46 protein-coding genes and 5 pseudogenes (2 of these 51 cut by a window edge) are annotated in these 57,671 nt (G+C 63.6%); 30 read left to right on the forward strand and 21 right to left on the reverse strand.

Features of this window, described 5'->3' with window-relative positions:
• Nucleotides 1–7: the beginning of an electron transfer flavoprotein subunit beta/FixA family protein gene (locus tag ACE3UG_RS14805; protein WP_374625134.1), read on the reverse strand. The gene continues 743 nt to the left of window position 1, outside the view; only the first 7 of its 750 coding nucleotides appear in the window; it begins with the start codon at nucleotides 5–7; its stop codon lies beyond the left edge, outside the window.
• A gap of 155 nt (nucleotides 8–162) precedes the next feature.
• Nucleotides 163–1,023: an alpha/beta fold hydrolase gene (locus ACE3UG_RS14810; RefSeq protein WP_374625136.1), complete on the reverse strand. Its 861-nt coding sequence runs from the start codon at nucleotides 1,021–1,023 to the stop codon at nucleotides 163–165.
• A gap of 158 nt (nucleotides 1,024–1,181) precedes the next feature.
• Here ACE3UG_RS14810 and ACE3UG_RS14815 point away from each other — a divergent pair.
• The 4 genes and pseudogenes from ACE3UG_RS14815 to ACE3UG_RS14830 all read left to right on the forward strand — a co-directional run.
• Nucleotides 1,182–1,950 (forward strand): annotated as a pseudogene (locus ACE3UG_RS14815) (IS4 family transposase); the annotation flags it as partial.
• Nucleotides 1,951–2,099: 149 nt separating this feature from the next.
• A complete protein-coding gene (locus tag ACE3UG_RS14820; RefSeq protein WP_374625138.1) occupies nucleotides 2,100–3,296 on the forward strand; it encodes an acetyl-CoA C-acetyltransferase in 1,197 nt (398 codons plus the stop codon).
• A 72-nt stretch (nucleotides 3,297–3,368) separates the two neighbouring features.
• On the forward strand, nucleotides 3,369–4,259 hold the full coding sequence (locus ACE3UG_RS14825; RefSeq protein WP_374625140.1) for an MBL fold metallo-hydrolase: 891 nt from the start codon (nucleotides 3,369–3,371) through the stop codon (nucleotides 4,257–4,259).
• A 196-nt stretch (nucleotides 4,260–4,455) separates the two neighbouring features.
• A complete protein-coding gene (locus ACE3UG_RS14830; protein WP_374625142.1) occupies nucleotides 4,456–5,367 on the forward strand; it encodes a LysR family transcriptional regulator in 912 nt (303 codons plus the stop codon).
• A gap of 138 nt (nucleotides 5,368–5,505) precedes the next feature.
• On the opposite strand, the gene ACE3UG_RS14835 is transcribed toward ACE3UG_RS14830, so the two are convergent.
• Both ACE3UG_RS14835 and ACE3UG_RS14840 read right to left on the reverse strand, forming a co-directional pair.
• On the reverse strand, nucleotides 5,506–6,669 hold the full coding sequence (locus tag ACE3UG_RS14835) for an acyl-CoA dehydrogenase family protein (protein WP_374625144.1): 1,164 nt from the start codon (nucleotides 6,667–6,669) through the stop codon (nucleotides 5,506–5,508).
• 14 nt (nucleotides 6,670–6,683) lie between these two features.
• Nucleotides 6,684–7,535, reverse strand: a complete 852-nt coding sequence (locus ACE3UG_RS14840; RefSeq protein WP_374625146.1) for a MaoC family dehydratase N-terminal domain-containing protein — start codon at nucleotides 7,533–7,535, stop codon at nucleotides 6,684–6,686.
• Between the two features lie 311 nt (nucleotides 7,536–7,846).
• Here ACE3UG_RS14840 and ACE3UG_RS14845 point away from each other — a divergent pair, with 311 nt between their 5' ends.
• From ACE3UG_RS14845 to ACE3UG_RS14875, 7 genes are all read left to right on the forward strand, one after another.
• Nucleotides 7,847–8,524 carry a 3-oxoacid CoA-transferase subunit A gene (locus tag ACE3UG_RS14845; RefSeq protein ID WP_374625148.1) on the forward strand — a complete coding sequence of 226 codons (678 nt, stop codon included), beginning with the start codon at nucleotides 7,847–7,849 and terminating at the stop codon, nucleotides 8,522–8,524.
• A gap of 28 nt (nucleotides 8,525–8,552) precedes the next feature.
• Nucleotides 8,553–9,215 carry a 3-oxoacid CoA-transferase subunit B gene (locus tag ACE3UG_RS14850; protein WP_374625150.1) on the forward strand — a complete coding sequence of 221 codons (663 nt, stop codon included), beginning with the start codon at nucleotides 8,553–8,555 and terminating at the stop codon, nucleotides 9,213–9,215.
• A 51-nt stretch (nucleotides 9,216–9,266) separates the two neighbouring features.
• Nucleotides 9,267–10,541, forward strand: a complete 1,275-nt coding sequence (locus tag ACE3UG_RS14855; RefSeq protein ID WP_374625152.1) for an MFS transporter — start codon at nucleotides 9,267–9,269, stop codon at nucleotides 10,539–10,541.
• 45 nt (nucleotides 10,542–10,586) lie between these two features.
• On the forward strand, nucleotides 10,587–10,925 hold the full coding sequence (locus ACE3UG_RS14860; RefSeq protein WP_374625154.1) for a 4-methylmuconolactone methylisomerase: 339 nt from the start codon (nucleotides 10,587–10,589) through the stop codon (nucleotides 10,923–10,925).
• Nucleotides 10,926–10,998: 73 nt separating this feature from the next.
• Nucleotides 10,999–11,811, forward strand: coding sequence for a hypothetical protein (locus ACE3UG_RS14865; RefSeq protein WP_374625255.1), 813 nt, complete (start codon nucleotides 10,999–11,001; stop codon nucleotides 11,809–11,811).
• A gap of 31 nt (nucleotides 11,812–11,842) precedes the next feature.
• Nucleotides 11,843–12,118, forward strand: coding sequence for a muconolactone Delta-isomerase (catC, locus tag ACE3UG_RS14870; protein WP_374625257.1), 276 nt, complete (start codon nucleotides 11,843–11,845; stop codon nucleotides 12,116–12,118).
• A gap of 128 nt (nucleotides 12,119–12,246) precedes the next feature.
• Nucleotides 12,247–13,455: an acetyl-CoA hydrolase/transferase family protein gene (locus ACE3UG_RS14875; RefSeq protein ID WP_374625156.1), complete on the forward strand. Its 1,209-nt coding sequence runs from the start codon at nucleotides 12,247–12,249 to the stop codon at nucleotides 13,453–13,455.
• 607 nt (nucleotides 13,456–14,062) lie between these two features.
• On the opposite strand, the pseudogene ACE3UG_RS14880 reads toward ACE3UG_RS14875, so the two are convergent.
• Together ACE3UG_RS14880 and ACE3UG_RS14885 are read right to left on the reverse strand one after the other, a co-directional pair.
• A pseudogene (locus ACE3UG_RS14880) lies at nucleotides 14,063–14,215 on the reverse strand (transposase); the annotation flags it as partial.
• A 629-nt stretch (nucleotides 14,216–14,844) separates the two neighbouring features.
• Nucleotides 14,845–15,741, reverse strand: a complete 897-nt coding sequence (locus ACE3UG_RS14885) for an oxidoreductase (protein ID WP_374625158.1) — start codon at nucleotides 15,739–15,741, stop codon at nucleotides 14,845–14,847.
• A gap of 75 nt (nucleotides 15,742–15,816) precedes the next feature.
• Between ACE3UG_RS14885 and ACE3UG_RS14890 the strand changes: the two genes are divergently transcribed.
• The 9 genes and pseudogenes from ACE3UG_RS14890 to ACE3UG_RS14930 form a co-directional block, all read left to right on the forward strand.
• Nucleotides 15,817–16,701, forward strand: coding sequence for a MurR/RpiR family transcriptional regulator (locus ACE3UG_RS14890; protein WP_374625160.1), 885 nt, complete (start codon nucleotides 15,817–15,819; stop codon nucleotides 16,699–16,701).
• A gap of 7 nt (nucleotides 16,702–16,708) precedes the next feature.
• Entirely contained in the window at nucleotides 16,709–17,569 is an 861-nt protein-coding gene (locus ACE3UG_RS14895; protein WP_374625162.1) for an SMR family transporter, read from the forward strand.
• A 127-nt stretch (nucleotides 17,570–17,696) separates the two neighbouring features.
• Entirely contained in the window at nucleotides 17,697–18,629 is a 933-nt protein-coding gene (locus ACE3UG_RS14900; RefSeq protein WP_374625164.1) for a LysR family transcriptional regulator, read from the forward strand.
• Between the two features lie 120 nt (nucleotides 18,630–18,749).
• Complete coding sequence (locus tag ACE3UG_RS14905) at nucleotides 18,750–20,891, forward strand: FUSC family protein (protein WP_374625166.1); 2,142 nt, start codon at nucleotides 18,750–18,752, stop codon at nucleotides 20,889–20,891.
• Complete coding sequence (locus tag ACE3UG_RS14910) at nucleotides 20,881–21,075, forward strand: DUF1656 domain-containing protein (RefSeq protein WP_374625168.1); 195 nt, start codon at nucleotides 20,881–20,883, stop codon at nucleotides 21,073–21,075. The genes ACE3UG_RS14905 and ACE3UG_RS14910 overlap by 11 nt, the downstream gene beginning before the upstream one ends.
• Entirely contained in the window at nucleotides 21,068–21,997 is a 930-nt protein-coding gene (locus ACE3UG_RS14915) for an efflux RND transporter periplasmic adaptor subunit (RefSeq protein WP_374625170.1), read from the forward strand. The genes ACE3UG_RS14910 and ACE3UG_RS14915 overlap by 8 nt, the downstream gene beginning before the upstream one ends.
• A gap of 70 nt (nucleotides 21,998–22,067) precedes the next feature.
• Nucleotides 22,068–23,492, forward strand: a complete 1,425-nt coding sequence (locus ACE3UG_RS14920; RefSeq protein ID WP_374625172.1) for an efflux transporter outer membrane subunit — start codon at nucleotides 22,068–22,070, stop codon at nucleotides 23,490–23,492.
• Between the two features lie 25 nt (nucleotides 23,493–23,517).
• A pseudogene (locus ACE3UG_RS14925) lies at nucleotides 23,518–24,314 on the forward strand (LysR family transcriptional regulator).
• Nucleotides 24,311–24,424, forward strand: a pseudogene (locus ACE3UG_RS14930) (entry exclusion lipoprotein TrbK); the annotation flags it as partial. The pseudogenes ACE3UG_RS14925 and ACE3UG_RS14930, both read left to right, overlap by 4 nt.
• Before the next feature lie 176 nt (nucleotides 24,425–24,600).
• On the opposite strand, the gene ACE3UG_RS14935 reads toward ACE3UG_RS14930, so the two are convergent.
• From ACE3UG_RS14935 to hemC, 4 genes are read right to left on the reverse strand one after another with little or no spacing between them, the layout of a single operon-like run.
• Entirely contained in the window at nucleotides 24,601–25,773 is a 1,173-nt protein-coding gene (locus ACE3UG_RS14935) for a heme biosynthesis protein HemY (RefSeq protein WP_374625174.1), read from the reverse strand.
• 10 nt (nucleotides 25,774–25,783) lie between these two features.
• A complete protein-coding gene (locus ACE3UG_RS14940) occupies nucleotides 25,784–26,938 on the reverse strand; it encodes a uroporphyrinogen-III C-methyltransferase (RefSeq protein ID WP_374625176.1) in 1,155 nt (384 codons plus the stop codon).
• A complete protein-coding gene (locus ACE3UG_RS14945; protein WP_374625178.1) occupies nucleotides 26,925–27,959 on the reverse strand; it encodes a uroporphyrinogen-III synthase in 1,035 nt (344 codons plus the stop codon). Before ACE3UG_RS14945 ends, ACE3UG_RS14940 begins: the two co-directional genes overlap by 14 nt.
• Nucleotides 27,956–28,924: a hydroxymethylbilane synthase gene (hemC, locus tag ACE3UG_RS14950; RefSeq protein WP_374625180.1), complete on the reverse strand. Its 969-nt coding sequence runs from the start codon at nucleotides 28,922–28,924 to the stop codon at nucleotides 27,956–27,958. Before hemC ends, ACE3UG_RS14945 begins: the two co-directional genes overlap by 4 nt.
• Nucleotides 28,925–29,003: 79 nt before the next feature.
• On the opposite strand from hemC, the gene ppc reads away from it, so the two are divergent.
• The 3 genes from ppc to argH all read left to right on the forward strand — a co-directional run bounded on the left by ppc (nucleotide 29,004) and on the right by argH (nucleotide 34,538).
• Complete coding sequence (ppc, locus tag ACE3UG_RS14955; protein WP_374625182.1) at nucleotides 29,004–31,961, forward strand: phosphoenolpyruvate carboxylase; 2,958 nt, start codon at nucleotides 29,004–29,006, stop codon at nucleotides 31,959–31,961.
• 227 nt (nucleotides 31,962–32,188) lie between these two features.
• Nucleotides 32,189–33,007, forward strand: a complete 819-nt coding sequence (gene aroQ / locus ACE3UG_RS14960) for a gamma subclass chorismate mutase AroQ (protein ID WP_374625184.1) — start codon at nucleotides 32,189–32,191, stop codon at nucleotides 33,005–33,007.
• A gap of 133 nt (nucleotides 33,008–33,140) precedes the next feature.
• Nucleotides 33,141–34,538, forward strand: coding sequence for an argininosuccinate lyase (gene argH, locus ACE3UG_RS14965; protein ID WP_374625186.1), 1,398 nt, complete (start codon nucleotides 33,141–33,143; stop codon nucleotides 34,536–34,538).
• 108 nt (nucleotides 34,539–34,646) lie between these two features.
• On the opposite strand, the gene gltS is transcribed toward argH, so the two are convergent.
• The 4 genes and pseudogenes from gltS to apbC all read right to left on the reverse strand — a co-directional run.
• Nucleotides 34,647–35,861, reverse strand: a complete 1,215-nt coding sequence (gene gltS / locus ACE3UG_RS14970) for a sodium/glutamate symporter (protein WP_374625188.1) — start codon at nucleotides 35,859–35,861, stop codon at nucleotides 34,647–34,649.
• Nucleotides 35,862–36,206: 345 nt separating this feature from the next.
• Nucleotides 36,207–38,492: an Orn/Lys/Arg decarboxylase N-terminal domain-containing protein gene (locus tag ACE3UG_RS14975; RefSeq protein ID WP_374625190.1), complete on the reverse strand. Its 2,286-nt coding sequence runs from the start codon at nucleotides 38,490–38,492 to the stop codon at nucleotides 36,207–36,209.
• 104 nt (nucleotides 38,493–38,596) lie between these two features.
• Entirely contained in the window at nucleotides 38,597–39,166 is a 570-nt protein-coding gene (gene dcd / locus ACE3UG_RS14980) for a dCTP deaminase (protein ID WP_374625192.1), read from the reverse strand.
• A gap of 123 nt (nucleotides 39,167–39,289) precedes the next feature.
• A pseudogene (gene apbC / locus ACE3UG_RS14985) lies at nucleotides 39,290–40,381 on the reverse strand (iron-sulfur cluster carrier protein ApbC); the annotation flags it as partial.
• A 266-nt stretch (nucleotides 40,382–40,647) separates the two neighbouring features.
• Here apbC and ACE3UG_RS14990 point away from each other — a divergent pair.
• Together ACE3UG_RS14990 and metG are read left to right on the forward strand one after the other, a co-directional pair.
• Complete coding sequence (locus ACE3UG_RS14990; protein ID WP_374625194.1) at nucleotides 40,648–41,289, forward strand: OmpA family protein; 642 nt, start codon at nucleotides 40,648–40,650, stop codon at nucleotides 41,287–41,289.
• A gap of 463 nt (nucleotides 41,290–41,752) precedes the next feature.
• Complete coding sequence (metG, locus tag ACE3UG_RS14995) at nucleotides 41,753–43,870, forward strand: methionine--tRNA ligase (protein WP_374625196.1); 2,118 nt, start codon at nucleotides 41,753–41,755, stop codon at nucleotides 43,868–43,870.
• A 137-nt stretch (nucleotides 43,871–44,007) separates the two neighbouring features.
• On the opposite strand, the gene ACE3UG_RS15000 is transcribed toward metG, so the two are convergent.
• Nucleotides 44,008–44,736 carry a class I SAM-dependent methyltransferase gene (locus ACE3UG_RS15000; protein WP_374625198.1) on the reverse strand — a complete coding sequence of 243 codons (729 nt, stop codon included), beginning with the start codon at nucleotides 44,734–44,736 and terminating at the stop codon, nucleotides 44,008–44,010.
• 93 nt (nucleotides 44,737–44,829) lie between these two features.
• Complete coding sequence (locus tag ACE3UG_RS15005) at nucleotides 44,830–45,291, reverse strand: Lrp/AsnC family transcriptional regulator (protein ID WP_374625200.1); 462 nt, start codon at nucleotides 45,289–45,291, stop codon at nucleotides 44,830–44,832.
• 117 nt (nucleotides 45,292–45,408) lie between these two features.
• Here ACE3UG_RS15005 and ACE3UG_RS15010 point away from each other — a divergent pair, with 117 nt between their 5' ends.
• Nucleotides 45,409–45,690 carry a DUF6356 family protein gene (locus ACE3UG_RS15010; protein ID WP_374625202.1) on the forward strand — a complete coding sequence of 94 codons (282 nt, stop codon included), beginning with the start codon at nucleotides 45,409–45,411 and terminating at the stop codon, nucleotides 45,688–45,690.
• 66 nt (nucleotides 45,691–45,756) lie between these two features.
• On the opposite strand, the gene bamE is transcribed toward ACE3UG_RS15010, so the two are convergent.
• From bamE to ACE3UG_RS15025, 3 genes are all read right to left on the reverse strand, one after another.
• The gene (gene bamE / locus ACE3UG_RS15015; RefSeq protein ID WP_374625259.1) at nucleotides 45,757–46,293 is read right to left on the reverse strand and encodes an outer membrane protein assembly factor BamE; all 537 of its coding nucleotides are present in this window, start codon (nucleotides 46,291–46,293) and stop codon (nucleotides 45,757–45,759) included.
• Nucleotides 46,294–46,444: 151 nt separating this feature from the next.
• Nucleotides 46,445–50,680, reverse strand: a complete 4,236-nt coding sequence (locus ACE3UG_RS15020) for a translocation/assembly module TamB domain-containing protein (protein ID WP_374625204.1) — start codon at nucleotides 50,678–50,680, stop codon at nucleotides 46,445–46,447.
• The gene (locus ACE3UG_RS15025; protein WP_374625261.1) at nucleotides 50,680–52,371 is read right to left on the reverse strand and encodes an autotransporter assembly complex family protein; all 1,692 of its coding nucleotides are present in this window, start codon (nucleotides 52,369–52,371) and stop codon (nucleotides 50,680–50,682) included. Before ACE3UG_RS15025 ends, ACE3UG_RS15020 begins: the two co-directional genes overlap by 1 nt.
• A gap of 390 nt (nucleotides 52,372–52,761) precedes the next feature.
• Between ACE3UG_RS15025 and ACE3UG_RS15030 the strand changes: the two genes are divergently transcribed.
• The 4 genes from ACE3UG_RS15030 (at nucleotide 52,762) to panD (ending at nucleotide 55,664) form a co-directional block, all read left to right on the forward strand.
• On the forward strand, nucleotides 52,762–52,944 hold the full coding sequence (locus ACE3UG_RS15030; protein ID WP_374625206.1) for a DUF3460 family protein: 183 nt from the start codon (nucleotides 52,762–52,764) through the stop codon (nucleotides 52,942–52,944).
• A 264-nt stretch (nucleotides 52,945–53,208) separates the two neighbouring features.
• Nucleotides 53,209–54,099 carry a ScpA family protein gene (locus tag ACE3UG_RS15035; protein ID WP_374625263.1) on the forward strand — a complete coding sequence of 297 codons (891 nt, stop codon included), beginning with the start codon at nucleotides 53,209–53,211 and terminating at the stop codon, nucleotides 54,097–54,099.
• A gap of 176 nt (nucleotides 54,100–54,275) precedes the next feature.
• On the forward strand, nucleotides 54,276–55,112 hold the full coding sequence (gene panC, locus ACE3UG_RS15040) for a pantoate--beta-alanine ligase (protein ID WP_374625208.1): 837 nt from the start codon (nucleotides 54,276–54,278) through the stop codon (nucleotides 55,110–55,112).
• Between the two features lie 129 nt (nucleotides 55,113–55,241).
• Nucleotides 55,242–55,664 carry an aspartate 1-decarboxylase gene (gene panD / locus ACE3UG_RS15045; RefSeq protein ID WP_374625210.1) on the forward strand — a complete coding sequence of 141 codons (423 nt, stop codon included), beginning with the start codon at nucleotides 55,242–55,244 and terminating at the stop codon, nucleotides 55,662–55,664.
• 113 nt (nucleotides 55,665–55,777) lie between these two features.
• Here panD and ACE3UG_RS15050 read toward each other — a convergent pair whose 3' ends face one another.
• The gene (locus ACE3UG_RS15050; protein WP_374625212.1) at nucleotides 55,778–56,401 is read right to left on the reverse strand and encodes an AAA family ATPase; all 624 of its coding nucleotides are present in this window, start codon (nucleotides 56,399–56,401) and stop codon (nucleotides 55,778–55,780) included.
• Between the two features lie 82 nt (nucleotides 56,402–56,483).
• On the reverse strand, nucleotides 56,484–57,671 hold the 3' portion of the coding sequence (locus ACE3UG_RS15055; protein WP_374625214.1) for a cobyric acid synthase. The gene runs 321 nt beyond the window's last position; the window shows 1,188 of its 1,509 coding nt (coding positions 322–1,509); its start codon lies off the right edge, out of view; its stop codon occupies nucleotides 56,484–56,486.

A 57,671-nucleotide genomic window follows, 5' to 3' on the forward strand; every position in this document is an offset into this window, starting at 1 on the left:
TTTTCAAGTCACTCTCCAGAATGATTCGCACAGAAAGACGGCCCTTTCAAAAACGTGATGTGAGACCGGTCCGGGCGTGGTAAGTCAGGCCCGCCGCCATGATCTGTGTACGGTCGCGTCATATGGGAAGATCGACGCGGCGGCCAATGACGGTCACATGCGTCATGCGGCGTGTTGAACAGCGCCGCAGCGATTGCCGGGGGCGGCAATGAATTTTCGATAGATGTCCGCACAATCTTGCGTGCCAGCAGAGAATTCCTGGATGAGCGTCGCGACCCACTTCGGGCTTTGTATCTGCATGAAGTGACCAGACGCGACGTGAATGGACTGGATATGGCATGCGAGTGCGGCTAGTCGGTCGATTTCTTGCGGCGGACGCAATCCATCGTATGTGCCGGCCACGAGCACGCTACGAGCCGGCAACTTGGGAATATCGTCATCAAGGTTCATCTTGGCGAGCATTGCGAATATGCCGGCAAAGCTTGCAGCGTCCGCTGTCAGCCATCTGCTGCGAAACGTCGCATAGCGCACCGCATCGGTTCGTAGCGGCGATGGCCAAGTTCGTTCGAGCAGCGCTGGTACGAGCTCACGCAAGCCTTGCTCTCGAAGTGCCTTGGCACGTGCGAGCGTGGCGTCCCGTGCGTCGGGCGCGACCCCGCACGCAGGCGCCATGGCAATGAGCGCCCGGACGCGATGCGGATAGCGGGCCGCGAACCGAATTGCGATGCCCGCGCCGACCGCAACGCCCACAAGGACTACGGGTTCAGTGAGGCCCAATGCATCCAGTAGAGCGGCGAGATCCTCCGCGTGGGAATCAATGCTGGGTGTGTCCAGTAACTTCTCCGACAAGCCCGAGCCGCGCGTATCGTAGCGCAGGAGGGTCTGATGGGCCGGCAGCAGCGACCAGACCATATCCCAGCTTTCGAGTGCACCGCCCATTTCATGAATCAGCACTGTTGGCGGGAGGTCGCCCTGGCGTAACTCATATCTGAGCACTGTTCCGTTGACTTCAAGCCATTCCAAGAAATTCCTCCTCGTTTCATTGACAGAATGATCGCGAGCGCTTGAAAGCGGGAATCACGAGAGGACATCATGCAAAACGTATCTGAAATAGACAATCGGCGTTTCGAAAAGGGGGCTTTTGGCAAACAGAATGCGCTTTGCTGAGAGCGACATGAGCCAAAGCGCGCGATTTGGGTTGCCCGGCCGACTGGCTGATTCGCGCCCAGCAAAATCGCGTGTTGCCCGAGGGCCAATGACTCTGGGATCACGCTACGCAAGGCGAGCCGCTTGGTGAAATCCGCTTCATGTTGCCGGGTCGCCAGCGACGGAGGGCGCGGGAGGTTAAGCGGCAAATTTGGAGTCGCCGGATCGACATGCCCGATGGCCAGGGCGGTGTTGTGTCGATCAATTGCGTCGTTGCGCGCGAGATTGACGCGCCCACCGGGGGCGACGCCGATCGAATGGCGCTTGCCGACCAATCGCAACGTGCCGGATATGGCCGAGGCCGCGCGGCTGATCGATTGGTACCGAGCCCGCTGGGAGGTGGAAACCGTCTTTCATGTGCTGAGGAACGGTTGCCGAGTCGGGGCGCTACAACTGAGCACGATCGAGCCCATCGAGCGGGCGCTGGCGGTGTTCATGGTGGTGGCGTGGCGCATTGCCCGTCTCATGCGGTCTGGTCGAACCGGCCCTGACCTCGATGCAGGACTGCCATTCGAGCCCGATGAATGGAAGGCCGCCTTCATCCTGAATAAGAAGGCCCCGCCTGACAACTCGCCGCGGCTAAACGAAGTAGTACGGCTCGTCGCCAGGCTCGGCGGCTTCCTCGCCCGCAAAGGTGACGGCGAGCCTGGCGTCAAAACCGTCTGGCTAGGCATGCAGCAAGTGGTGAATTTTGCCGCCGGCATCAGATACGCACGCGAGCTTGAGCTGCAGACTTGTGTGTAATGAAATGGGGTATGGGAGGATGGCGAGTGACGAATCCATCGTCATTAAAGTTATGGGAAAGATACCTTTCGAAAAGAAAAATTGGCTCGTCCGACACTCTCAGTCATGCTGCAACTCCCGGAGACATCAACCCACATTGGATTTCCCTCATGCGTGATGCATTGATCGTTTCTCCCCTTCGAACACCCATTGGGAAATTTGGAGGGTCGCTTGCACCGATGAGCGCCGATGCACTCGCCGCGGCAGTCATCAAAGCGTTGATGGCACGTACCGGCGTCGCCCCCAAAACGCTTGATGAGGTTGTCGTCTCGCAATCATACGCATCAAGCGAAGCGCCTTGCATGGGGCGGTATTCGGCACTACTCGCGGAATTACCCATCGAGGTGCCCGGTTATACGCTTGACCGCCGATGCGGATCGGGTGTGCAGGCGCTGGTCAACGGAGCCATGGCCGTCCAGACTGGCGCTGCGGATGCGGTGCTGGTGGTCGGCGTGGAGAGTATGAGCAACATCGAGTATTACACGACGGATATGCGCTGGGGCTCGCGCAGTGGAACGGTGAAGCTGCATGACCGGTTGGAGCGCGGCCGGGAGCGCTCGCAGCCTGAGTCGAGGTTTGGGCGCATTTCTGGAATGCCAGAAACCGCTGAAAATCTCGCCGTCGATTACGGAATTACGCGCGAGGCCTCGGACGAACTGGCCATGCTGAGCCACCAGCGCGCCGCAGCGGCATGGCGCGAGGGGCGATTTGATCCCGAGGTAATTCCGATCGACGTTCCCCAAAAAATCGGCGTCGAGCAGGTACGGGTGGACGAAGGCGTGCGGACCGACGTGTCGATGGAGCGTCTGGGCGCGCTGAGGCCTCTGTTGCCCGGTGGCGTGTCGACGGCTGGCAATGCCAGTCAGCAGAACGACGCGGCGGCCGGTTGCCTTGTCGTAAGCGAAGACTATGCGCGGCGATATGGGTTGAAGCCGCTTGCACGGCTGGTCGGCTGGGCGGCAGCGGGCTGCGATCCGGCACGCATGGGCATCGGGCCCGTGCCAGCCGTCGAGAAGTTACTGCGCAGGACGGGCTTGACGTTGCGTCAGATGGACCTGATCGAGGTCAACGAGGCGTTCGCGGCACAAGTGCTCGCGGTCCTCCGGCATTGGAAGATCGACGACCTGTCCAACATCAACGTCAACGGATCGGGAATTTCGCTCGGCCATCCGATCGGTGCGACGGGACTGCGTATCATGACCACGCTGCTGCACGAAATGGCTCGTCGCGGGAGCCGGTATGGTTTGGAGACAATGTGCGTCGGCGGTGGGCAAGGGATGGCTGCGCTGTTCGAACGCATTGAATGATTACCATGTGCTCCGGCTCATGGGCGTATCAAAACCACCGCGGTGCGGTGCATTAGATCGAGGAGACAAGACATGATGCAATCTCGCATGATTGGCGATTTGAAAGTGACCCGAATTCTTGAATACGCAGGTCCCACTCACGACCCTGCATTCCTGTTCCCGGAGATCGATCCGTCGGTGCTAGATGAGCACGCTGCGATGATGCATCCGAACCACTGGATCGCGCACATGAACAGGCTGATCGTCACGATTCAGTTTTGGGTCGTGCACGCCGGCAGCAATATCATCGTGATCGATACGGGCGTGGGCAACTTCAAGCCCCGGCCGGGTATCGCCCGGATGAACATGCTCAACGGGCTAGTGAGGGAGTGGATGACTGCGGCAGGCGCTCCACCGGAGAAAGTCACGCATGTGGTGATGACCCATTTGCATGCGGACCACGTGGGTTGGAACACGACGTGGCAGGACAATCGCTGGGTGCCGACCTTCCCGAACGCTCGCTACTACCTTCCGAACGACGACTTTGTGTTCTGCGCTGAGGGTCGAAACAAGGAAGCGGGCGTAATCGATGTCTTCGGCGAATCATTTTTTGACAGCGTCATGCCGATCGTGAACGAAGGTTTGGCCGAGATGATCGATCCGACTCGCGAAATCGCCGATTGTCTGCAGGTCGAGCCTGCCCCCGGCCATAGCCCAGGTCAGTTGACGTTCCGTGTCCGCTCGCGCGGTGAGGAAGGCCTGTTCTGTGGCGACGTTTTTCATAGCCCGCTCCAGATTGTGCGCCCGGATGTGAATTCCGGATATTGCATTCGACCAGACATCGCGCGACAGACGCGCCTGGAATGCCTGAATCGTGTCGCAGATCGTGGTGCGCTATTGCTGCCCGTGCATTTCGGCGAGCCACATTGTGGGTACATCCGGCGCGAGGGACAAGGCTTTCTGTTTGAGCCGGCAAGCTGGTGATACGTCGCGCGCAACCAGGTCGCTCGCCCCGGTTACCGGGCGGCAAGCGATTGCCGGGCTCCCGGATAACGCTCCCTTGCGCTTCTGACTCAGTTTGCCCGAGACCGGCGGCGGCTCGTTTCGCGCGCGGTATACTGCCTTCCTAACGTCCCCCCGTTATGGTTACGGTGTCGGCAGCGAGTAGAGAGACCAGAAGATGGCTGTGGCGTTCGATATCACTGATTTCCGCCTGTTCGTCAATATCGCTGAGACGCGCAGTCTCACGCGCGGCGCAGAGCGTTCATTCCTTTCCGTGCCGGCGGTGAGCAACCGCATTAAGAACCTGGAAGACACGCTGGGTATTCGCTTGCTCCAGCGTTCATCACAGGGTGTAGCGCTAACTACCGCTGGCGAAGTCTACTTACGGCACGCGCGGGTTGTGTTGGCCGAACTGGAAAAGCTGACAGGGGAGTTGCAGCAGTTTGCCCCAGGCCTGACTGGACAATTGCGACTGGTCGGCAATACGACGGCGATTACGGAATATCTGCCGCCGGTGATTGGCGACTACCTGTGCATTCATCCCGATATCCACATCGACGTTCGCGAACGACTCAGTGACGATATCGTGCGTATCGTGCGAGAGGGTGGCGCGGATCTCGGCATCATTTCCGGCAACGTGGCGACTGGTGGGTTACAGGCGATGCCGTTTGTATCAAGTGCACTGATTCTGATTGCGCCGTTGGGACACCCATTGCTGGAGCGGCCTGATGTGTCGTTCGAAGCATCCCTTTCGTATTCGTTCGTCGCGCTTCTGGAAGGCAGTGCCATCCAGATCTTCCTGAACCGGGCTGCCGCGGCGGCACACAAGCCAATGACGATTCGCGTCCATGTCGCGAGCTATGATGCGATCTGCCGCATGGTCTCCGCGGGAGCGGGGATTGCGATTCTACCGAAAGCTGCGTTCGCACGTTTGAAGGGCGATCAGTTAATTGGCTCGTGCGCGTTGCGTGATCCGTGGGCCATACGCACGTTCCAGGTTTGCGCGCGCGACCTGAATGCTCTGTCGAGTTTTGCGCAGGAGTTCGCGCATCGCCTGATTGAGCGTTACTCGCAAAGCAACGTCGTGTAGCGTGCCATACCGGGCTCCCTGAGCCGTCTGACAAATGGCATGAGTGCACCGGTTCGCACCGCGCCCGAGTTGCCCGGCGCGGCGCGCATTCCTTCCCCGACTTCGGCGGGCGAACCCGCCGTCTCGAGAACGATCGCCTCAGAACGAGCGGGGCAGGCCCAGGATATGCTCGGACACGTACGAGAGGATCAAATTGGTCGAGATCGGCGCGACCTGATAGAGCCGCGTCTCGCGGAACTTGCGTTCGACGTCATACTCGGATGCGAACCCAAACCCACCGTGAAACTGCAGGCAGGCGTTTGCTGCTTCCCATGAGGCATCCGCCGCCAGCAGCTTGGCAATATTGGCCTGCGCGCCGCAGGGTTCGTGCGCGTCGAAGCGACGGGCCGCCTCGAAACGCATCAGGCTTGCCGCCTCGACATTGACAAAGGCCCGCGCGATGGGGAACTGCACGCCCTGATTCTGGCCGATGGATCGTCCGAACACGATGCGCTCTTTCACGTACTTCGACACCTTGTCAATGAACCAGTAACCATCGCCAACGCATTCTGCGGCGATCAGCGTGCGCTCCGCGTTCAGGCCGTCGAGTATGTACTTGAACCCTTGGCCTTCTTCACCGATCAGGTTTTCAGCGGGGATTTCGAGATTATCGAAAAATAGCTCGTTCGTTTCGTGGTTCACCATGTTCGGAATGGGCCGTACGGCCAGCCCATGACCGATCGCTTCGCGTAAATCGACGATGAAGATCGACATGCCCTCTGACTTCTTTCTGACGTCGCTCAGCGGCGTCGTGCGGGCGAGCAGGATCATCAGATCGGAGTGCTGGACCCGCGAGATCCATACCTTTTGCCCATTGATGACGTAACGATCGGAGCGGCGCTCAGCGCTCGTCTTGATCCTGGTCGTATCGGTGCCGGCGCTTGGCTCGGTGACCGCCATCGATTGAAGGCGCAACTCGCCAGTGGCGATCCTGGGCAAATACTTGCGCTTTTGCTCCGCCGAACCATGGCGCAGCAGCGTTCCCATGTTGTACATCTGACCATGGCACGCGCCCGAATTACCACCTGAGCGGTTGATCTCCTCCATGATGACCGAGGCCTCTGTCAGCCCCAGCCCCGAGCCGCCATAGTCTTGCGGAATGAGTGCAGCGAGCCAGCCGGCCTGAGTCAGCGCATCGACGAAGGCTTCCGGATAGCCCCGCTCCTCATCGATCTTCCGAAAGTACTCAGAGGGGAATTGCTGGCAAAGATCGCGAACGGCGTCGCGAATGTCTTGGTATGCGTCGTGGGTGGTCGTTTGCATAGGGGACGACTTAATCAGTTTGAAGTAAGTACGGCATTCGCTCGCATCGTCAGATAACCTTCGTGGTCCTTGGCCCACAGGTCGATGGTCGCACCGTCGTCAGATGGCTTCGCGCACAGTGAAAATGGGTGGTCTGCGAAGGTCGGGCGAATTGCCTTGAAGCTGAACTGCCGCAGCGTGGCGTCCGGTCGCTCGCGACGGATCAGGTCAGCCAGCAGTGTCGCAATTAGCGGCCCATGAACCACAAGACCCGGATAGCCCTCCTGCTCGGTCGCATAGGGATGGTCATAGTGAATTCGATGGCTGTTGAAGGTCAGCGCCGAATATCGGAAAAGTAGGACCGGACCGACCGTAATCGCACGCTGCCAAACCGCGCCATCGGGTGCGCGCGTGGGTTGCGCAGCGGGCGCACCCGGTTGCGGCGCATCGCGGTAGACGATGTCCTGCTGCTCGCTGATCTTGAGCGCGCCATCGGCCGAGATAATTTCATGCTGCACGGTGACGAACACCAGCGAGCCTGAGCGTCCCGATTTGTGCTCGATCTCCGTGATGGTGGACCTGCGCTCAACGGCTTCGCCAGGCAGCAAAGGCGCATGGAACGTCAGACGTCCGCCCGCCCACATGCGGCGCGGCAAGGCCACAGGCGGAAGGAAGCCACCACGCTTTGGGTGCCCGTCGGGACCGATTTCGGCGAGTGGGGCCGTGGGTAGGAAATACAGCCAGTGCCATAGCGGCGGCACGGTGTGGCTGATTGCCGTGATGTCCAACGTTGCGGACAGCGCGATGATCGGATAGCGGCTGACCTCCTCCGAGATGCTTTCCTGCTTGTTGCGCCACTGGGAGAAGGTGTCGGTTGTGCTGGGCAAGGGTATTTCCTCCGATGATTCATCACCCTGCGATGTCGGTGCTCGGCGGCAGCGCGGGCGGTTTCCGCACTATGCGGTTGTGCCCGGTATTTGCGAAGTTTGTATTGTTGAATCCGTGTTTTGCGTTTCTTAATGCGGACTGTCTGTCCGGCCATTTGCACGTTGGATCGGTGAGGACCGGTCTTAACCCCAGCTTAAAGACGGTTGCGGATCTGCAAATTGTGGGCCTCATATTGGCATGGCACGCTACGTCCATCGAGCGTGACGCACAGCCGGAGCGCTCCTGTCGCCGAGTGAGGCCAACGAGAGACATGATCAACAAGATTTGCAGCACAGCACAGGATGCCGTTCGGGATGTAGCCGATGGCGCGACGATTGCGATCGGCGGATTCGGCGGAGCCGGTATGCCCAATGAACTGATCGACGCATTGATTGAGCAGGGAGCGAAAGATCTGGTCGTTGTCAGCAACAACGCCGGCAATGGAGATTTCGGCCTCGCGGCACTCCTGAGGGAGCGCCGGGTGCGCAAACTGATCTGCTCGTTTCCACGCCAGAAAGACGCCTACGCTTTTGAGGCGTTATATCGGGCCGGCCAGATCGAGCTCGAAGTCGTGCCGCAAGGGACGCTCGCGGAACGCCTGCGTGCTGCCGGCTGCGGAATAGGCGCCTTTTACACGCCGACAGGTTTCGGCACCATGCTCGCCGAGAACAAGGAAACACGCCGGATCGACGAGCGCGATTTCGTGCTTGAGTACCCGATTCATGTCGACTTCTCGCTGGTCAATGCCAAGTCGGCCGATCGCTGGGGCAACCTGATCTACAACAAGACCGCGCGAAACTTCGCCCCCGTTATGGCGATGGCGGCGAAGACGACGGTCGCGGCAGTCTCGCAGGTGTGCGCGCTGGGCGAGCTCGATCCGGAGACGATCGTCACGCCAGGAATTTTCGTCAATCGCGTGGTGTTGCGCGGCAGTCGTCGAACACATTGAATAACAGTGCAGACGGAGAAAGAATGAGATGAATCAGGAGTCGCGCAATCTACTGGCCGCTCGCGTCGCGCGAGATATTCCCGCCGGTTCGTATGTGAATCTCGGGATCGGTTTGCCAACGCTTGTCGCCGATCATCTGTCGAAAGCGAAGGAAGTGATCCTGCACAGCGAAAATGGCGTGCTCGGTCAATGGGAGGCCACCGAAGCGGGGCACGAAGACTGGGAACTGATCAACGCCGGCAAGGAAGCAATCCGACTCGAACAAGGAGCGGCGTTTTTCGATCACGCTGATTCATTCGGCATGATGCGCGGCGGGCATCTCGACATCTGTGTGTTGGGGGCGTTTCAGGTGTCGGAGCACGGCGATTTAGCGAATTGGCATACCGGTGCCGAGGACTCGATTCCTGCTGTCGGTGGGGCTATGGATCTCGCAATCGGCGCCAGGCGAGTTTTCGTGATGATGGATTTTCTGGCCAAAGACGGGAGAAGCAAGCTGATGTCGCGCTGCACGTATCCACTGACCGGGCTGGCCTGTGTGAGCCGCGTCTATACCGATGTTGCAACCTTCGAAATACGGAAAGATGGCGTGTTCGTGATGGAAATCATTGGGGACACGTCACCTTCCGAGCTTCAGGCGCTCACCGAGGTAACGCTCGATTGCTCGCTGCTGGAGACGTCACAAATGGCATAGCGAGGCGATGAACGGTGTTGGATATAACTATTAAGACGATGGAGACAAACAATGTTCGAATGGTACAAGGACGGTACGCCCCAGCAAAAACGGACGTTCTGGGCGTGTTACTCAGGCTGGGCGCTGGATTCATTCGATATGCAGATGTTCAGCTTTCTGTTGCCCGCCTTGATGACAACGTGGGCGCTGACCAAAGGGCAAATCGGGCTGATCGGTACTGTCGCGTTAATCGTGACGGCGATCGGCGGCTGGATTGCCGGCATTCTCAGCGATCGTTATGGACGCGTTCGCGTACTGATCTTCACGATCATCTGGTTCACTTTCTTTGGCCTGCTCGCCGGATTCGCACAAACGTACGAGCAGTTGCTCGTTGCCAGAACGTTGCAAGGTCTCGGCTTCGGGGGGGAGTGGGCGGTTGGGGCGGCACTGATGGCCGAAGCCACCAGCACCCGGCACCGCGGAAAGGCGTTGGGATTCGTGCAGTCCGGATTTGCTCTGGGATGGGCGCTCGCGGTGCTCGTCGCCACCTTTCTGCTGACAAATTTACCGCACGAGACCGCCTGGCGCGTCGCCTTCTGGAGCGGTGTCATCCCGGCAACGGTGGTGGTGTTTATCCGGCGCAACGTCAAGGAATCCTCAATCTTCAAGGAATCGCTCAAGACCGATAAGCCGCGGGCGTCATTCGCTTCAGCGTTCAAACGCGAATATCTACGCTCGACCATCCTGGCCAGTATGCTGGTGATTGGGTTGCAAGCGGCTTGCTATGCCATCCTGGTCTGGTTGCCGTCCCTGCTGAATGAGCGTCATGTTGCGTCCGGGTCACTGATCACGACGGTTCTCATCATGGCGCTGGGGTCGTTCTGCGGGTTCGCGTCGTCGGCGTACGTCGCCGACAGGATCGGGCGCCGTCCTACGCTAATTACGTTGTCGCTTGCCAGTTGGGTGGTGACGGTCACGTACATGCTGGTGCCGTTGAGTCCTGTGTTGACCAGCATCATGGGATTCTTCGTCGGCTTTGCTTCGATCGGTATGTTTGCTGCGCTCGGCCCGTTTCTGAGCGAGCTATTCCCGACGCATGTGCGCGCAACGTGTATGGGCTTTGCATACAACGTCGGGAAATCGGTGGGGGCCAGTGCTGTCGTGGGTGTGGGGTTCCTGTCGGCTCGCACCGGACTGGCGACAGCGATTGGCCTGTTTTGCCTGGGGGCATACGCCATCGCAGTATTGGCGATCTTGCTGTTGCCCGAAACACGTGGTGTGGAGCTCGGTGAAGTCGAGCTGCCGATAGACGCGCACGACGCTACGCTACAGCCGGCGCATCAATGAATCCCAAGCCTGTGCTGGTATCACTGATGATGAACTGGAGAGGACATGATTCGAATGCTCTATTTGCTCGGCAAGCCGGAAGGCATGTCAGACGAGGAATTCAGGGCGGAATGTATCCGCCACGACGAAATGTCGCGTGATGTACCTGGCCTGATGAAATATGAGGTGCGGTTAGTCGCCGAACAACCGACGGATACGCACGTGCCGTTTTTCGATATCGGTCACGTCGATGCCATTGGCGAATGCTGGTTCGAAAACGAGGCAGCCTACAGCCGATACCTGGAATCGGATGTTCGGCGGGCGTGGTTTGAACACGGCAAAACGTTCATCGGCAAGCTGAAGCCGTTCCGCACAGAGCCGGTTTCCCCGCAGCAGACCACATGACACGGGTTCAACGTCAATGCGCGAGCCATTTTATCGTCCATATGCTTCGTCGGACAATGATGACTTGACTGTCGTGCTGCCATTGAGCCGCTTGGGTGAGCGTTCCTATCGGAATTGCTTTTTTTATCCCGATCCGAGCGTGCGCTTTGGCGCAGGACAGGTGGTGGGCCAGGCACTGTGGGCTGCCGCGCAATCTGCACAAGGATGGCGTGTGAGCGCGCTGCAGCTATCAATGTTGCGTGAACCACGATTCGATGCGTGGTTCGAGTATGCGGTCGAATCATCCGGTCAAGTTTCCCCCACACTGACGCGACGTGTTTATGGTGTCGATGGAGTGGAGACCGTATCCAGCATGCACGTCAGATTTGCCGAGCCGGCTTCATTCTTGCCGCCGCCTCGTTCGTCCGACGTTGCTCGCGCATTCGACGAGTTCCTGGCGGCCGAGTCCGTCGCCCGGGATGGGACGCAACGAAGCATGAGAAACCTACCGTTCGTCGAGATCCGTCGCTCGGCCCGGGCGGTAGGGGGCGCCACCGAAGCCGACAACGCGAGGCGGCTTATATGGTGCCGGCTGAGGCACGCATTGCCTCTCGAGGGGGTGTGGTGTTCGGCGGCTCTGGCTTACATGGCGGCGAGCAGCGTTCCGGCCGCGACGGGCATCCACGATGCGGCGGATGACGTGCACGGCTGGCACTTCGACACTCGTGATTTCTCAATGTGGTTCCATTCCGGCGCATTCGATGTCAACGACTGGCTGCTGTTCGACAGCGAGGTCTTGCACCGGGACGGAAAGCAGTATTCGTTCGAAACAAAAGTCTATGCACGTTCGGGCGTTCGCCTCGCCAACAGCATGCAGACATGTATTGAGCGAAACGGATGTTATTGATTTTTCTTGCAAATTTGATGAGGAGAGCGAGATGCTGTATTGCGTAGAGATGCAGGTGAATATTCCCGACAGTCTCGAGCCGAGCAAGGTCGAGGCTATCAAGTCGGCGGAAAAAGCGCGGGCAATCGAGCTTCAGAAAGCGGGAAAGTGGCCGCACCTTTGGCGCGTCGTTGGAAAGTATTCGAACATCAGTATCCTGGATGTGGAGAGCAATGACGAGTTGCATCAGTTGTTGTCCTCGCTCCCGCTGTTTCCCTATATGACGATTCAAGTCACGCCGCTGGCGCGCCATCCGTCGGCGATCTGAACAACAATCCACTGATTGCGCGCGACGACGATTCGTCGCGCCTGTCGATACCCATTTGCCCGTCCATGACACATCTTCTGGATCAGGACTCGCCTGACCTATCGCCCTGGATCCGCAGCGGAGATACCGTGTTGTGGGGCCAGGCGAATGCCGAACCTTTACCGCTTACCCGCGCGTTGATGGCGCAGCGTGGGCGCATAGGGCAGTTTCGTGTGCTTCTGGGCATTGCGTCCAGCGACTCGTGCCGAGCGGAGCATGCGGATTACGTCGACTTTGTGAGTTACGGTGGCTCGGGTGCAAATCGAAAACTGGCCGACGCCGGGGTGCTTGACGTGTGGCCGTGCCACTATTCCCAGTTGCCGGCACTGATCCGCGAGGGCTCGCTGAAAGTCGACGTACTGCTGCTGCAAGTAGCCGGACCAGACGAGGCGGGGCGTTATAGCCTGAGCCTTGCGCATGAGTACCTGCTGCCGGCCCTTGAAAGCGCGCGGGTAGTGATCGCGGAAGTTAATCGGCAGGCACCATGGGTATATGGCGAGCAATCGTTCCCGCTCGAGCGCTTCGATGCGGTACTGTTCTCTGACCGCCCGCTGCTGGAGCAGATTCGCGCTGCGCCGAGCCCTTCTGACGAACGGCTCGGTCGGCACATTGCGGACTTCATCGAAGATGGTTCGACGCTCCAAATGGGGATTGGCGCGATCCCCGAAGCGATTCTTGGCTGCCTCACGGGCCATCGTGACCTGGGCGTGCATTCCGGTAGCATTGGCGATGGCGTTGCGCAGTTGATGGAAACCGGTGTCATCACCAACGCGCGAAAATCAATCGACGCGGGGAAGACGGTGGGCGGCGTGCTGGTCGGTAGCGCCAAACTGCATCGATTTGTTCATCGTAACCCCAACGTGTGGATGCGCTCGACGGACTATGTTCACAACCCGGACGTGCTCGCCAGCATCGATCGCCTGGTCGCAATCAACTCGGCGATCGAGGTGGATCTTACCGGACAGGTCAACGCAGAAGTCGCGAATGGCTCCTACCTCGGCGCCGTCGGCGGTGCGGGGGACTTTCTGAGGGGGGCGATGCGCTCGCGAGGAGGCGTGCCGATCATCGCCCTTCCGTCGACCAGCAGAGCGCGAAGTCGCATTGTCGAACGATTGTCTGGTCCGGTCAGCACGCCACGCTGTGACGTTGGCTTGGTTGTGACCGAGTTCGGCGTGGCGGATTTGCGGGGCTTGAGCCTCAAGCAGCGGATCAAACGCATGCTTGATATTGCGCATCCCGATTTCAAGGCCGAATTGGACCGCGCTGCCAGTATTCGACCGGTTGATCGTCCCATCTAAGGGCGCGGTCGTTAGGTAGCATTGAGATGCTTGACAACCCGACTCACCGGCATGGTTCCGCTGGCGACCCGCCATCTGGAGAGTTTGCGCGGCGCTACACGCTAAACGCTAAACGCTAAACGGCTCGAGAGTGACGATGAAACGCCGGGCTCGCACGTTATGTTGTCGCATTTGCCTTTGAGGGGGTCGTGCGTTACGCGGCAATTCCACATCCAAAGGGCTCGATCCACGCCGCCCTCACTCGCGGCTCACCCCGTTGCGTAATGCGTCCAGGAATGTCCGTGCCGCGGCAGTGGCCTCGCGGTCTTTTCGGGTAACGAGTCGAAACTCGGCGAGATGGGTCAGGCGATCGGGGGCGCAATGACCGCATCAAGTCTTGCCGAACCCATTGCTGCGCATAGTGCGTGGGCAGGTAGCCGACGAACTTTCCCGAAAGAATGAGCGTTGCAACGGCCTCCATGTGAAAGACGGTCGCCGCGACCTCGGGGTTGATCAGGATGCCAAACGCTTTCGTCTTCCGTAGATATCCCCGCGCGACATAGTCGATATCGGTTAGAACTTTCAGGTCGACGTCAGCGGGAGCCAGCGCGAAGAGCGAATGCCCCCGCGCCGCGTCCATGCCGCCGTACTTAGAGCGCCATTTATAGAACGTTGCGGAACTGATGCCCAGTTCGCGGCATCGCTCCGGTACCGCCAGCCCAGCCTCCGCGCGCTTGGGCGCTTCCAGTATCTGGCTATCCGTGAATCTTGACTTCTTCATCTGCAGAACTCCCTCTTAACGAGAAAATTCCACTTCTTCCAGCGCCGGTTTGCGAGGGGCATTACCCTCGAAAGTATGCGTTTGGAGCCGCCTGACGAGACGCTTCGCTATCATCGAACCAGCGAGCAACGCAATGCCGATGGTGAGTCCTCGCAATACAACAGGGGGAGTGAGCACGCCGGATGCGCCAAAGGTGCCGAGCTAATCCGGTAAGAGATCCGACCAGCGCCCCAGCGAGGGCCATATGCCAGATGCGCAGGTGGACACGAGAGCGCCAGACGATGCGGCGTAGCGGGATCATCGCGAGAAAGAAAGCGGCTAGGAATACGTCCACAATGGCGGGGGAATCGTCAGCAGCGTGCGGGCGCCTAACACGGCTGCTGGAACCCCGGTCAGCGAGTAGACAAGCACGGGGCGCCAGCGGATGTCGTGCCACCATGCGATCACACTTCCGATATTGCCGAACCAGGGAGGCGATCGCCATGCTGGGTACAGCGCTCCTTGGCCCGTACAAGGTCACAAGGACGGGCAGCATGATCAAGACGAGCCTGTGCCAACAACCCCGCCGAGGACGCCTGCGCCAAGGGCGAGGAGGAAAATAAGCGATAGCGAGAGCATAGGCTGCGGGGTCAGCCTGGACCGTCGCTCGCAGCCGCGAGGAGAGGCACCAAAACGTCGCTGATCGGCGTTGGAATGCCGTGAGCCCGTCCGCGACGTGCGACGACACCGTTGCGGATATCCCATTCGAGGGGCCGACCAGCTTCTCTATCCGTGAGGATGGAGGTGCTCATGTCCGTCGGTGCCGCCTGGAATTTTTTGAGGATCTCCTGCGGCACTTCGTCGCCGAGTTCGGCACCTTCAGCCCGGGCCACGGCCAGGCATTCCTGCGCATAGGCAAGTGTTAGCCCAGCGATGTCAGCACGGCTGAACATGCCCGAACGACGATGCGTGAGCGCCATGAGTCCAGCGACCGCGTTCTGCAACAGCTTGCGCCAAGCCAGGCCACTGAAGTTTTCGGCCAAGTCCACGGCGCACCTTGTGCCTTGCAGTGCTTCGGCCACGACGCGCGCTGCAGACGTGTCCGGCAGAGTCAGGCGCACGTCGCCGCGCAGGCGGACCGAGCCATCGGATTGCGCCTGCGCAGGAAACCACACGACGGCGGGAACGATGCGCCCGCGCGGCGCATGCAGGCTAACCCTTTCCGCCTGTTCGATCCCGTTCTGCAAGACGCACACGACGGTTTCCGGGCCAACCAGCACGGCCAGCCATTCTGCTGCCGCCTCGATCTGCGTGGCCTTGACCGCCAGAAAGACCAGCTTCGCCGTGCGAGCGATCTGCTTAGGGCTCGTTCGAACCGGACCGGGGACGCGCACGGAGCGGCCATCCTCTTGCAGCGTCAGATGATCGCGGGCAGTCCGTCCACACAGCAAAGGCGTGCGGCCGACCTCATGCAGCATCGCCGCTACCGTGGTGCCGATCGCACCGGGCCCAACGACAGCGACAGCAGTGTTGATTTCAGTGTTCATGAAAGCGGCTTCCTTTAATGGCATCTATCGACGTGCCCGTTGTGCACCTCATGCCACCAATGTAATATATTACACATGAGAAAAGATATCGGTAATGAAATTACAGAAAGCGAGCGACGTCTACAGCAATGGATCGGCAGCATTCAAGCTCGAAGCGGTGGCCTCGCCGCAAGCGAGGCGAAAGTTGTCGATCTCCTGCTCACCGAGCCTTTGTTTGTCGGGGTCAGCACGACCGCACAGGTTGCCGCCCGGGTCGGCGTCTCGCCGCCGACGGTGATCCGCGCCGCGCGTGCGCTTGGGTTCAGCGGGTTTACCGAACTGAAGATCGAGATTGCCCGTGCTCGCGGCACAGCCCGGTTCTTCGCTCCGCCCGAAGTACTCAGCGCGGACGCGACGTCGGGCTGCGTGCTGGAAACATCCATCCGTGCCGGTACCGATGCACTGACTGCGCTCGGCGGGGCCATCAAACTCTCTGCGCTTGATAAGGCCGTCGGCTTGATCCAGCACGCGCGGCAGGTCTTTGCGTTCGGTGCGGGTCCTTCCTCGACGGTTGCTGCCGATGCGGTCTTCCGTCTGCGCGCGGTGGGCGTGATGACCGTGGGCATCTCGGATCACTTGTCGGCCATGATCGCGGCGCGGCTCTTGGGCTCCGAGGACGTCGTCATCGCCGTCAGTTCGACCGGCCGCACGTCAACAACACTAGCAGTCGCCAATGCGGCATCGTCGGCCGGCGCCTCGCTGATCGCCGTCACCAACCAGTACGACACGCCCCTGGCAACCGTCGCGGACGTCGCGCTTGTCGTCGGCGGCGCGCCGCTACCGGCACAGATGGCCGCTGCGGGAAGTCGGCTGGCGCAACTCGTCGTTATTGACGCGCTGGTCGCCACCCTTGCTCTGCGCGATCCGGCGCGCAGCCGCTGGACGGAGCGGGCGGGCATTGATCTGCCTGATATTTCCTGATGCCCTGATGCAGCCCGACACCATCGCCATGGTTCTTGCCGCAGCGTTAGCGCATGCGGTGTGGAACCTGGCCTCGAAGTACAAGCGAGGCAACACTTTGCTGTTCGTCTGGGCCTACAACTGCGCTTCGACGCTGCTGTGGGTCCCGATCGCTATCGGTCTCATGGTGCAGGGACGGCAGGCGATGGATGGGCGGCTCGGGGTGGCTGCCGCCGTTTCGGCCGCATTGCACATTGCCTACTCTTTGACCTTGCAGGCTGGCTACGATCGCGCCGACCTTGGGGTGGTTTATCCGATCGCCCGTGGCACGGGACCAGTGCTGACGATCCTGTTCGCGATTCTTCTTCTGGGGGAGCGACTCAACGTCGTCGCGCTTTTTGGGGCGCTCCTGGTCGTCTCAGGCGTCCTTGTCGTCGCTGGCAACCCGTTCAGAAGCGGAAGTCGCCGCCCGCTCCAGGGCATGTTTTGGGGAGCCGCCACCGGCGCCACGATCACCAGCTATACCGTCTGGGATAGCTACGCGGTCACGTCGCTGCATGTGGCGCCGGTGAGCTACTACGCGGGAACGCTTCTGCTGCAAAGCCTGATTCTGACACCGGGCGCACTGCGGCAGCGATGGCACATCCCCGCAGCACTTCGTGCCAATGCCATGCCTATTCTCGTCGTGGCCATCTTCTCCCCGCTGGCTTACATTCTGGTGCTCAACGCCATGCTGGCGGCACCGCTTGCGCTTGTCGCCCCCTTGCGCGAGTCATCCATCATCGTCGGTTCCCTCTTCGCGTATCTGCTCTTTCGGGAGGACCATCTCGCGCGCCGCATCGTGGGTGCCGTAGTCGTGCTGATCGGAATCGCCGCGATCAGTCTTTGATGCTTTTTGCCACCTCGGTGCGCATTCATCAGTTGATGCTGAACTGAATACGCGCTTGCCATTGAATGCATCATTCGTCATTCAAAAGAGCCTATGATTGCATTAAGGTAAATCATAGGGGGCAGCCGTGCCACGTCCCGATCTCAATCTACTGCTGGCGCTGGATGCGCTGCTCGACGAGGGCAGCGTCATCGGCGCCGCACGCCGTATGCATCTGAGCGCGCCGGCGATGAGTCGCACGTTGAGCCGCATCCGGGAGGCATTGGGCGATCCGGTGTTCATTCAGGTCGGCCGCAAGCTCGTGCCCACGCCCAAGGCTCTGGCACTGCGCGAACAGGTGCGGGTGGCGGTCGGGCAGGCCTCGCAGGTGTTCGCGGCCGATGCCGAGATCGACCTGAAATCGCTGGATCGGCGTTTCAACGTCCGCGCCACCGATGAGTTCGTGAGCATTCATCTGGGCCATCTCCTGGATGCGATGTCGCAGAAGATGCCGCGGGCGATGCTGCGCTTTTCGCCGGAGGGAGACGACGTGGATGAAGAGGCGCTGCGCAGCGGCCGCATCGACCTGTTCATCAGCGCCTCGCGCAAGCTGGGGCCGGAGATTCGCGTGCAGTCCCTGTTCACCACGACGTTCGTGGGGGTCGCGCGCGCCAACCATCCAATCTTCGACGAAGAAATCACGCCCGAACGCCTCACGCAGTGGGAGCATATCAACGTGTCCCGGCGCGGCAAGGCCGCCGGGCCGGTCGATGCCGCGCTGGAGGCGCAGGGGCTGCGCCGGCACGTCGCTCTGGTGCTGCCCAATCCGTACACGGCGCTGTTCGCATTGCAGGATTCGGATTTGCTTTTGCCCTTGCCCCGGCATCTGGCCAGTACTGCGCTTTCCGCGGGCCTGCGCATTCGCGTGTTCGACCTGCCGACACCGCTGGAAACGGTGCTACTGACACAGGCCTGGCACCCGCGTCTGGAGGTCGACCCGGCCCATCAATGGCTGCGGCAGACCATCCATACGCTCTGCACCGAGAGCCAAGCGCAAGCGGCCAAGCGCGCCAAGCCCTAGCGGGGCGATCGCCTCAATTCGTGCGTTTTACGCAATCATCCGGTTGCATTAAATTCACTTTCCGGAATGATCGGCCCTGCCTACAGTGATGCATATTGATCACTGTAAAAGGGTTGCATCGTGCATTCGGCGAACGTTTCCAGCGCGGATTCAGGCGTCTCTTTACGCCTCTCGCAGTTTCGGCAGGGGTTGGCGCGTGGACTGCCTTATCTCGATCTGACGACGCCGCGCGCGACCTATGTGATGCGTTCGATCCTGGCTGCCTGCCTGGCCTTGGTGGTGGCCTATCTGCTGGAATTGCACGCGCCCTACGCGGCGGCGTCTAGCGTGCTGCTCGTCATCAACCCCGTCCAGGGTAGCGTGATCGGCAAGGGGGTGTGGCGGGTGCTGGGCACGCTGGTCGGCATGCTGGCTGCATTCGTGCTGATGAGCGCGTTCGGCCAAATGCCCTGGCTGTTCCTGCTCGGTTTCGGCGTGTGGCTGGGCGTGTGCGTGGTGGGCATGACGCTGCTGCGTCATTTCCGGGCCTATGGCGCGACGCTGGCCGGCTACACCGTGGGATTGGCGGCCTACGGCGCCATGCAGCATCCGGAACGCACCTTCGACCAAGTGATGGGGCGCGGCGCGTCCGTGTTGATCGGCGTCGTCTGCCTGGCGCTGGTCTCGGCCCTGTTCAGCAGCCGCAGCGTACACACCCGTCTGGCCTCGCTGCTCGACCGCCTGGCGACCGCCACGGCGGGCGTGCTGGCGACGCATCACCAAGCCATTCAAAGCAGCACCGAACCGGGCGCCAAGCCCCTGGATGCCGGACGGCGCTCGCTCATCACCGAGGTGTATGGCGTGGACGATCTGCTGGCGCTGGGCAAGGCCGAGTCCACCGATCTGGCGCATCGTGCCGGCACGGTGCGGCACGCGATGGTGTCGTTGTTTTCCGCCTTGGTGGGCGGCGCGCCGCCCCTGCGCGAACACAGCGCAGGCCTCGCTGCGCTGAGTGCGTTGCAGCCGGCTTGGGAGCAGGCATGGCGGGAGGTCGAGCAGGCGCTGGGGCAGGAACCCGGCCCGGCCGGTAGGACGCGTGCCATTAGGCTATTGACCGAACTACGCACCCGACCGGTGGCCCTGCTCACCGCGACCTCGCTGGACGATGCCGCCGACCAGACCGCGCTGATGATCGCGGGCGATCGTTTGATTGAGCAAATCGACGACTACCTGCAAGCCATCGAAGGCATCGGGCGTTTCCACCAACCCAAGCCGACGCCGGCGCGCGTGTCCGTGCCGTTCCACCGCGACGCGGTGGCGGCTTTCCAGAACGGCGTGCGCGCCCTGTTGACCGTGGTGATGGGCGGTGCCTTCTGGATCGTCACAGGCTGGACTGAAGGCAACATGATGCTGGCCGGGTTGGCGGCGGCATGCGCGCTGCTGTCCACTGCGCCCAATCCCGCGCTGGGTGCGGTCGAATTCATCAAGGGTACGGTGGCCGCCGTGGTGATGGCCTTTCTGTGCACCTTCATCGTCGTGCCGCACGTCTCGGGCCTGCCGCTGCTGCTGGTGATCCTGAGCCTGTTCTGGCTGCCCGGCGTGTATGCCACCACGCTCCCGCGTCATGCGCTGGCCGGTGTGGCCTATCTGGTGGCGTTCACGACACTGGCGGCGGCGGACAACCCGATGCGCTACGACTTTGCGCTCTTCCTCAATGGCGCCGTGGCGTGGATCCTGGCGACGTGTTTCACGCTGCTGGGCTTCAGGATCGTGCTGCCGCGCAACGGGGCGCGTGACGTCACGCGCTTGCGCCAGCGCGTCCGCGACGCGGCGCTGGGCACCTGGCGCGGCGAGCCGACGGATGCGCCGACCTGGCAATGGCGCCAACAACACCGCATCGCGCAACTCGGCGCCTTGCTCAGGGCGCAGCCGCAGGCGATGGATCGCGCCATTGCCCAGGCGCTGACCAGCCTGCATCTGGGCCGGGAAGTCTTGCGCCTACGACGCTGGCTGCGCCAGGCGCCTCAGGATGCCGAGTGGCCGCGCGTGGTGGCGCGCCCGCTGCGCCATATGCGCCAGCGGGCCGGTGAACCCGCGCGGGCCGCATGTCATGCCCGCCGCGCGGCGGCCTCCTTGGCGCGTTTGGCGGCGCGACCCGGCGCCGCGATGGATGACGTGCGGCGCGTGACGGCCGTGCTGCTCGACATCGCCGCGCTGCTGGAACGCCATGCGAACGACGTTCCGTATCCCTCTGCCTCTGGAGGCCAATCCCATGCTCAGTGAGTTCTCGTTGGCCGGCATCTACCTGCCGCCGTTTTTCGTCTACGCCTGCCTGGCCTTGCCGATCTATCTGGGCCTTCGCTTCGTGCTCGCGCGCAGCGGGGTACTGCGCTGGGCGTGGCATCCGGGTCTGTTCGAGTTCGCCATTTCTCTTTGCCTTGTTTCCCTGTTGATGCTTTATGTCTGAACGCTCATTTTTTGCCCAGCGCCTGCTGCGGGCAGGACTAACCCTCGCGGCGGTGGTCGCCGCCGGGTTTCTGGTCAGCGCGCTGTGGCGCGCCTACGTCGTCGCCCCCTGGACCCGCGATGGCCGCGTCAGCGCGCAGATCGTGCGCGTCGCGCCCGAGGTGTCAGGCACCGTCGCCGAGGTCTCGGTCGCGGACGATCAATACGTCAAACGGGGCGACGTGCTCTATCGCATCGACAATGCCAGCTTCGCTCTGGCATTGGCGCAGGCCGAGGCGCAGTTGGCGGCGGCCGAGGTGTCCTTGCGCCAGAAGGCCGGGGAGGCGCGGCGGCGCCGGGGCATGGAAAGCCTGGTACCCGCCGAGGACATCCAGCGGGCGAACCAAGCCGTGGCCATCGCCCAGGCCGAACTGCGCGGTGCGCGGGTCGCCGTGGACAGGGCGAAGCTGGATCTGACGCGCACCGAACTGCGCGCGCCGACCGATGGTTACGTCACGCGCCTGCGCTTGAACAAGGGCGACTACGCCGTGGCGGGCCAGCCGAACCTCGCCCTGATTGACGCCCACAGCTTCTGGATCACCGGGTATTTCGAGGAAACCAAGCTGCGCGGCATCCAGCCCGGCGCGGCGGCTCGAATCCGTCTGATGGGATTCGACCAGGTACTGCCGGGGCGAGTCGCCAGCATCGGGAGGGGCATCACAGACAGCAACCAGCAGGCCGACGCGCAGGGCCTGCCGAGCGTCGAGCCCAGCTTCAGTTGGGTCCGGCTGGCGCAGCGCATCCCCGTGCGCGTCGAGTTCGAGCATGTCCCGCATGAGGTCGTGCTGGCCGCCGGCATGACCGGCAGCATCGAGGTCACGCCTTCGGCAGGCACGCCGGTGCCCCAGGGTCGGCTGATCTCCCTGCTGCACCGGTGGATGTGAGGACAAGGCCATGCATGCACCCGTCCCTCGCACGCTGCCGAGCCTTCGGCAGGCAACGTTGGCGTCACTGATGGCCGTCCTGACCGGCTGCACCACCGTAGGCCCGGACTATCGCACGCCGACGCTGGACGTGCCCGCGCACTGGATCGAGGCCGACGCCGCCATGCCCGATGGCGACCACGATGGCCTGCGCACATGGTGGCGCGCCTTCCAAGATCCCTTGCTCGACCGCCTGGTCGAGCAGACCCTGGCGCACAACCAAGACATGGACATCGCCTTGGCACGCCTGCGCCAGGCACGCGCCGAGCGCGTGCAGATCGCCTCGGCCACCATGCCAGAGGTCTCGGTCGGCGCCGCCGGCGAGGCCATGCGTGGCAGCAAGGCACTCAGCGCGCAGCCCGGCGGACAGGCACGAACCTGGCACCTGGGATTCGATGCCAGTTGGGAGCTGGACCTGTTCGGGGGCACGCGTCGCGCGGTCGAGGCCGCCGACGCTGGCATCCAGGCGCTGGCCGAGGATCATCGCGCGCTGCAAGTGAGCCTGGTGGCCGAACTGGTGGCCGATTACGCCGGCCTGCGCACCGCGCAACTGCGCTTAGCCATCGCGCAAGACAACATCCGCACGCTGGCCGAAGCCGAGCGCTTGGCCGAACGGGCGCACCGCAACGGCCTGGGTACGATGGCCGACGTCACCCAGGCCCGCGCCGAGCGCGAAACGGCCCAGGCGCAGCCGCCCTTGCTGGAAGCGGATATCGCCCGTTTCAGCCATGCCATCGGCGTGCTGGCGGGCGGGTTTCCCGGCGACTGGCGTGCCGCCCTCGCAACGCACGCGGCGGCGTTACGCATGCCGGCCGACTTGCCGCTGTCACTGCCATCGGACGTCATTCGCCAACGCCCCGACCTGCGCGCGGACGAACGACGCCTGGCCGCCGCCGCCGCGCAGATCGGCGTGGCCGAAGCCGCTCGCTTTCCCACGTTCCGTATTCCCTTGGGCTTCGGCACCACCGCCAGCGTCATCCATGACCTGTTCTCCGGCGCCAGCCTGGCGTGGTCGGCGGCGATGCAGGGTAGCCTCTCCCTCTACGACGCTGGCGGCGCGCGGGCAGGCGTGACCGCGGCACAGGCCAATGCCGATGCCGTGCGGCGCGTGTACGAGCGGGACATGCGTTCGGCGCTGCGCGATGTCGAAGACGCCTTGACGGCATGGACCAGCGAACGCCAACGGCAAGCGGCGTTGCAGAAGGCCGTGGCCGACAGCCGACAGGCCCTGGAACAGGCCTCCCAACGCTACGCGCGAGGATTGAGCGCCTACTTACCGGTGCTGGTGGCGCAGCGCAGCCTGAACCAGGCGCGCGATGCGCTTGCCCTCAGCCAACTGGCCCGGCTGCAAGGAGGCATTGCCTTGTACAAGGCGCTCGGGGCGGGATGGTCGGACACGGCGTTGGTCCCTGTGTCCGACCGACGCGCCGCCGCAGAAACAAAGGCGACGCAATGACTCTTTGAGGCAGAGGAGGCACTGAATGGAGCTACGTCATCTTCGCCGTTTCCTTGCCGTGGCCGAAGAACTCCACTTCGCCCGTACAGCAGAGAAGCTGCACATCGAGCAATCGCCGCTGACGCGCACCTTCAAGGAACTGGAAGAAGACCTGGGCGAACAATTGTTCGTCCGCACGCGCCGCTGCACGCGGCTGACGCGCACGGGCAAGCAGTTCTTGGCGCATGTACCGCACGTGTTCGCTGCCTTGCAGCAGGCCCGCGATAGCGGGAAGGCAGCAGCCAATGGTTTCCGAGACCAGTTGCGCATCGCACTATCCGACGGCATCACACCATCGCGCTTACCCGCCTTGCTGGCGATGTGTCGCCAGGAAGAACCCGAGGTCGATATTCGAGTGTTCCAGGTGCCTCTATCGCAGCAGATCAAAAGGGCTGCATGACGTTCTCGCTGGTGCTATGCGATCCGCAGGCGTGTGAAGGTCACGCGCGACAGGTTGAGCGTGTGCTGCGCCGCGCTGACCGTGAGCCGCTGATCGCCGAACGCGTTCCTTCGTTCGAGCTGATGACGGTAGTGGTGTCGGCTGGCTTCGCATTGGGCTTGGCGGGTGCGCCGTACATCGCAGCAAGCCGGGAACCCGGCGTAGTTGCCCGCCCCTTGGCAGGACGTTCGCCCATGCTGACGACCTATGTTTTGCGACGCGAAGGCGCGATTTCGGAAGTGCTGTCCCGATTCATTGAGCGGGTGCAGTCCATTGACTTGCCCAAAGGCACCAGGCCCGCACTGCCGCCCGAACCTGACCCTCAGGAGGAAATCGAGCTATGAATCGAGTCACACCTTTGCTTCTGACCGCGATGCCGACGGCCTGCGGCCCGTCGGAGATACCCAAGCAGCCCAACGTGCCAACCGTGGAAGAACTGGCCGCCGATCCGGCACTGATCGCTTGACACCAGAACCTTTTAATCTCCAACGTTGCGCATGCCCGTCAACGACTCGCAGAACGACACAGGCCGGCGTGTCGCGCCCCCGCCGAGGTCAACCGCTGACATCAACCGCTGACATCAACCCCCGAAATCAAGTCGCCCGTCTCCGGACTGCTGCTCAGGCAGGCTTACACAGTTGCGCAGGCCCGATAGTGACGGTTGGCCTGATCCATCTGGCCGAGGCCTTCGAAGAGTTGAGCCAGCGCCAGATGCACGCGCTGCTGCAAATGCCGCTCGTCGGTGTGTCGCAGCGCGCCTTCGAGGAAGGTCTGCGCCTTGCCCCACAGCCGCTGGTGCTGGCAAAGCTTACCCAGCGCGAAGAGCAGATCGGGATCGTTCGGATGTCGCTGCTGCCATGCCTCGGCCTTCTGGATGAGTGGAAGGGCATCGCCCCCCGCGCAATCGGCGTAGCGGCGCAGCAGACGGGCATCCCAGTGCTCGACCAGCGCACCCTCGACGATGTCGCGCGCCTCGCGCAGACGGTCGAGCGAAATCAGCAACTCGGCAGCAACATCGGCAATGCGCGCCGACGTGCGCACCTCGGCGGGCAATTCGTGCCAACACTTGAGCAGTGCGTCGGCGTCATGCCGGTGATCGCGCAGAATACCCTCGCTGGCCGTTTGCTTGAGCTTGGCCGCCAGCGCCGGGTGAAGCGCCTCGCGCTTGTCGAGCACCTTGAGCAGATTCAGCACTTCAGGCCAATGCTTCAGATGCTGATGCGCTCGCAGTGCGACAAGCTGTGCCTGCATCCGCCGCGCGCCCTGTGCCCGCATCTCGGTGAGCGCTTCGAGCGCCCCTTCCGCGTCGCGGGCATCGACCCGCAGTTCGGCCGTTTGCAGCAGGCGCGCCTCTTCCAGGTTCGCCCCCTGCGCTTCGGCCAGCCACGCGTCGCGCCGTGCAAACTCACGCATGCGATGTGCCGCACGCGCACCGATGATCGCAGCCACGCCACGATTGTCGTCCTGCTCGGCGGCTTCGCGCGCCGCCTTCTCGGCGCGCGTATAGCGCCCCGCAAACAGATTCGCCACGGCGTCGCGCAACGCGATGTTCGCGCGGCGGCTGCGTTGACGGCTGCGGTATGCCGCCACGCGTTCCGGCATCTTGTAAATGTTGCGCAGAATACGAATGACGACGTACAGCGCAACGAACAACGCCAGCAACGCCAGCACGAACAGGTTCAGCGACACGTCGACACGATACGGCGGCACCAGCATCACCACCTGCCCGTGATTGAACGTGGCCAGCACGGCAAAGCCGGCCGCCACCGCGAACAGGAGCGTCAACCAGATCAATCCTCGCATGCGCGGCTCCTTACGGCTTGTCCTTGACGTCCTTGACCTGACCGATGGCGGTCAGGCTGGCGTCAAGGGTCGGCAGTTCGATCGTGTGTGAACCCGAGTCGACCTGGTCGAGCAACGCTTTCACGGCGGCGATACGGCGCGACTTGGCATCGAAATACTTGTCGAGCGCGGCCTGGGCGACCTGCACATCGCTGTGCACCGCAGACGGGTTGCGCGCCAGCAGCGCCAGACGTGCATTGAGCAGCCGAAGCTTGAGATTCGCGCGCAGGAAAGCGCCCTGCTCCGGCGCTACGAGCATCACGTCCGGATCGTCCAGACGCCGAACCTGAACCAGTTGCTTCAGACTGCCAAGCACTTCCGACGACAAACGGTGCCACGTCGCGACCCAGCCCGTCTCGCCAGCGGCATCCGGTCCGCCCGCCACCGGCGTCGGCGCCACGCGTTGCGCCTCGGCCCGCAACGGCAGCGTGTCGATCATGGCGATGGCCTGATCGAGCTTGCCGGTCAGTTGCGGCAGATCGGCGGCCGGCACGGCCTTGAGGCGGTCGATGTCCTTCTTCAGGGCGTCACGCACGCCAGCGAGTTGCGGGGCGCCGGAGCGCGCCAGCCGTGCGTCTGCGCCCTCGAGCGCAATCAACGCACCGCGCACGTTGCCGGCGAGTTGCAATTGTTGATTGGCACTCGTGACGATCTGCTCGGTCTCGGCGAGCACCCATTCGTCGCGGTTGTGCGCGAGTTCCTGGTAAAGCTGCTCGAGCGCCGCCTGCTGGCTGCGCGAATCGGACACGCGTGCTTCGAGCGACGTCAGCCGGTTCTGCAGATCGCGTTGATTGTCGAGCGCCTGTGCCGTTCGCACCTGCGCTTGCATGACCTGCGCGTCGCCCGCCTGCTGACGGCGCGCCATTTCCTGCTGAACGCGGTCGAGCTTCTGGTTGAGCGACCAGCCGCCAATGCCCGCCCCCGCCGACACGAGCACGAAGAGCAGCCAAGGCAGCGCTGCGCCCGACCCGCGACGCTTGTGCGGCGGCTCAGGCGGCTGCCACGCGGGCGGGACACCCGCCGCGCCGTAAGCAGCACTGCCGGTAGCGGTTGAATTCGACGCCGCCGGGCCGGTCGACGCCGACGGGTTCTGGGGAGACTCTGGAACGCGATTATCTGTCGTCATGCTTGACTTGAATGGGATCCGCCCATGTTTTGAGTGCCGCCAGCAGATTCTCGTCGCCGGGCGCGCATTGCGTAATCCTATCAAACCCTGCGGCCCGCGCGGCATCTGCGATGCGGGCATGGGACGTAAAGCACCTTGCGGCGAGAATTTGCGCCAACACTTGCGGGGTACCCGGCGTGTGTGCGCCATCGCGCGTGCCATAGCGCGCAACGAGCAGCGTCGCCAAGTGCCGGACGGCCTCGGAACTGGTGAGTACCCAGGCGCAGCGAGCGGGCGAGGCCAGCCGGGCTTCCAGCGCAGCCCACGCGGCGGCGTCCGGTGCCGGCGCCCGTCGCGTGTAAGCGCTCACGATATCGACTTGCGCACCACTCGCGCGCAAGGTGTCGGCCAACAGCTCGCGGCCACCGTCCCCCCGCACCAGCAGCACGCGGCGTCCGGCAAGCGACGCGAGGTCGAGCTGCGCAAGCAGCGCTTCCGAGTCGAACCGTGCCGACGGACCACCCGGCGGCACGATGACGCGATGCCGCGGCGCGGCGATGCCCGCGTCGGCGAGCGCCTGCGCGCTGCCGGGGCCGACCACCGCAATCGGCACGGCGGCGGGCCACAGGCTGCTCCCGTTGACCTCAGCGTTGTCGGCGTTGTCGGCGTTGTCGGCATCCGCGCCCGGCGCGGTCGTTCGACGATCGAGAGATTGCAGGTGCGCCCGCCTCGCCAGCACATGCGCCACGGCGTTCGGTGAGACGAAGACCGCCAGCGCGTAGGACGATAGCGATCGCAATGCCCGGTCGAGCGCCGTCAATGCGTCGGGGTCGGCTTGCGCCGCAATATGCAGCAAGGGGAAGGCAAGCGTGTCGATGCCCTCGGCATTCAGCGCGTTGGCGAGTGCGCTCGCCTGCCCGTCGGGGCGCGTGAGGATGGCGCAGGCTGAGCCAGTCGCCGCCGACTCGGCCACAGCCCGCGTGCCGGCGTTCTCCGGCGCAATGCCAGCGGCGGGTGGCACGACGGGCGCGCGCGGGCTCAAGCGGACGAGTCCTTGGACTCGGGCGGCGGCACCAGCGCCAATCCCCCCGCATCGATGAGTTCCTGCGCCACCCGCCGGCCCAGCGCCTCGGCGCCCGCCAAATCGCCTTCGGCGACGTTGGCCGCGCCCTGTGCGCGGAGCACCGTCGCGCCGTCGGTCGACGCAATGAATGCGCGCAGCGTCAGTTCGCCCTGCGGCGTGAATTCGGCAAACGCGCCCAGCGGAACCTGACACGAGCCGCCCAATGCACGAGATACCGCGCGCTCGGCACCAACGGCCAGCGTGGTGCGCGCATCGTGCAGCGCACCGAGCCATTGCAGGATTTCGGGCCGTCCGGCGCGCACTTCGATACCCAACGCCCCCTGTCCGGCAGCCGGCAAGCTCACTTCCGGCGCGAGCGTGGCCCGAATGCGCTCACCCAGGCCAAGGCGCTTGAGACCGGCCGCGGCAAGAATGATCGCCGCAAAATCGCCCCGATCGAGCTTGCCCAGTCGCGTATCGAGATTGCCTCGCAGCGGCGCGACCTTCAGGTGCGGATAGCGGGTGCGCAGACTCACTTCGCGGCGCAAGCTCGATGTGCCGACCACCGCGCCGCTGGGCAATGCATCGAGACTGTCGTAGTCGTTGCTCACGAACGCATCGCACGGATCTTCGCGCTTGAGCACGGCGGCCAGCGTGAAGCCGTCGGGCAGTTGCATCGGCACGTCCTTGAGCGAATGGACGGCGAGATCGGCCCGTCCATCGGCCAAGGCGAGTTCCAGTTCCTTGACGAACAGCCCCTTGCCGCCGACCTTCGCGAGCGATCGGTCGAGAATCTGGTCACCCCGAGTGGTCATTCCGAGAATACTCACGTGACACTGCGGATATAATTTGTGCAGCGCGGCACGTACGTGTTCGGCTTGCCACAGGGCGAGCCGACTCTCGCGCGAAGCGATCACCAGGGTTTCAGGAGCAGCGAAGTTCATTCAGCAACCGCGTGAAGGCCAAAAGAAAAAATGGTAACACGCTTGACCGGCCCGAACGGCTGGTCTCGAGAGGAGCGACATGAAGAGCAGCGCAAAGGCAAAAGCCCCGCAAGAGGGCCTCGCCAAGTCGGTCGGCAACATTCCCCCCGCGAACGAAGCAGCCGCGGCCCCATCCACCCCCGGCGCGGCGTCGACCCTGCCGGCCAAGTCCAAGGCTCGCCGCTCGCGCGAAGACAAGGACGCCCCGCTGCGCGAGGACATTCGGTTCCTGGGCCGCCTGCTGGGCGACGTGCTGCGCGAGCAACAAGGCAGCGACGCCTTCGATCTGGTCGAGACCATCCGTCAGAACGCCGTGCGCTTTCACCGCGAAGGCGACCGCAGCGCCTCGCGCGCGCTCGACACACTGCTCAATGGCCTGACCAACGAGCAGGCCATTCAGGTGGTGCGTGCGTTCAGCTACTTCTCGCATCTGGCCAATATCGCCGAGGATCGCCACCACAACCGACGCCGCCGCGTGCACGCACTCGCGGGCAGCCGCGCACAGCCGGGCAGCCTGCGCGCCGCGCTGCATAGCCTGAAAGACGCCGGCCGTGCGGACCCGGCCACGCTGCAGGCGTTCTTCGCGAGCGCGCTCATCGTGCCGGTCCTCACGGCGCACCCGACCGAAGTCCAGCGCAAGAGTATTCTCGACGCCGAGCGCGAAATCGCCCGCCTTCTGGCCCATCGCGACGACGCCGTCACCGAGCGCGAGTCGTCGCGCAACACCGAATCCATGCGGGCCTACGTCACCACGCTCTGGCAGACCCGTATGCTGCGCAGTTCACGGCTGACGGTGGCCGACGAAATCGAAAACGCGCTGTCGTACTATCGCAGCACGTTCCTCTCGGAAATCCCCGCGCTGTATGACGATGTAAGCGCCGAGCTGCACGACGCCGTGCCCGGTGTTCGGCCCGAAGGTCTCGGACGCTTCCTGCAGATGGGGAGCTGGATCGGCGGCGATCGCGACGGCAACCCGAACGTCACGGCACAGACGCTGCAACTGGCGATCACGCGTCAGGCCACCGAGATCTTTGCCTATTACCTCGAGCAAGTGCACTTGCTGGGTGCGGAGCTGTCCGTCTCGCAACTGCTCGCCGGGGCGAGCGACGCGCTGCTCACCCTCGCACGTCGCTCGCCCGACGACTCGCCGCACCGCACCGACGAACCCTACCGACGCGCCCTCATCGGCGTGTACGCACGCCTGGCGGCCACCGCTCGCGAGTGGGTCGGTCACGTGCCGCATCGCGGTGCGGTCGGCAAAGCCAGCCCATATCTCGATGCGAGCGAATTCATCTCGGATCTGAATACGGTCGTCGCGTCGCTCATGGCGCATCACGGCGGCGCGCTGATTTCGCAGCGGCTCGGCCCGCTCGTGCGTGCTGCCGAGGTCTTCGGCTTCCATCTGGCAAGCATCGACCTCCGTCAAAGCTCGGACATTCACGAAGCGGTCATCGCCGAACTGTTCGCCAAGGCGGGTGTCGAGGCGAACTACGCAAAGCTTGGCGAGCGGGAAAAGCTCGCCCTGCTGCTGCGCGAATTGCGCGAGCCGCGCCTGCTCTTCTCACCGTACCTCGACTACTCGCAGCGCACGCGCGACGAACTGGCGGTGTTTGCCGCGGCACGCGACATCCGCGCCCGCTTCGGCCCTCGCGCCGTGCGCAACTACATCATCTCGCACACGGAAACCGTGAGCGACCTGGTCGAAGTCATGATGCTGCAAAAGGAGACGGGCCTGTTTCAGGGCGCGCTCGGCGGCGCAGGAGCGAAGGCGCTCGAACCCAAAGTCGGCGCGATGGTCATTCCGCTGTTCGAGACCATCGCCGACTTGCGCAATGCACCCGTCATCATGCGCGAGTTCTTTGACATCCCCGGCATGTCCGACGTCATGACGCAGCAAGGCGGCGAGCAGGAAGTCATGCTCGGCTACTCCGACAGCAACAAGGATGGCGGCTTCCTGACGTCGAACTGGGAGCTTTACAAGGCCGAGCTCGCGCTGGTGCATCTGTTCGAGGAGAAGGGCATTCGGCTGCGCCTGTTCCACGGCCGGGGCGGCACCGTGGGCCGCGGCGGCGGCCCGACCTATCAGGCCATCCTGTCGCAGCCGCCGGGCACGGTGAACGGGCAGATCCGTCTGACGGAGCAAGGCGAGATCATCGCGAGCAAGTTCGCCAACCCGGAGATCGGGCGGCGCAACCTCGAAACCATTGTGGCCGCAACGCTCGAAGCGACGCTGCTGCCGAGCCGCAACCAGCCGCCGCGACTGGCCGCGTACGAGACCGTCATGCAGACGCTCTCCGACACGGCCTTCGCCGCGTATCGCGATCTCGTCTACGAAACGCCGGGCTTCACCGACTACTTCTTCTCGGCCACCCCGATTGCGGAAATCGCCGAACTCAACATCGGCTCACGTCCGGCGTCGCGCAAGTTCTCGGACCCGAAAAATCGTCGTATCGAAGACCTGCGCGCCATTCCGTGGGGATTCTCGTGGGGCCAGTGCCGTCTGCTCATCACGGGCTGGTACGGCTTCGGCAGCGCCGTCGGCGCGTATCTCGACGGCGACGGTGCGAACACCGGCGACGCCGGTCGCGATAAGCGCATCGAGACGCTGCGTCAGATGGTCAAGCGCTGGCCGTTCTTCGCGAACCTGCTCTCGAACATGGATATGGTGCTCGCCAAGACCGATCTGGGCGTGGCCTCACGCTACGCCGAACTGGTGCCCGACGTGAAACTGCGCAAGCGCGTGTTCGATCGCATCGTTGCCGAGTGGCAGAGCACGTCGCAAGCGCTTGCCCTCATCACCGGTCACGAGGAGCGGCTCGCGGACAACCCGCTGCTCGCACGTTCGATCAAGAACCGCTTCCCGTACCTCGATCCGCTCAACCATTTGCAGGTCGAGCTGCTGCGACGGCATCGGGCGGGCGAGTCGGACGAGCGCGCACGGCGCGGTATCCACCTGTCAATCAACGGCATCGCGGCCGGTCTGCGCAATACGGGTTGATCGCGGGTTGATTGCGGGTTGATTCCTGACTGACGCCCGCGCGACAAAACGATGCGCCGGCTCCGCAATACGCGGGACCGGCGCACCGTGCCCGCCATCGCCGACCCGCCGCAACCGTTGTGCTGGCCGTCCTGCGCTCCCTTAGGAATCCACCCAACGACAGTCGACCGATAGGACGGTATATTTCCACGGATTCGACCCGATGGCTGCCGGGGGGCCAATCCATCATGCATTCCAACACCAACACCAACACCAACGCATTCACGGCACGTGGCGCCCGCGCGCGACGGGCCGCCACACGCGTCACGGCGACCGCGCTCGCATTGCTTTGCGCCAGCGTGCAGGCCGAACCTGCGGCCGCCGCACCCGATATTTTGGCGCGCGATGGCAACGCCAACGTCTCCGCTTCCGCTTCCCACATGCTGACCGCCGCAGCACCGCATGGCGTGCGCGGCCTGGCCGTGCGGCTTGTCTCGCAAACACTCGCGACATCGCCCGCCACGTCGGCCAAGCCGCAGCCGGTCGTCGATCCCGTGCTCGATCCACTGATGAACGGCATTCTGGAGCGCCTGGCCATCAGCGAAGCGGTAGCCCGTACCAAATACACGTCTGGCAAGCCGGTGCAGGACACCGCGCGCGAGCAGGCACTGCTTGACAGTGTGGGAGACCGCGCCGCGCGGTACGGCCTGACGCCCGCGCAAGCCCGCACCTTCTTCCGTCTGCAAATGGAGGCGGGCAAGCTGGTGCAGACCGCCTTGCTCGCGCGCTGGGCACGCGAGGGCCGTGCCCCCGGGGAGCCCGTCGATCTGGCCACGCGCCTGCGCCCGGCGCTCGACCGGCTCGGCACTTCGCTCCTGCACGATCTCGCACGCCTGTGCGCGGTGCCCGACGATCCGTCGCGCATGGCACGCATCCACCAGGCCCGCGAGCGTATCGCGAAGGCGGCGAAACTCGAAGCGCTGCAACGTGCGGCGTTCGACGAAGCGACCTCGGGCCTGTGTCTTTCCGCGCCGCCGCGCATCTGGACGCTATCGATGGCGCCCTGACCGAAAGGCGCCCTGCCCCGGCGCCGGGCGAGTCGTGGCGCAGACGCCGGGGCTGTATAATCGCGCTTTACCGTGCTCCGCCACGGCCCGCTTCAATCCGGCCCGATGGGCCTCGATAAGCCACGCTACGACAATGACCTCCCAACTCCACAAGAAGGGCGAAGCCTGGTCGGCCCGCTTTTCCGAACCCGTTTCCGAACTCGTCAAGCGCTATACGGCGTCGGTCTTCTTCGACAAGCGCCTTGCGCTGTTCGACATCGAAGGCTCGCTCGCCCACGCCGACATGCTTGCGGCGCAAGGCATCATCGGCGCCCAGGATCTTGCCGACATCCAGCGCGGCATGACGCAGATTCGCAGCGAAATCGAGCGTGGCGAGTTCGAGTGGCAATTGGATCTCGAAGACGTCCACCTCAACATCGAAGCGCGTCTGACCGCCCTGATCGGCGATGCGGGCAAGCGGCTGCACACGGGCCGCTCGCGTAACGACCAGGTCGCCACCGACATCCGGCTGTGGCTGCGCAGCGAAATCGACCGCATCGGCGATCACCTCGGCGATCTGCGCCGCGCGCTGGTGGATCTGGCCGAGCAACACAGCGCCACGATTTTGCCCGGCTTCACCCATCTGCAAGTCGCCCAACCGGTGACGTTCGGTCATCACCTGATGGCTTACTTCGAGATGTTCAGCCGTGACGCCGAGCGCATGCTCGACGTGCGCCGCCGCGTGAACCGGCTGCCGCTCGGCGCCGCTGCGCTCGCCGGCACGAGCTATCCGATCGATCGTGAACGCGTTGCAACGACGCTTGGCTTCGAAGCGGTCTGCGCAAACTCGCTCGACGCCGTGTCGGATCGAGACTTCGCCATCGAATTCACGGCCGCGGCCGCGCTCGTGATGACGCACGTCTCGCGCTTCTCGGAAGAGCTGGTGCTGTGGATGAGCCCGCGCGTGGGCTTCATCGACCTGGCCGACCGCTTCTGCACCGGCAGCTCGATCATGCCGCAGAAGAAGAACCCCGACGTGCCCGAACTGGCGCGCGGCAAGACCGGCCGTGTCAACGGCCACCTGATCGCCCTGCTCACGCTGATGAAGGGCCAGCCGCTCGCATACAACAAGGACAATCAGGAAGACAAGGAGCCGCTGTTCGACACGGTCGACACCGTGATCGATACGCTGCGCATCTTCGCCGACATGGTGCCGGGCATCAAGGTACGCGAAGCCAATATGCGCAACGCGGCGCTGCAAGGCTTCTCGACGGCGACCGATCTGGCCGACTATCTCGTCAAGAAGGGTCTGCCGTTCCGCGACGCCCACGAAATCGTGGCGCACGCCGTGAAAATCTGTTCGGATCGCGACATCGATCTGGCCGACCTGTCGCTCGTCGAGTTGCAGAAGTTCTCGCCGCTGGTCGGTAACGACGTCTTCGATTACCTCACGCTCGAAGGCTCGGTCGCCAGCCGTAACCACATCGGCGGCACCGCGCCGGCGCAGGTTCAGCGCGCCATCGCCGCAGCACGCGCGAAGCTTGCCAAGTAAATCGCCGACGCGCGCCATCGCGCACGCTTCCGCCCGCACCAACGAAAATGCCACCCCTTCGGGTGGCATTTTTCATGAGCGCGCGAGCGTGTCACCGCAATCGCATCGTCAGAACAGCGGCAGCGACAGGAATCCCTTGATGATGAGCGCGTTGAGGATATCGATGAAGAAGGCCCCCACCATCGGCACGATCAGGAACGCAATATGCGACGGGCCGAAACGTTCAGTCACCGCCTGCATGTTGGCAATGGCCGTGGGCGTCGCACCGAGCCCGAAACCGCAGTGCCCGGCGGCAAGCACGGCCGCATCGTAGTTGCTTCCCATGACCCGGAACGTGACGAAGATCGCGTACGCGGCCATCGACACCGCCTGCACGACGAGAATGACGACCATCGGCAACGCCAGCGTCGAGAGATCCCACAGACGCAGCGTCATCAGCGCCATCGCCAGAAAGAGCGACAGACTCACATTGCCGAGCACCGACAACGAGCGCTCGAACACTTCGTAACCCACGAGCGAGAGCAGGTTGCGAACGACAACGCCGGTAAACAGCACGCACACGAACGTCGGCAATTCGAACGCCGTGCCCGCCAGCCAACGCGCAATGACCTCGCCACCCAGCAAACAGATCGCAATCATCGCCACCGTCTCGAGCAGCGCCTGCGGGGTAATCAGACGCACCGTGTGCGGCTGTTCGAAGCCCTCCGGTGCAGGCTGCTTCGCCGCGTCGACGCCCGGCACCTTGCTGCCCAGACGCCCCACCAAATAGCGCGCGACCGGCCCGCCCAGCAAGCCGCCGAGCACCAGCCCGAACGTTGCGCAAGCCATCGCGATTTCCAGCGCCGACTGAACGCCGTAGCGAGACGTCAGGGTGTCACCCCACGCCGCGCCCGTGCCGTGCCCGCCCGCGAGCGTGATCGACCCGCCCAGCAAGCCAATGCCCGGCGCCAGTCCCATCATCGACGCCAGCCCCACACCGATCGCGTTCTGCATGATCAGCATGCCCGCCACCACGCCGAGGAACAGCACCAGGCGACGCCCGCCCGCCTTCAGGCTGGCCAGATTGGCCGACAGACCGATCGTGGCGAAAAACGCGAACATGAGCGGCGTTTGCAGCGATGTGTCGAACTTCAGCTCAACGTGACCAAACTGGCGCAACGCCAGCGCGCCCAGCGCCACCAGCAAGCCCGCCGCCACGGGTTCAGGAATGCTGTACGTACGCAGCGGGCCGATCCATTCGACCAGCTTGCGTCCCAGCAACAACACCAACGTGGCACATACGAGCGTGCCGTAGTTACTGAACACCAGTTGTCCGGTTTCCATGAACCCTCCTGCCCGAAAAAATGCGTCGAGTGTAGCAACCGATTCAGCACCAATTAACAGGAAATCACCCAAATCATACAAAATCGAGCCAAACCACAAACGTAGCGCTCCGCGTCAAACTCTACCAATTCGCCACCATATAACTCAATCTCGCTGCCAAGTTCTCCGATCCTCGCGCACTGACGGCGCATACGGCGGTCAACAATGTGTCAATGTTGAAATCCGGGTGCCGAAAACGGGCGTATAAGGCGCGCCAACGCGCGTCGCAACGCCTTCGCACGACGGCAAAAGAAACGGCCCCGCGCTTGCACACGGGGCCGTTGCTTTTTCGCCGGGCTCGCTCGCTTACTGACGCACGCAATCGACGAAGTACTCGGGGCGTCCGTCCACTTCCTCGACAACCAGACCGTGGATATCGGTGTGGAACCCCGGGAAGCGCTCGTTGAAGTCGCGCGCGAAGCGCAGATACTCGATGATCGCGGCGTTAAAGCGCTCGCCCGGAATCAGCAGCGGAATGCCCGGCGGATACGGCGTGAGGAGCACGCTCGTCACACGGCCTTCGAGCGCGTCGATGGGTACCCGGTCGATCTGGCGATGCGCGAGCTTCGAGAACGCGTCGGTCGGCTTCATCGCCGGCTGCATGTCCGAGAGGTACATCTCCGTCGTCACGCGCGCGACATCGTTCGCCTTGTACACGCTGTGGATCTGGTCGCACAGATCGCGCAAGCCAATGCGCTCATAGCGCGGGAACTGCGCCACGAACTCGGGCAGCACGCGCCACAGCGGACGGTTGTGATCGTAGTCGTCCTTGAACTGCTGCAGCTCGGTCACCATCGAGTTCCAGCGGCCTTTCGTGATGCCGATCGTAAACATGATGAAGAACGAATACAGCCCCGTCTTCTCGACGATGATGCCGTGCTCGGCCAGATACTTGGTGACGATGGCGGCGGGAATACCGCTCTCGCCGAACTCGCCGTCCACGTCCAGTCCCGGCGTGATGATCGTCGCCTTGATCGGATCGAGCATGTTGAAGCCTTCGGCCAGATCGCCGAAGCCGTGCCAGCGCTCGTTCGCGCGCAGCACCCAGTCTTCGCGTTGAATCGTCCCTTCGTCGCCCAGGTTGTCCGGGCCCCAGACCGAGAACCACCACGAATCGCCGTACTCGCCGCCCACCTTGCGCATGGCGCGGCGGAAGTCGAGCGCCTCGACGATCGACTCTTCCACGAGCGCCGTGCCCCCCGGCGGCTCCATCATGGCGGCCGCCACGTCGCACGACGCAATGATCGCGTATTGCGGCGACGTCGATGTGTGCATCAGATACGCCTCGTTGAAGCGGTACGTATCGAACTTGCGGGCTTCCGAGTCTTGCACCACGATCTGCGAGGCCTGCGAGATGCCGGCGAGCAGCTTGTGCGTCGAGTGCGTTGCGTAGATGGTCGCCTCCGACGAACGCGGACGACCTTCGCCGATCGCATGCATGTCGCGGTAGAAGTCGTGGAACGCGGCATGCGGCAGCCAGGCTTCGTCGAAGTGCAGCGTGTCGATGTTGTTGCCCAGCAATTCCTTGATCATTTCGACGTTGTAGACCACGCCGTCATACGTGCTCTGGGTAATCGTCAGAATGCGCGGCTTGGCGTTCGGGTCGCGTTCGAGGACCTCGCGGGCAAACGGGTTCGCTTCGATCTTGGCGCGAATGACTTCGGGTTCGAATTCCGACTTCGGAATCGGGCCGATGATGCCGAGATGGTTGCGCGTCGGCGTGAGGAACACCGGCACGGCCCCGGTCATCGTGATCGCGTGCAGGATCGACTTGTGGCAGTTGCGGTCGACCACGACGATATCGCCGGGCGCCACGGTCGCATGCCACACGATCTTGTTCGATGTCGACGTGCCGTTCGTCACGAAGAAGAGGTGGTCGGCATTGAAGATGCGCGCAGCGTTGCGCTCCGACGCACCCACCGGGCCATTGTGATCGAGCAATTGCCCCAGCTCTTCCACCGCGTTGCAGACGTCCGCACGCAGCATGTTCTCGCCGAAGAACTGGTGAAACATCTGACCCACAGGGCTCTTGAGGAAGGCCACGCCGCCGGAGTGCCCCGGACAATGCCACGAGTACGATCCGTCGGCCGCATAGTGCGTGAGCGAGCGGAAGAACGGCGGCGGCAGCGAGTCGAGGTACGACTTGGCTTCGCGGATGATGTGACGCGCCACGAACTCCGGCGTGTCTTCGAACATGTGAATGAAGCCGTGCAGCTCGCGCAGGATGTCGTTCGGGATATGGCGCGAGGTACGCGTCTCGCCGTACAGGAAAATCGGAATGTCCGGATTGCGACGGCGCACTTCCTGCACGAACGCGCGCAGGTTGATGATGGCGAGCGCCAGTTCGCCCTCGCCTTCGCCCCCCGCCTCGCTCGAGAAGGTACCGAACTCGTCGTCGTCGATGGATAGGATGAAGCTCGATGCACGGCTTGCCTGCTGTGCAAACGAGGTCAGGTCACCGTAGCTGGTGAGGCCGTTGACTTCCATGCCCTCGGCTTCGATGGCCTCCGCCAAGGAGCGAATCCCGGATCCGGAGATGTTTTCGGAGCGGAAGTCCTCGTCGATGATGACGATCGGAAAACGGAATTTCATTGGCGTTCCTTCGACAAAAGAACGAGCCACGGTCCGACATGGCCGTGGCTCTTGGGCAGTGCGATAGGGCGAGTGCTCACCGGCGGCGAGTCGAGCGTAGCAGGCTAGGTCTTCGGCAACGTGACACCACGCTGTCCTTGGTACTTGCCCCCGCGATCCTTGTATGAGGTCTCACAGACTTCGTCGGACTCGAAGAACAGCACCTGAGCCACGCCTTCGTTGGCGTAGATCTTGGCCGGCAGCGGCGTGGTGTTCGAGAATTCCAGCGTCACGTAGCCCTCCCACTCGGGTTCGAACGGCGTCACGTTCACGATGATGCCGCAGCGCGCATACGTCGATTTGCCCAGGCACACGGTGAGCACATTGCGCGGAATGCGGAAGTACTCAACGGTGCGCGCGAGGGCGAACGAGTTCGGCGGAATGATGCAGACATCGCCGGAGAAGTCGACGAACGATTTTTCATCGAAGTTCTTCGGGTCGACAATCGTCGAATTGATGTTCGTGAAAATCTTGAATTCAGCCGCACAGCGAATATCGTAGCCGTAACTCGACGTGCCATAGCTGACGATCTTCTGCCCGTCCTGGGAATACCGGACCTGCGACGGCTCGAAGGGCTCGATCATGCCGTGCGCCTCGGCCATGCGCCGGATCCATTTGTCGGACTTGATGCTCATGTGTGGGCCTGAATGGGCGTAGTACGTGAAAAAGTGGGCGTATTTTACGCGATTGTTGCGGTGCGGTGAGGTTTTCACGCGCACCGCGCCGCGCGGGGCTCCCAGCCCTGCTGCACGCCGTCCTTACGTGTTCTGCACGACGATCGACGGGAACTTGCTCGTCATGTCCTTCTGCCGCGCAGCGATCTTCACCGCCATCTTGCGGGCAATCGCCTTGTAGCGCTGCGCCACCGGGCCGTCCGGGTCGCCCACCACGCTCGGCATGCCGGCATCGGCGTGCACGCGGATACTCATCTCCAGCGGCAGCTTGCCCAGCAGTTCGACGTCGAAATCGTGGCTCATGCGCTCACCGCCGCCCACGCCGAAGATCGGCTCTTCATGCCCGCAGTTCGAGCAGATGTGCACGCTCATGTTCTCGATGAGGCCCAGGATCGGCACGCCGACCTTCTCGAACATCTTGAGCCCCTTGCGGGCATCGAGCAGCGCCAGGTCCTGCGGCGTGGTGACGATGACGGCCCCTGTGACCGGCACTTTCTGCGCGAGCGTGAGCTGAATGTCGCCGGTGCCCGGGGGCATGTCGACGATCAGGTAGTCGAGGTCGTGCCAATTCGTCTGGTTGAGCAGTTGTTCGAGCGCCTGCGTGACCATCGGGCCGCGCCAGACCATCGGATTGTCCTGCTCGATCAGGAAGCCGATCGAACTGGCCTGCAGGCCGTGGCCAATCATCGGCTCGAGCGTCTTGCCGTCTTTCGACTCCGGTTTGCCGTGAATGCCCAGCAGCGTGGGCAGCGACGGGCCATAGATGTCGGCGTCGAGAATGCCGACGCTGGCCCCTTCCGCCGCCAGCGCGAGCGCCAGGTTCACGGCAGTGGTGCTCTTACCCACGCCGCCTTTGCCCGAGGCCACCGCCACGATGTTCTTGACGTTGGGCAGGAGCTTCACCCCGCGTTGTACGGCATGCGCCACGATTTTCTGGCTGATGTCGACGGCCACGCGCTCGACACCGGGCAGCTTGCCGACGGCATCGGTGATGCGCGTGCGCATCGCTTCGAACTGGCTCTTCGCGGGATAACCGAATTCGATCTGGATACCGACGTGGCCATGCTCGGCCGCGATCTGTTTCACATACTTTCCGGCAATCAGGTCGAGTCCGGTGTCGGGATCGACGATGCCACGCAGCACTTCATTGATTTGGGCGACTTCCATAGGGGTCTCTCGCTCGGTCGAGGCGCGCCGGGAAAGCCCCGGCGCGCGCTAACAACTTGTAACATCCGTGGCGCACGCTCTCGATTAGCATGCGAGGCGCGCGTGTTGTGGCGAACCAGCCGCCGCGGCAAACTCTCCTTGCCTGCGGTTGACACTCAGCGCTATTGTAAAAGACGGCGCGCCTGCGGGTTCAAAACCCCTGCGAGTCGCGCGTGCTTCGACGAAGTGCTCACGCGTTGTTTCATGACTGCTAGCTAATCGATAAGGAGCCTCAAATGAATAAGAACACTCTGCGCGCTTCCGCGCTCGTCCTGGCCGCTGCCGCCATGCTTGCCGGATGCCAGACGCCGCAGGGCACCAACACGGCGGTCGGCACCGGCGTCGGTGCAGCGGTCGGGGCAGGTCTGGGCAACCTCATCGGGGGCAATACCACCGGCACGCTGATCGGTGCCGCCGTGGGTGCCGCCGCTGGCGGCGCGACGGGGTACAACTGGAGCGCCATCAAGAACACCCTGGGTGGCCACACGGCAGGCACCGGCACCACGATCTCGGAACAACCGGATGGATCGCTCAAGGTTGCAGTCCCGAGCGACGTGACGTTCGATACCGGCCGCGCCGATATCAAACCGAACTTCCGCGCCGTGCTCAACGATGTCGCGGCATCGCTCAACCAAAACCCCGGTATCACGGCCAACATCGTCGGTCATACCGACAGCACGGGGGGAGATCGCATCAACATTCCCCTCTCGCAGAATCGGGCATCCAACGTCATTCAGTATCTGAACAGCCGGGGCGTCGCGATGAACCGCATGAGCGGCATGGGCGTCGGGTCGAGCCAGCCGGTCGCCTCGGACGCCACCGCCGCAGGCCGCGCTCAGAACCGCCGCGTCGAAATCCTGCTGCACGCCCCGAACTAATCGGCGACACGCGACGGATCGTCGCGCGATCGCTTTCACGGATCTGTTCGCTTCAACGCATGCCCGGCGCGCCGGGCATGCCGCAGATCCAACCACAGCCCCAGCCCCAGCCCCAGCCCAGACTGATTTTCGCCGCGCTTATGTTGCATCGCAGCATCGAAAATCGGTACATCGGTTGAACTAAACCCCGGCGATCACGCTCAGACCCTTCGGAAGTGCCCACTGTGGTGTGCGCTTTCATCTCCTCTTTGTTATTGACGTTACGTGTGCCTAGTTATGCCGGAACCTGGTTCCGGCTTTTTTTTTGGTCCGCCGTCGGTGACAACGCCGCAGCGCCGCAGCGCTGGTCTCGGCCGTCTCCGGCTCGACGGGATTCGCCGCCGGGGCCGCCCGGTTGGGCGTCATCGCGGCCCGCCTGCTAGAATCGCTCTTTCCCGGTTCCTTCAAAGCACAGTCGATCCTCATGTCCCGCCGCATTCTTGTCACCTCCGCCCTGCCGTACGCCAATGGCCAGATTCACATCGGCCACTTGGTCGAATACATCCAGACCGATATCTGGGTACGGTTCATGCGGATGCAGGGCCATGAGGTGTACTACGTGGGCGCAGACGACACGCATGGCACACCGGTCATGCTGCGCGCAGAAAAGGAAGGCCTCACGCCCAAACAACTGATCGAGCGGGTCTGGAAGGAGCACAAGCGCGACTTCGACAGCTTCGGCATTTCGTTCGATAACTACTATTCGACGGATTCCGAGGAAAACCGCGAACTCTCGGAAAGCGTTTATCTCGCCCTCAAGGACCAGGGTCTGATCGAGGCGCGCGACATCGAACAAGCCTACGACCCGGTCAAGGAAATGTTCCTGCCGGATCGCTTCATCAAGGGCGAATGCCCGAAATGCGGCGCCAAGGACCAGTACGGCGATTCGTGCGAAGTCTGCGGCTCGACCTACGCACCGACCGATCTGCTCAACCCGTACTCGGTCGTCTCGGGCGCCACGCCGGTGCGCAAGACGTCCACGCATTACTTCTTCAAGCTCTCGGACAAGCGCTGCGAGCAGTTCCTGCGCAAGTGGGTGGCTGGCCTTGCCCAACCCGAAGCGGCCAACAAGATGAAGGAATGGCTCGGCGAAGACGGCGAATCCACGTTGGCCGACTGGGACATTTCGCGCGACGCACCGTACTTCGGATTCGAGATTCCGGGCGCCCCAGGCAAGTATTTCTACGTGTGGCTTGACGCGCCGGTAGGCTACTACGCCAGCTTCAAGAACCTGTGCGCACAGCGCGGACTGAACTTCGATGAATGGGTCAGGCCGGGTACGACGACCGAGCAGTATCACTTCATCGGCAAGGACATCCTGTATTTCCACACGCTGTTCTGGCCCGCAATGCTCGAGTTCTCGAACCATCGCACGCCGACCAACGTGTTCGCCCACGGCTTCCTGACGGTCGACGGCCAGAAAATGTCGAAATCGCGCGGCACGTTCATCACGGCGCAGAGCTTCATCGACACCGGTCTCAATCCGGACTGGTTGCGCTATTACATCGGCGCCAAGCTGGGCAACACGATGGAAGATCTCGACCTGAACCTCGACGACTTCATCGCACGCGTGAACAGCGACCTCGTCGGCAAGTATGTGAATATCGCGAGCCGCGCAGCGGGCTTCCTCATCAAGCGGTTCGACGCTCGGGTGTCGCCGGATGCCATGCAGGCGCCGCTGCTCGATCAGGTGCGTGCCGCCGCCCCGCAGATCGCCGCGCACTACGAAGCCCGCGAGTTCGGCAAGGCGTTGCGTCTGGTGATGGAGCAAGCCGACGCCGTGAACGGGTACGTCGACACGGTCAAGCCGTGGGATCTGGCGAAAGATCCGGCGCAGGCTGGCGCGCTGCACGAAGCGTGCTCGGTGTGCCTTGAGGCATTCCGTCTGCTCACGCTTTACCTCAAGCCGGTGCTGCCCGTGACGGCCGAGGCCGTGGAGCGCTTCCTGAACATTGCGCCGCAAACCTGGCACGATGTGAGCCGTCCGCTCACCGCCGACGCAGCGATCACGGCGTACAAGCACCTGATGACGCGGGTCGAAGGCAAGCAGGTCGAAGCGCTGCTCGCCGCCAACCGCGACTCGCTGCAGGCGACTGCGCCGACGGCCGAGGCGGCCGCCGCGAAGGGTGGTGACAAGTCCGCCAAGTCGGCCAAGACCGCCGACAAAGCGGCGCCGTCCGCAAAGCCCGCCGACGACGGTCTCATCACCATCGACGACTTCGCGAAGGTCGATCTGCGCATTGCACGCATCGTCGACTGCAAAGCGGTCGAGGGGTCGGACAAGCTGCTGCAACTCACGCTGGACGTCGGCGAAGCGCAAACGCGCAACGTCTTCTCCGGCATCAAGTCCGCGTATCCGCAGCCCGAGGCGCTCGTGGGCAAGCTCACGGTGATGGTCGCGAACCTCGCGCCGCGCAAGATGAAGTTCGGCCTGTCCGAAGGCATGGTGCTCGCCGCCTCCGCCGCCGACGAGAAATCGGAACCCGGCATCTATATCCTTGAGCCGCACAACGGCGCGACGCCGGGCATGCGCGTCAAGTAAGGCGCAAACGTCACACTGGGAAAAGGGGGCCGCGTTGCACGACAACGCCCGCCCGTCCCAAGCAAAACACCCCAGGCACCGGACATGACTTCCGGTCCTGGGGTGTTTTGCTTTGCGCTGCCCATTTCGCTCTCGACTTATCGCGAAGCCGACACCATCAGCATCATCGGACGCTCCCACTCTTCCGCCAGCGACGGCGTTTCTCGAATCTGCTCGGGCGTCGGCGCGAACTCGTCGACCTTCCGAATGCGAAAGCCCGCATCGATGAGCGTGTTCAGTGTCGTGCCGAGCGTGCGATGAAACTTCAACACGCCTTTGGCGAACCAGTCGGTTCGCCGCTCGCCCTCGACGGCATAACCGTTGACCGGCCACGTCTTGCGTCCGTCTTCGTCGCCGATCCAATGCGGATGTGCCGCCGCCATGAACACCGGGTGTTCGATCGTGAAGACGAACTGCCCGCCGGGGGCGAGTCCCTCGTGAATCACGCGCACCAGCCGCGCGAAGTCGCGCACATAGTGGAACGTCAACGCACTGTAGGCGAGATCGAACGCCGCACGCGGCAAATCGAGCGTGTCGAGATCGGCGATGCCGTATTCGATGGCGGCATCGCACGTGTCGGCCCTTGCGCGCTCGATCATGTTCCGCGACAGATCGAGTCCGAGTACCGACGCCGCCCCCTGCTGGCGCATCCAGCGCGACGCCCAGCCGAAACCGCAGCCGAGATCGACCACGCGCTTGCCTTGCAGATCGGGCAACATCGATCGAATGGCGGGCCACTCGGGCGCGCCGTCCAGACCGCGTACCTGCCGGGGTAACTGGCTATAGCCAGCGAAAAACTCGGGATTGTCGTAGATGTTCTGAGCCATAAGGTGTTTCCGAACGAATGCGTAGATGGGGTCGCGAACTGCGGCATCGCTCGAATCCGTCGAAAACTCTTCAGGCCGATACGTCGCCGCTGGCTAACGCAAATGATCCACCGGCAATGCGGTGGTGAACTTCACCGTTTCCATCGAGAAGCTCGCGCTGATGTCCTGCAGATCGGCCACGCGGATGAGCTTTTTGTAGAAACGGTCGTAGGCAGCGATGTCCGGCAGGTAGACCTTGAGCAGATAGTCGATCTCGCCCGCCATTCGGTGGATTTCCACAATTTCAGGCAATTCCCGCGCGCCCGCGACGAAGCGGACCATCCAATCCTCGCTGTGCGTCGCCGCCTTGATGAACACGAACGCCGTGACGCGCAAATCGAGCTGCTGAGGATCGCACAGCGTCACCTGCCCCGTGATGACCCCGCCCTCACGCAGACGCTGCACACGCCGCCAACAGGGCGTTGGCGACAGGTGGACCGCTTCGGCCAACTCACTCAACGAGCGCGAGGCATCGGCTTGCAGATTTTCGAGAATTGCGAGATCGGTCTTGTCCACGACAGCCACCTGGGAGAAAAATTTTTCCAAATCCTACCCGATTCGGCAGGAAATTTGAAAGCCTTTACCCCCGCGTGACACGTAAACTTCATGAATATTCCATTAACAGAGGGCATCATGAAAATATTCACTCGTCACCCGACCTCTGTCGGCGAAAATTACCTCCAGCACATGGGCTCGGCGCTGTCCTTCGCGCTGTCCCTGCTGGGCGCATGTCTGGTTTGTCTCGTGCACGCGCTGCTGCCGTTCATGTTCGAGAAGACAGGTAGCCGCATCATCGAGCGCCTGCACGCGCGCATGGTGATGAACCGCCATCGGCACGCCACGCACGCCACGCACGTCGCCAAGACCGCCCAGGAAGCGAAGGCGGCTTCCCAACAATCACGGGCGACACGGTAAGGCGATAGCACGCCGCCGCGCTATCGACCGTCGACCGTCGACCGTCGACCCTCGCCGCACGCCCGATCAGGGGCGCTCCGATGCCGGATCGGCTGAACGCGACGTAACCGTCACCCGGCCATCCGGGCCGAAGTGCGCGTTGAACATGCCCGGCGTGTTGACGCCGTCTTCAAGCCAGCGCCAGCTCCACACCGTTTCCTTCTTCAGCGCGTATTGCGCAACGGTCGTCGGTTTGCCGAGCAAACGCCGCACATCGTCCTGTGTCATGCCCGGCTGCACCCGCGCGAAATTCTCCGCCGAGAGCGCCTGAACGACACCGCTCAGCTTCCCATCGGGCGCGATGTCGACCATGTACGTGCGCAGGCCGCCCGGCGCGCGCGGATACTCCAGCCGCCGCGAGCCGTCGTCGTTCTCCCAGACGATCTCCGGCTTACCCATCTGCTCGCGCACCTGCGCCTCGGTCGTAACCCCCGGCGTGAGGTTGCGCAGCAGCATATCGTCCGGTTTGATCGCGTTAAACGCATCTCGCGCCTTTTCACGCGCCTTGTCGATCTGCTGCTGATCGCAGCCGAACAAGCCCAGCAGACCCGCAAACAATCCCATGGCGACTCCCCAGCGAAGACCTCGGCGCAGCCCCTGCGCCGAATGAACGAAACCACGCGACGTTGTCATCGGTAACGCCTCCTTTTCTTTTTCCTCTTCCTCTTCCTTTTCCCATCGATCCGCACGTCCCATGCGTCGCACCCCACATACGTCAGTCGAAGCGACGGTTGAACAGCACGTCGAAGCCGGACAGCGACCCGGTGCGCAAGACCAGTTGCCAACGACGCGAGACCTGCCACGTCACCTTCACGATACTCGCTGCGCTGGTCAGGCTCTGCTCGTATCCCAGCGCGAAGTTGTCCGAGATGGCCTTGCCCACCTTCACCACCTGCTCGTCGTCGGACAGACCCGAATCGCTGGTGCCGATGCTGAACTCATCGATCCCGAGATCCTTGATGATGCGTTTGCCGCCGGTCGCGCCGAGCAGCGCCGTGGCCGCTCCCGCCATGGCCTGACGCTGCCCGAGCCCCGCGCCGTCCGGGCCGTGGCCGAACATCAGCCACGAGAGCTTCTCCTCGTCCGACACGTTCGGCTCGGAGACGAGCGAGACGCGCGGCTGGCGCACCGTGCCCGTCACCAACACCCCGGCCGCGACTTCCTGATTGCGGCGCATCGCCTGAATGTAGATGTCGGGATTGTCCAGCGGCCCCACGAAGTTGATCTGACCGCGCTCGATCGCAAGCTTCCGGTCAAACGCTTCATACGTCCCCTCCGCCACCGTGATCGTGCCGGTCGCCCGCATCGGCGTGAGCGGATCGCTTTGCAGACGCATGCTGCCGCGCAACAGCAGATCGGCGCCGCCCCCCACAAAGCGGAAGTCGCGCCCCAGATCGACCACCACATTGATGTGCGGAGAGAAGCGGCTGGTCGGCTTCGCGCCGATCCGGGCAGCCTCCTCCTTTGCGTCGGGCGGTTTGGTGCGAGTCTGCGCACCGCCGCGCACGACCACGACATCGTCCCCGAGCTTCGGCGCGCTTGTCGGGGGTAGCGCGAAACGCGCGCGGTCGATGGTGAACTTGCCGGTCACGGCCATCGCGTCGCCGCTGCCCGTCGCCTTCGCTTCGCCGCTCAACGAGAGCTGCCGGTCGGGGGCCGCGAACAATTGCAGCCGATCGGCCGCGAACGTGATGCCCAGCGTCGGCTCGGGCGTATCGAGCCGGATGTTGCCGGTCGCTCGCGCCGTCCCACCGCCGCCGCCCGTCACGGTGACGTCGCGCAACACGATTTCGGTCGGCGTGAGCGCAATGCGCACCCGCCCATCCTTGACCCGCACGCCCGTATCGAACATCTGCAATGACAGATCGTCGCCCGTCAGTTCGCCCGTGGGCCGTGGCTTCGCCACCGTGCCCGCCAGCGTCACTTGCAGGTTCGCACGCCCCTTGAACGCATATTGCGCCCCGGCAAGATTCTCGAATTTCGAGAGATCCGGGATCGCGACGGCCACACGTCCGGCGAGTGGGGCGTTGTCGGGCACTTCGGGAATGCCGCCTTGCACATGCAAGCCGGCTTTTACGTCGGCGTCGAGCGTGCCGACCAGCGACGAAACGGCCGTGAGCGTGGCATGCGCCGTCTGCCCCGAGAAGTCGATGCGCGTTCGCAGCGCCGAGATGCCCAGCGGTATGCGCGCTGCGGCGCCGCCCTTTTCCATGCTCAAGGCGGGCATGCCGGTGACCGTTACATTCACGCTCTCGTTCACGCCGCCGCGACGCAGCGTCACATCGCCACTGCGACGCACGACTTCGACGAAGCCGTCCATGCGCTGGCCGGCGCGCACGTCCCACTTGCCGTCGAGCACGAGGTCGCTCGCCATCGGCGACGACTCGCCCGTGAACGACTGCACGATGCGCAGCACCTGTGCGACGTCGAGCGTATCGATCGTGCCGGCGGTCTTCAGTTGCCCGTCGCCGTAGTCGAAGTTCGCGAGCGAGAGCGCACCGGCCCCGGTCACCAGTTTGGCCGGGCCAAGGTGCACGCGATCGGCACTCGCCTCGACTTGCCAGGGGCTCGCGAGGTCGAGCTTGGGCACGCCCCGGTTTTCGAGCGTTTGAATCGTGCCGCGCCAGCCGGGCTTGCCGCGCGCGTTGGTCACGGCGCCGGCCGCATCGAGATTCAGGTCGAGCGGCGCTTGGCGCAGCTTGCCCGCCGCCTTGAGATGCAACGTATGCGCGCCGCGTGTGCCCGTCAGCGCCAGCGAGAGCCGGTCGAGCCGCGCGATATCGCTGGTGAACCCCTGGCCGTCGAGCGTCACGTTCAAACGGTCACCGGCCACGCCCGGCAGACCGCCGCTGACGTCGACCTTGCCGCTCAGATGCTCGAGCTTCTGCGCGCCGAACACGAGCTTGTCGGCCGCGAGCGTTGCGACCACCGCCGGACGCTCGATCGTGCCCGACACTTGCCCGTCGAGCTGCAGGCGGCCAGCGAGACCGAAGCCGAGCTTGTCGAGCGATGGCGCATCGACATTCACGGCCATTCTGTCGCCCGGCGCACCGAAACTGCCGCGCAGCAGCACCTTGTTGCCCGCCACGAGCAGGCTGGCCTCGCTCGGCAGCATACGCATGCCCGCAAGCTTCACGGTGCCCACCCCGCTCATCGGCAGGTCGGCATAGACGCTGTCCTGCAACGCGAACTTGAGCGCGAGTCCGAATTCCGGGTGCAGCGCGCCCTGCGCGTCGAGTTGCCCCGTGACACTCGCCACAGGCATCTTTGCGCCCCGCTTTTGCGGACCGTAGAGGTCGTACCATGCGGCGGGATCGAAGTGGGTGAGCTTGATCTGGGCCTGATACGCGCCCGTGTCGCCGCTCTCGAAGCGGCCCGTTGCTGCGGCTTTTCCGTTGCCGGCATCGAGCGACAACGCATGGAGGGTGGTGCCCTTGGCGTCGAGCGCAACGTCGGCGCGCATGCGACGGGTGGCGTCGCGCCAGTCGAGAACGATGCGTTGCCCTGCGGCGTCGAGCTTGATATCGAGCGGCCCGCCCAGTCGCGTCGAGGGCAACTTGCCGTACAACGCACGCAGATCGAGATCGCGCAGGGTGAACGCGAAGCCGCCGACGCTCGCTTCGGCATTCTTCTCGCGACGCAACTCGCCACTCCCGGCAAGCACCGCGCCGCCTGAGAGCCTGAGTTCGATATCGGTCAGCGCCTGGTGCGTCGCGTCGAGCAACACCTGTGTCCGAAGGCGCTCGACGGGCAGCGCCCCGGCATCGATCGCCCCCGGCTTGGCGTTCGTGACCGATACCGGCCCGAGCACGCGGAATTCCCGAGCCCCAGGCTGCGGTCGCAAATCGGCTTGCACCGAGAGGTCGGCTCGCGGCGCGCTGGGCGAGAAATCGTGGGGATTGAGGTGATCGAGCGAGATCTGCGCGCGCGAGAGCGGCACGGCGCTGAATGGCGACGCCGCAATGTGCGCCGTTCCGTTCAACGTCTCGCCGCTCGCGCTCAGATCGACCACGAGCGCATCGAGCGAGCCGGAAAGGTTGGCCTGCAAGGCCACCGGCATGTCGCCCGCCTTCGCCTGCACGCCGACGTTGCCGCCGAGCGCGAACGGACGCCGGCCGCTCAGTTGCAAATTCGCCTGTGCCTCGCCGTAGGGGGTGCCAACGTGTTCGATTTGAATCGTGTGTTGCGCTCCGTCGCTGCGCGCGGAGACGCGAATGTCGTCCAACACCAGCGCAGGGGAATCCAGCGTGAGCTTCGCAACGCGAACGTCGTTCAGCGTCAGGCCAAGCGGCAGACGCAGGCTCGCCGGCAGGGTCGTCGGCGTAGTCGACGGCGGCGACGGTGCGAACGCCAGCGCGACGTCGCCCGCGTGCAGCTTGTCGACGGTGAAGTGCAGCGGGCGCAATCGCAGGTTCCAACGGCCTTCGAGGTGGCTCACGACGATGCGCGTCGCGCCGTCGAGATAGCGCACGTCATTCACGGTGAAGCCATGCGCGAGGGTGCCGCTGCGCCATTCGCCCGAAAGCTTGCCGCCAAGCGTGGAGACCGCCGTCTGCCACAGCCAGCGGCTGCCGCGCTCGCTCGACATCGCCCAGAGCAACGCGCCGAGCGCCAGCGCGACGATGAGCAGCATCGTGAGCACGATGCCCGCCAATGAGCGTCCCCATCGCCAGCGGCGCGCAGGTGGTGGTGGCGGCGGTGGCGGTGGCGGTGGTATTTCGCCGGGCGGCGGATTCGCGCCGCCGCCGACCGAGCCGCCGACTGAGCCGCCGGCACCGGGTCGCACCAGCGTTGGCTCGCGTCCAGCATCGCGCGCATCGCTGGCGGCCGCATTGGTCGCCGCATTGGAGGCCGCATTGGGTGCCACATTCGCCGCACCGTGCGCCGCTGCGTCAAATGGCGCGGCAGTCGATGCGGGCGACACGGCCGTTTCGAGGGCTATCGTCTTCATCAGAACGCTACCCCCAGCGAAATGGCCGGACGGAACTGCCGATTGTGTACGCCATAACCGAGGTCGAGATTCACCGGCCCGACCGGGCTGCGCCAACGCACCCCGACGCCCACGCCGTGATACAGCGGCGTCGGATGCCGATAGTCGTCCGTGGCCGTGCCGACGTCCCAGAATACCGCCCCGCCCCAGTCGCGCGTGACCCAATGCTGATATTCGAGGCTTGCCGTGCCGAGGTATTTCGTCGGGAACGTCGTGCCGTTCTGCTGACGGCCGATGCTCTGGTATGTGTACCCGCGAATCGACGACGTGCCGCCCGCGAAGAACAGCAGCGACGACGGAATCCGGTTACTGCTGCCGTTCGTGAGCACGGCGCCAAGCTCCAGGCGCGCAATCACGATGTCGCGCTGTCCGACCGGAAAGTACTGCCGGATACGGCCATAGAGACGCGCAAAACTCTGATCGGTGAGGACAGGCTTCGCCGCGAAGCCGATCTGCGTGTTGACGATGTTGCCCCGGCGCGGAAAAATCAGATCGTCCACGTCGCGGCGATTCCACGAAAATGCGGGCACCAGCGCCTTGTTGACGAAAGGCTGGCCGCCGTCGGGACGTTCATCCGTGCGATAGAAGTCGAGCGTGTAGGCCCAGTCGTAGCGCTCTCGCGAGCGCGAGCGCTTGATACCGATCTGGGTCGAACGCTGATCGAGGCCGTTCAGATACGTGCGTTCAAACGATCCGCGCAGGCTGTTGGTGTACGCGCGCGCGTCGGGCGGCATTGCAATCTGGGCGTAACCGCCCTGCCGATACTGCTCCAGACGCGCCTGCGTATCGAATGTCCACGCTCGGCCAAACAGGTTGTAGTACGAATAGCGGCCGTTGACGCTCGCACCGGTATCGGTCGTATAGCCCACCCCGCTCTGCACCCGCTGCGTTGGGAATTCGCGGACCTTGACTTCGACCGGGGCATTCTCGGCCTTCGCCGGGTCCTCCGTCACCGAGATGATGACGTTGGAGAAATACGGCGTGGCCTGAATCTGACGCTGCAGTTCCTGCAAGCGATCGGCGTCGAAGGGCTCGCCCTCCGACAACGGATTGACGTTGCGGATGATCTGCGCCGGATAGCGCCGTGTACCGGAGATCACGAGCGGTCCCAGCGTGAACGGCGGACCGCTCTCGTAGGTCGCGGCGAGCGAGGCGGCATTGCTGTCGGCATCGATCACGGCGCGCGAGAAGGTCATTTTCGCCGCGTGATAGCGCTTCTGCCCCAGTTGAAACAACGTGTCGGTCTTCGCCTTGTCCCAGTCGGCCTGACGAAACGGCGCGTCGACCGGCAATTCCCACGCGTTGCGCAACTGCTCGACGCGCCGGGGGTCTTGCTCGGCCACCGCGCCGGTGAAAGTCAGATCGACGTTCCTGATATGCGTGCGCGGACCCGACGCCACCGCGACATGAACGTCGCGCTTGCCGTTGATGGTGGCCACGTCCACATGGGTGACGGGCGAGAAGTAGCCCTGCGTCGACGTGAGTTCCTGCACCTGCTCCCCCACGGTCGCAATGAGGTGCTCGAACTGCGCGTCGCCAATGTCGTCGCGCTCGGCGTAGCGCACGAGATCGAGGTTGTCCTTCAGGAGCTTGGCCAAGCCGTTGGGCGCGTCCACACGAACGCGATAATCGGCGCGCGCCGCGCCCGGCATCGACAGGCCAAACGCCAATACCGCCAATGCCGCCAGTGTCGCCGACGTGGCCGGGAGGGTACGCAATGGACGCCCGCCGACGCAAGGGCGAACGTCGTCACCGGATTTGATCTGTAAGACGGTCAAAACCTTCCTTCAATTCTTCAATGTTGCCGCCGGTCGTCCGGCGTGCGGTGGAGGGTGCCCGCTGGCACCCTGCCTGCAAGCATCGCATACCGATTCAATGTGCGACGTGTATAGGGGTGATATTTGACCATATCCCCACCCCCTGTTCACCCACTTGCCCCAAAACAGCCGAATCGGTGAACCGAGATGGGTTTGCGGTAGAATCGGCGACGATTGGCGCCATCTCGATGGCGTCGCTTTTGCCTATTTTTCAAGCATTCGACCATGTACGAGTCCGACATCACCCAATTCATCAAGCAAATGAAGACCGAGAAGCCGACGCTGGAAGCGGAGCAGCGTCAGGGCCGCGCCCTGTTGTGGGACAAGCAGCCGATCGATATGGAAGAGCGCCGCCGCGCCCAGCAGTCGCGCGTGGCCCAGCAGCCGTACGTCTATCTGGGCGAGTAAGCCGCCGCCCGGCCGAGCGCTGCATTGAATCCGAGTACGCCCGACGACCCGTCGCACGCACCCGAGCCGACCCCTGAGGTCGCGCCGGTGCCTGCGCACGTCGATGCGACACCGGACGACAGGCGCAGCGACGCGCTAGCCGAGGCGTTCGACGCATCCGACGCATCCGAGGCAGCGACCCGGCGCCCCGATGAAGCGGCGGCCGCTGGCGAATCTGCCGCGGCCACTGTCCCTACGGGCGTGGTGGCCTCAGACGTTGGTGAGATCGATGAAGCGGCGCAGACGTTGACGTCCGCGTTGCATCCGGCCGGTCGCCTGGCGGCGGAGCTGCCTGCGCCGCCCGACGGGCACGACTCCACCCCCGACACGGTCGACGGCGTGGCGCGTGCGCGCTTGTACGGCGAGCCGCTCTTTGCGCTGCCGAACGATCTCTACATTCCGCCGGACGCGCTCGAGATCTTTCTCGAAGCCTTCGAGGGGCCGCTCGACTTGTTGCTGTATCTGATTCGCAAGCAGAACTTCAACGTGCTCGACATTCCGATGGCGCAGGTGACCAAGCAATACCTGCTCTACGTCGACCAGATCCGCAGAACCAATCTCGAACTCGCGTCGGAGTATCTGCTCATGGCCGCGATGCTCATCGAGATCAAGTCGCGCATGCTGCTGCCGGTCAAGAAGGCCGACACCGGCGAAGAAGCCGAGGACCCGCGCGCCGAACTCGTGCGCCGTCTGCTCGAGTACGAGCAAATGAAGCTTGCCGCGCAGAAGCTCGATACGCTGCCGGTGCTCGGTCGCGATTTCCTGCGCTCGCAGGTCTACATTGAGCAAAGCCTTCAGCCGCGCTTTCCCGATGTCGACGCCGAAGACCTGCGCGCGGCGTGGGCCGAAGTGCTGCGCCGGGCCAAGCTCGTGCAACATCACAAGATCTCGCGCGAAGAGTTGTCCGTGCGCGAGCACATGAGCCAGATTCTGCGACGCTTGCAAGGCGCACGCTTCATGGAGTTCACCGATCTGTTCGACGTCACGCGTGGCGTGCCGGTCGTCGTGGTCAACTTCATCGCCATGCTCGAACTCTCGCGCGAGTCGCTGCTGGAGATCACCCAGGCCGAGCCGTTTGCGCCGATCTATGTCCGCCTGACCTATTCCCCCAACTGAGCGTCCAGGGGAACCTCGGGGCTGAGGGAGTCCGCCACGCGAGCGCGGTTTTGCGCACGCCCATTGAGATTTCCTCTACAATCGCCCGGACGTTTTTTTGGCGGCCACGCCGTTGCCAGTCGAGGCACGCGCCGCTCCCGGACGTAATACACACGTACGCCACGCACGGAACCTCAATGAAAGTCATTCCCTCGATTCACGAACTGCGCGACCAACTGCGTGGACAGAATCGCGTCGCCTTCGTGCCCACGATGGGCAATCTGCATGAAGGGCATCTGTCGCTCATGCGGCTGGCGCGCCAGCACGGCGACCCGGTCGTTGCCAGCATCTTCGTGAACCGGCTGCAATTCGGGCCGAACGAAGACTTCGACAAATATCCGCGCACGATGGCCGACGATGTCGATAAGCTCACGCGTGAGAATGTCTACGTGCTGTTCTCGCCGGACGAAAAGGAAATGTATCCGGAGCCACAGGAATACCGCGTCGAGCCGCCGCACGATCTGGGCGACATCCTCGAAGGCGAGTTTCGCCCGGGCTTCTTCAAGGGCGTGTGCACAGTCGTCACCAAGCTTTTCTCCTGCGTACAGCCGCGCGTGGCCGTGTTCGGCAAGAAGGACTACCAGCAACTGATGATCGTGCGCAGCATGTGCCGTCAGTTTGCACTGCCCATCGAGATCATTGCCGCCGAGACGGTGCGGGCCGACGACGGCCTCGCGCTGTCCTCGCGCAACCGCTATCTGTCGGACACCGAGCGCGCCGAGGCGCCGCAGCTCTATCGACTGCTGGGCCAGGTTCGCGACAGCGTGAATCGCGGTGAGACCGACTATGCAGCGCTCGAAGCGGCGGCCATGCAGACACTGACCGAGCGCGGCTGGAAGCCCGATTACGTGGCGATTCGCCAGCGCGCGAACCTGCGTGCGCCGGCACCCGGCGCTGCGCCGGCTGAGAGTCTGTTGGTGCTCGCGGCAGCCAAGCTCGGCGCGACGCGTCTGATCGACAATCTCGAAATCTGAGCGCCGGGCGCGCCGCATCCGGTGGAACGACCGGTGCCGCGGGCTCCCGGCGCAAGCCGCGCGCGTGTCGGTTGCGCGCGCATCTTTCGTCGCGCAGCGTGCGCGACACCGCAACACTAGAGGCACGCTATGTACCGCACCATGCTCAAGTCGAAGATCCACCGCGCCACCGTAACGCATTGTGAATTGCATTACGAAGGCTCGTGCGCGATCGACGAGAACCTGCTCGAAGCCTCGGGCCTTGTCGAAAATGAGCAAATCGACATCTTCAACGTCAACAACGGCGAGCGTTTCACCACTTACGCCATTCGCGGCGAGCGCGGCAGCGGCATGATCTCGCTCAATGGCGCTGCCGCGCGGCGCGCGCAACTGGGCGACATCGTCATCATCGTGTCGTACGCGCAAGTCGAGGAAAAGGACGTGCTGGCCGGTTTCAAGCCCAAGCTCGTGTTCGTCGACGAAAAGAACGTGCAGAAGGGCGAGCGCGATCACGTGCCGCTGCAAGCCTGGGAAGAAACGCGGGCCTTCGAGGCCGCGCAGGCGGCTAAGTAAGGCACCCACGCGGGTAGCCAAGTCGGCAGCGTTCGGTAGCAATGACGAAGGGGCCCGTGGGCCCCTTCTGTGCATCGACGCGACGGCTGACGGTACCGGCAATCACTCCTGCATCACTTGGCAACGAACGCCGTAATGCCCGCCCACTGCGGCAGATCGCGTTCGACGCGTCCCGGCGCCACATCCCACAACGTGAGCCCATGCGCGGCGAGTTGCACGTAGTTCTGTGTGTTGCGCAGCATGCCGAGCACCGGCAGGCCCGCCTCATCGCAGTAGCGTGCGAGCTGATCGGCGGCGCGGGTGCGGGCATCGACCCGCATGCCCACTACGCCGATACGCACATCGCCCTGACGCACCGCCCGCTCTTCGCCCAGCTTCTGCAGAAAATCGCGCGTGGCGAGAATGTCGAAAATCGACGGCTGCAACGGCACAAGCACGTGATCGGCGAGTTTGAGGATCGAATCGAGCCGCTTGCCATGAAGGCCGGCCGGCGTATCGAGCACCGCGTGCGTGGTGCCCTTGGGGGGACGGGCGACGTCGGTGTGATCGACTTCCCAGGTGCCGATCGAGCGCAGCGCAGGCGGACGCAAGCCCAGCCAGGCCCGCGACGACTGCTGCCGATCGGTGTCGCCCAGCATCACGGCGTGGCCCTGGGCAGCCAGATATCCCGCCAGATTCGTTGCCAGCGTGCTCTTGCCCACGCCCCCCTTTGGATTCGCCACCACGATCACCGGCATTGCAGACTCCCCGAGGTCCATTTGCCGCCCATCTTACAACGGTTGAATGGCACCCCCGGGACAGCGCACTTGCGCTCCGGCGTCAGCGTAGGCACGCCCACACACGCGGCAGGTCCAGATGCGCGGCCAGCGAATCCGCCAGCCGGTCGAGCGACGCCTCGCGCAACGCGTTGTAGTCCTGCGCCTGGAGATCGCGCGCGCCGGCCCATGTGAGCATCGCGTGCAAGGCCTGGGGCGTATCGAACAGACCATGCAGATACGTGCCCATGACCTGATCGTCGGCCGAGCGCGCGCCGTCGGCCCGTTCCGCGCCGTCGTCTTCCAGCCAGACGGCCGGGCATTCGAGCGCCGCCCCGCGCGTCACGCCCATGTGAATCTCGTAGCCGCTCACCGGGGCATCGCCGGCGCTCAGACGCCCCGTCACGACACGGAGCTGCTTGTGCGTCTGCATCGTGGTCTCGATGTCGAGCCAGCCGAGGCCCGGGGTGGTCCCGGCCTCACCTTCAAGTCCGAGCGGGTCGTGAATCGCGGCCCCGAGCATTTGCAGGCCGCCGCAGATGCCGAGCACCTTGCCGCCGTAGCGCAGATGCCGGGCAATGGCCGCGTCCCAACCTTGCGCCCGCAGCCACGCCAGATCCCCGCGCACATGCTTGCTGCCGGGCAAAATCACGAGATCGCCCGCGGGCCACACCTCGCCTGCGCCGACGTAGCGAAAGTCGATCTGCGGGTGGGCACGCAAGGCGTCGAAATCGGTGTGATTGCTAATGCGTGGCAAGGCAGGCACCGCCACGCGCAAGCGCGTCTCGCCGCTGGCGGCTGCGTGGCGATCGCCGGGCAACATGTCTTCGCCGTCCAAATGCAGGCCGTGAAGATAAGGCAGCACACCCAGCACCGGAATGCCCGTGCGCCCCTCCAGCCATTCGAGGCCACCGGTCAGCAGCGACGGATCGCCACGAAACCGGTTGATGATGAAGCCCTTGATACGCCCGCGCTCGCTGTCCGACAGACACGCCAGCGTACCGAGCAGTTGCGCGAACACGCCCCCCCGGTCGATGTCGGCGACGAGCAGCACCGGCGCATCGACGGCCTCGGCAAAGCCCATGTTCGCAATGTCGCGCGCGCGAAGATTCACCTCCGCCGGGCTGCCCGCCCCTTCGACGAGCACCGCCTCGTACCCGTCACGCAAACGCGCGTAAGCGGCCAGCACGGCGGTCATCGCGCGCGGCTTGTACGCGTGGTACGCGCGCGCGTCGAGATCGGCCATGACCTT

It is taken from the genome of Pandoraea sp. (genome assembly GCF_041919235.1).
Classification (GTDB): domain Bacteria; phylum Pseudomonadota; class Gammaproteobacteria; order Burkholderiales; family Burkholderiaceae; genus Pandoraea.

Coding starts and splice junctions, on each gene's coding strand:
- ACE3UG_RS14820 (WP_374625138.1), top strand. CDS start 2,100: ATGCGTGATGCATTGATCGTTTCTCCCCTTCGAACACCCATTGGGAAA.
- ACE3UG_RS15010 (WP_374625202.1), top strand. CDS start 45,409: ATGAAAATATTCACTCGTCACCCGACCTCTGTCGGCGAAAATTACCTC.
- ACE3UG_RS14885 (WP_374625158.1), bottom strand. CDS start 15,741: ATGAACACTGAAATCAACACTGCTGTCGCTGTCGTTGGGCCCGGTGCG.
- ACE3UG_RS15020 (WP_374625204.1), bottom strand. CDS start 50,680: ATGAAGACGATAGCCCTCGAAACGGCCGTGTCGCCCGCATCGACTGCC.
- ACE3UG_RS14915 (WP_374625170.1), top strand. CDS start 21,068: ATGTCTGAACGCTCATTTTTTGCCCAGCGCCTGCTGCGGGCAGGACTA.
- panD (WP_374625210.1), top strand. CDS start 55,242: ATGTACCGCACCATGCTCAAGTCGAAGATCCACCGCGCCACCGTAACG.
- aroQ (WP_374625184.1), top strand. CDS start 32,189: ATGCATTCCAACACCAACACCAACACCAACGCATTCACGGCACGTGGC.
- ACE3UG_RS14845 (WP_374625148.1), top strand. CDS start 7,847: ATGATCAACAAGATTTGCAGCACAGCACAGGATGCCGTTCGGGATGTA.
- panC (WP_374625208.1), top strand. CDS start 54,276: ATGAAAGTCATTCCCTCGATTCACGAACTGCGCGACCAACTGCGTGGA.
- hemC (WP_374625180.1), bottom strand. CDS start 28,924: ATGAACTTCGCTGCTCCTGAAACCCTGGTGATCGCTTCGCGCGAGAGT.
- dcd (WP_374625192.1), bottom strand. CDS start 39,166: ATGAGCATCAAGTCCGACAAATGGATCCGGCGCATGGCCGAGGCGCAC.
- argH (WP_374625186.1), top strand. CDS start 33,141: ATGACCTCCCAACTCCACAAGAAGGGCGAAGCCTGGTCGGCCCGCTTT.
- ACE3UG_RS14935 (WP_374625174.1), bottom strand. CDS start 25,773: ATGCGAGGATTGATCTGGTTGACGCTCCTGTTCGCGGTGGCGGCCGGC.
- ACE3UG_RS14890 (WP_374625160.1), top strand. CDS start 15,817: ATGAGAAAAGATATCGGTAATGAAATTACAGAAAGCGAGCGACGTCTA.
- ACE3UG_RS15050 (WP_374625212.1), bottom strand. CDS start 56,401: ATGCCGGTGATCGTGGTGGCGAATCCAAAGGGGGGCGTGGGCAAGAGC.
- ACE3UG_RS14990 (WP_374625194.1), top strand. CDS start 40,648: ATGAATAAGAACACTCTGCGCGCTTCCGCGCTCGTCCTGGCCGCTGCC.
- ACE3UG_RS14825 (WP_374625140.1), top strand. CDS start 3,369: ATGATGCAATCTCGCATGATTGGCGATTTGAAAGTGACCCGAATTCTT.
- gltS (WP_374625188.1), bottom strand. CDS start 35,861: ATGGAAACCGGACAACTGGTGTTCAGTAACTACGGCACGCTCGTATGT.
- ACE3UG_RS14830 (WP_374625142.1), top strand. CDS start 4,456: ATGGCTGTGGCGTTCGATATCACTGATTTCCGCCTGTTCGTCAATATC.
- ACE3UG_RS14910 (WP_374625168.1), top strand. CDS start 20,881: ATGCTCAGTGAGTTCTCGTTGGCCGGCATCTACCTGCCGCCGTTTTTC.
- ppc (WP_374625182.1), top strand. CDS start 29,004: ATGAAGAGCAGCGCAAAGGCAAAAGCCCCGCAAGAGGGCCTCGCCAAG.
- ACE3UG_RS14850 (WP_374625150.1), top strand. CDS start 8,553: ATGAATCAGGAGTCGCGCAATCTACTGGCCGCTCGCGTCGCGCGAGAT.
- ACE3UG_RS14920 (WP_374625172.1), top strand. CDS start 22,068: ATGGCCGTCCTGACCGGCTGCACCACCGTAGGCCCGGACTATCGCACG.
- ACE3UG_RS14940 (WP_374625176.1), bottom strand. CDS start 26,938: ATGACGACAGATAATCGCGTTCCAGAGTCTCCCCAGAACCCGTCGGCG.
- ACE3UG_RS15000 (WP_374625198.1), bottom strand. CDS start 44,736: ATGGCTCAGAACATCTACGACAATCCCGAGTTTTTCGCTGGCTATAGC.
- catC (WP_374625257.1), top strand. CDS start 11,843: ATGCTGTATTGCGTAGAGATGCAGGTGAATATTCCCGACAGTCTCGAG.
- bamE (WP_374625259.1), bottom strand. CDS start 46,293: ATGGGATTGTTTGCGGGTCTGCTGGGCTTGTTCGGCTGCGATCAGCAG.
- metG (WP_374625196.1), top strand. CDS start 41,753: ATGTCCCGCCGCATTCTTGTCACCTCCGCCCTGCCGTACGCCAATGGC.
- ACE3UG_RS14860 (WP_374625154.1), top strand. CDS start 10,587: ATGATTCGAATGCTCTATTTGCTCGGCAAGCCGGAAGGCATGTCAGAC.
- ACE3UG_RS14975 (WP_374625190.1), bottom strand. CDS start 38,492: ATGAAATTCCGTTTTCCGATCGTCATCATCGACGAGGACTTCCGCTCC.
- ACE3UG_RS15025 (WP_374625261.1), bottom strand. CDS start 52,371: ATGCCGGGCGCGGCGCGCGCCGATTATCGCGTTCGTGTGGACGCGCCC.
- ACE3UG_RS14835 (WP_374625144.1), bottom strand. CDS start 6,669: ATGCAAACGACCACCCACGACGCATACCAAGACATTCGCGACGCCGTT.
- ACE3UG_RS14855 (WP_374625152.1), top strand. CDS start 9,267: ATGTTCGAATGGTACAAGGACGGTACGCCCCAGCAAAAACGGACGTTC.
- ACE3UG_RS14895 (WP_374625162.1), top strand. CDS start 16,709: ATGCAGCCCGACACCATCGCCATGGTTCTTGCCGCAGCGTTAGCGCAT.
- ACE3UG_RS15030 (WP_374625206.1), top strand. CDS start 52,762: ATGTACGAGTCCGACATCACCCAATTCATCAAGCAAATGAAGACCGAG.